The 56,970-nt window shown below is 70.8% G+C and carries 51 protein-coding genes (1 of these 51 only partly in view); 30 read left to right on the top strand and 21 right to left on the bottom strand.

Features of this window, described 5'->3' with window-relative positions:
• On the top strand, positions 1-357 hold the end of the coding sequence (gene manA, locus E3O23_RS04345) for a mannose-6-phosphate isomerase, class I (RefSeq protein WP_134488520.1). It extends 924 nt beyond the left edge of the window; 357 of the gene's 1,281 nt are visible here — the last part of the coding sequence; the start codon falls outside the window, past its left edge; the stop codon is at positions 355-357.
• 125 nt (positions 358-482) lie between these two features.
• Here the strand turns inward: manA and E3O23_RS04340 are convergent, their stop codons facing one another.
• A complete protein-coding gene (locus tag E3O23_RS04340; RefSeq protein ID WP_134488518.1) occupies positions 483-1,439 on the bottom strand; it encodes a GlxA family transcriptional regulator in 957 nt (318 codons plus the stop codon).
• Positions 1,440-1,531: 92 nt separating this feature from the next.
• On the opposite strand from E3O23_RS04340, the gene E3O23_RS18010 reads away from it, so the two are divergent.
• The 5 genes from E3O23_RS18010 (at position 1,532) to E3O23_RS04320 (ending at position 7,760) form a co-directional block, all read left to right on the top strand.
• Positions 1,532-1,669, top strand: coding sequence for a hypothetical protein (locus E3O23_RS18010; RefSeq protein WP_166790400.1), 138 nt, complete (start codon positions 1,532-1,534; stop codon positions 1,667-1,669).
• Positions 1,670-1,726: 57 nt separating this feature from the next.
• Complete coding sequence (gene galE / locus E3O23_RS04335) at positions 1,727-2,701, top strand: UDP-glucose 4-epimerase GalE (protein ID WP_134488516.1); 975 nt, start codon at positions 1,727-1,729, stop codon at positions 2,699-2,701.
• 145 nt (positions 2,702-2,846) lie between these two features.
• Positions 2,847-3,164: a WhiB family transcriptional regulator gene (locus tag E3O23_RS04330; RefSeq protein ID WP_134488589.1), complete on the top strand. Its 318-nt coding sequence runs from the start codon at positions 2,847-2,849 to the stop codon at positions 3,162-3,164.
• Positions 3,165-3,277: 113 nt separating this feature from the next.
• The gene (locus E3O23_RS04325; RefSeq protein ID WP_134488514.1) at positions 3,278-6,325 is read left to right on the top strand and encodes a glycosyltransferase; all 3,048 of its coding nucleotides are present in this window, start codon (positions 3,278-3,280) and stop codon (positions 6,323-6,325) included.
• Positions 6,315-7,760 carry a DUF5719 family protein gene (locus E3O23_RS04320; RefSeq protein ID WP_134488512.1) on the top strand — a complete coding sequence of 482 codons (1,446 nt, stop codon included), beginning with the start codon at positions 6,315-6,317 and terminating at the stop codon, positions 7,758-7,760. The genes E3O23_RS04325 and E3O23_RS04320 overlap by 11 nt, the downstream gene beginning before the upstream one ends.
• A 34-nt stretch (positions 7,761-7,794) precedes the next feature.
• Here the strand turns inward: E3O23_RS04320 and E3O23_RS04315 are convergent, their stop codons facing one another.
• Positions 7,795-8,244, bottom strand: a complete 450-nt coding sequence (locus tag E3O23_RS04315; protein ID WP_134488510.1) for a metallopeptidase family protein — start codon at positions 8,242-8,244, stop codon at positions 7,795-7,797.
• A gap of 45 nt (positions 8,245-8,289) precedes the next feature.
• On the opposite strand from E3O23_RS04315, the gene E3O23_RS04310 reads away from it, so the two are divergent.
• Together E3O23_RS04310 and E3O23_RS04305 are read left to right on the top strand one after the other, a co-directional pair.
• Positions 8,290-8,523: a DUF3499 family protein gene (locus tag E3O23_RS04310; RefSeq protein WP_134488508.1), complete on the top strand. Its 234-nt coding sequence runs from the start codon at positions 8,290-8,292 to the stop codon at positions 8,521-8,523.
• Positions 8,520-9,953, top strand: a complete 1,434-nt coding sequence (locus E3O23_RS04305) for a phosphomannomutase/phosphoglucomutase (protein WP_134488506.1) — start codon at positions 8,520-8,522, stop codon at positions 9,951-9,953. Before E3O23_RS04310 ends, E3O23_RS04305 begins: the two co-directional genes overlap by 4 nt.
• A gap of 89 nt (positions 9,954-10,042) precedes the next feature.
• On the opposite strand, the gene E3O23_RS04300 is transcribed toward E3O23_RS04305, so the two are convergent.
• The 5 genes from E3O23_RS04300 to E3O23_RS04280 are packed head-to-tail and all read right to left on the bottom strand — an operon-like array spanning position 10,043 to position 15,311.
• Positions 10,043-11,350, bottom strand: a complete 1,308-nt coding sequence (locus tag E3O23_RS04300) for a DUF58 domain-containing protein (RefSeq protein ID WP_134488504.1) — start codon at positions 11,348-11,350, stop codon at positions 10,043-10,045.
• 7 nt (positions 11,351-11,357) lie between these two features.
• Positions 11,358-12,329: an AAA family ATPase gene (locus tag E3O23_RS04295; RefSeq protein ID WP_134488502.1), complete on the bottom strand. Its 972-nt coding sequence runs from the start codon at positions 12,327-12,329 to the stop codon at positions 11,358-11,360.
• Positions 12,326-13,564: a DUF4350 domain-containing protein gene (locus tag E3O23_RS04290; RefSeq protein WP_134488500.1), complete on the bottom strand. Its 1,239-nt coding sequence runs from the start codon at positions 13,562-13,564 to the stop codon at positions 12,326-12,328. Before E3O23_RS04290 ends, E3O23_RS04295 begins: the two co-directional genes overlap by 4 nt.
• Positions 13,561-14,196 carry a DUF4129 domain-containing protein gene (locus E3O23_RS04285; protein WP_134488498.1) on the bottom strand — a complete coding sequence of 212 codons (636 nt, stop codon included), beginning with the start codon at positions 14,194-14,196 and terminating at the stop codon, positions 13,561-13,563. The genes E3O23_RS04290 and E3O23_RS04285 overlap by 4 nt, the downstream gene beginning before the upstream one ends.
• Positions 14,193-15,311 (bottom strand): hypothetical protein, encoded by a 1,119-nt coding sequence (locus E3O23_RS04280; RefSeq protein WP_134488496.1) that lies wholly within the window; start codon positions 15,309-15,311, stop codon positions 14,193-14,195. The genes E3O23_RS04285 and E3O23_RS04280 overlap by 4 nt, the downstream gene beginning before the upstream one ends.
• 130 nt (positions 15,312-15,441) lie before the next feature.
• Here E3O23_RS04280 and mtrA point away from each other — a divergent pair, with 130 nt between their 5' ends.
• The 6 genes from mtrA (at position 15,442) to secA (ending at position 23,946) form a co-directional block, all read left to right on the top strand.
• On the top strand, positions 15,442-16,122 hold the full coding sequence (gene mtrA / locus E3O23_RS04275; protein WP_134488494.1) for an MtrAB system response regulator MtrA: 681 nt from the start codon (positions 15,442-15,444) through the stop codon (positions 16,120-16,122).
• Between the two features lie 19 nt (positions 16,123-16,141).
• A complete protein-coding gene (gene mtrB / locus E3O23_RS04270) occupies positions 16,142-17,779 on the top strand; it encodes an MtrAB system histidine kinase MtrB (protein WP_134488587.1) in 1,638 nt (545 codons plus the stop codon).
• Complete coding sequence (locus tag E3O23_RS04265; protein ID WP_134488492.1) at positions 17,772-19,466, top strand: LpqB family beta-propeller domain-containing protein; 1,695 nt, start codon at positions 17,772-17,774, stop codon at positions 19,464-19,466. Before mtrB ends, E3O23_RS04265 begins: the two co-directional genes overlap by 8 nt.
• Positions 19,467-19,558: 92 nt before the next feature.
• A complete protein-coding gene (locus E3O23_RS04260) occupies positions 19,559-20,257 on the top strand; it encodes a ComF family protein (RefSeq protein WP_134488490.1) in 699 nt (232 codons plus the stop codon).
• Between the two features lie 87 nt (positions 20,258-20,344).
• Positions 20,345-21,028, top strand: coding sequence for a ribosome hibernation-promoting factor, HPF/YfiA family (hpf, locus tag E3O23_RS04255; protein WP_134488488.1), 684 nt, complete (start codon positions 20,345-20,347; stop codon positions 21,026-21,028).
• Between the two features lie 128 nt (positions 21,029-21,156).
• Positions 21,157-23,946, top strand: a complete 2,790-nt coding sequence (gene secA, locus E3O23_RS04250; protein ID WP_134488486.1) for a preprotein translocase subunit SecA — start codon at positions 21,157-21,159, stop codon at positions 23,944-23,946.
• Positions 23,947-24,053: 107 nt separating this feature from the next.
• On the opposite strand, the gene E3O23_RS04245 is transcribed toward secA, so the two are convergent.
• The gene (locus E3O23_RS04245; protein ID WP_134488484.1) at positions 24,054-24,500 is read right to left on the bottom strand and encodes an Rv3235 family protein; all 447 of its coding nucleotides are present in this window, start codon (positions 24,498-24,500) and stop codon (positions 24,054-24,056) included.
• A 192-nt stretch (positions 24,501-24,692) separates the two neighbouring features.
• Between E3O23_RS04245 and E3O23_RS04240 the strand changes: the two genes are divergently transcribed.
• Entirely contained in the window at positions 24,693-25,370 is a 678-nt protein-coding gene (locus E3O23_RS04240; RefSeq protein WP_134488482.1) for a hypothetical protein, read from the top strand.
• Between the two features lie 179 nt (positions 25,371-25,549).
• On the opposite strand, the gene E3O23_RS04235 is transcribed toward E3O23_RS04240, so the two are convergent.
• Positions 25,550-25,849 carry a helix-turn-helix domain-containing protein gene (locus E3O23_RS04235; RefSeq protein ID WP_134488480.1) on the bottom strand — a complete coding sequence of 100 codons (300 nt, stop codon included), beginning with the start codon at positions 25,847-25,849 and terminating at the stop codon, positions 25,550-25,552.
• 128 nt (positions 25,850-25,977) lie between these two features.
• Here E3O23_RS04235 and E3O23_RS04230 point away from each other — a divergent pair, with 128 nt between their 5' ends.
• Both E3O23_RS04230 and E3O23_RS04225 read left to right on the top strand, forming a co-directional pair.
• Entirely contained in the window at positions 25,978-26,682 is a 705-nt protein-coding gene (locus E3O23_RS04230; RefSeq protein WP_134488478.1) for a hypothetical protein, read from the top strand.
• Positions 26,683-26,684: 2 nt separating this feature from the next.
• Positions 26,685-27,938, top strand: a complete 1,254-nt coding sequence (locus E3O23_RS04225; RefSeq protein ID WP_134488476.1) for a CpaE/TadZ family protein — start codon at positions 26,685-26,687, stop codon at positions 27,936-27,938.
• Between the two features lie 44 nt (positions 27,939-27,982).
• Here E3O23_RS04225 and E3O23_RS04220 read toward each other — a convergent pair whose 3' ends face one another.
• Positions 27,983-29,632: a DUF5671 domain-containing protein gene (locus E3O23_RS04220; protein ID WP_134488474.1), complete on the bottom strand. Its 1,650-nt coding sequence runs from the start codon at positions 29,630-29,632 to the stop codon at positions 27,983-27,985.
• A complete protein-coding gene (locus E3O23_RS04215) occupies positions 29,632-30,093 on the bottom strand; it encodes an LpqB family beta-propeller domain-containing protein (protein ID WP_134488472.1) in 462 nt (153 codons plus the stop codon). Before E3O23_RS04215 ends, E3O23_RS04220 begins: the two co-directional genes overlap by 1 nt.
• A gap of 91 nt (positions 30,094-30,184) precedes the next feature.
• On the opposite strand from E3O23_RS04215, the gene E3O23_RS04210 reads away from it, so the two are divergent.
• Complete coding sequence (locus E3O23_RS04210) at positions 30,185-31,690, top strand: sensor histidine kinase (protein ID WP_134488470.1); 1,506 nt, start codon at positions 30,185-30,187, stop codon at positions 31,688-31,690.
• Between the two features lie 56 nt (positions 31,691-31,746).
• Here E3O23_RS04210 and E3O23_RS04205 read toward each other — a convergent pair whose 3' ends face one another.
• Positions 31,747-31,995, bottom strand: coding sequence for a WhiB family transcriptional regulator (locus E3O23_RS04205; protein WP_092323051.1), 249 nt, complete (start codon positions 31,993-31,995; stop codon positions 31,747-31,749).
• 186 nt (positions 31,996-32,181) lie between these two features.
• Here E3O23_RS04205 and E3O23_RS04200 point away from each other — a divergent pair, with 186 nt between their 5' ends.
• Positions 32,182-32,613, top strand: coding sequence for a DUF2157 domain-containing protein (locus E3O23_RS04200; protein WP_134488468.1), 432 nt, complete (start codon positions 32,182-32,184; stop codon positions 32,611-32,613).
• A gap of 14 nt (positions 32,614-32,627) precedes the next feature.
• Here the strand turns inward: E3O23_RS04200 and bcp are convergent, their stop codons facing one another.
• Genes bcp through aroA form a run of 3 tightly spaced genes read right to left on the bottom strand, consistent with a single transcriptional unit; the run spans position 32,628 to position 35,568 of the window.
• Positions 32,628-33,107, bottom strand: a complete 480-nt coding sequence (gene bcp, locus E3O23_RS04195; RefSeq protein WP_134488466.1) for a thioredoxin-dependent thiol peroxidase — start codon at positions 33,105-33,107, stop codon at positions 32,628-32,630.
• Positions 33,108-33,159: 52 nt separating this feature from the next.
• Positions 33,160-34,209 carry a ribosome small subunit-dependent GTPase A gene (gene rsgA / locus E3O23_RS04190; RefSeq protein ID WP_134488464.1) on the bottom strand — a complete coding sequence of 350 codons (1,050 nt, stop codon included), beginning with the start codon at positions 34,207-34,209 and terminating at the stop codon, positions 33,160-33,162.
• Positions 34,210-35,568: a 3-phosphoshikimate 1-carboxyvinyltransferase gene (gene aroA / locus E3O23_RS04185; protein ID WP_134488462.1), complete on the bottom strand. Its 1,359-nt coding sequence runs from the start codon at positions 35,566-35,568 to the stop codon at positions 34,210-34,212.
• 109 nt (positions 35,569-35,677) lie between these two features.
• Here aroA and E3O23_RS04180 point away from each other — a divergent pair, with 109 nt between their 5' ends.
• Genes E3O23_RS04180 through E3O23_RS04170 form a run of 3 tightly spaced genes read left to right on the top strand, consistent with a single transcriptional unit; the run spans position 35,678 to position 38,868 of the window.
• Positions 35,678-36,352, top strand: coding sequence for a sigma-70 family RNA polymerase sigma factor (locus E3O23_RS04180; protein ID WP_134488460.1), 675 nt, complete (start codon positions 35,678-35,680; stop codon positions 36,350-36,352).
• Positions 36,349-36,591 (top strand): zf-HC2 domain-containing protein, encoded by a 243-nt coding sequence (locus E3O23_RS04175; RefSeq protein WP_134488458.1) that lies wholly within the window; start codon positions 36,349-36,351, stop codon positions 36,589-36,591. The genes E3O23_RS04180 and E3O23_RS04175 overlap by 4 nt, the downstream gene beginning before the upstream one ends.
• A 57-nt stretch (positions 36,592-36,648) precedes the next feature.
• Positions 36,649-38,868 carry an MMPL family transporter gene (locus E3O23_RS04170; RefSeq protein ID WP_420897635.1) on the top strand — a complete coding sequence of 740 codons (2,220 nt, stop codon included), beginning with the start codon at positions 36,649-36,651 and terminating at the stop codon, positions 38,866-38,868.
• 205 nt (positions 38,869-39,073) lie between these two features.
• Here E3O23_RS04170 and E3O23_RS04165 read toward each other — a convergent pair whose 3' ends face one another.
• On the bottom strand, positions 39,074-42,853 hold the full coding sequence (locus E3O23_RS04165) for a multifunctional oxoglutarate decarboxylase/oxoglutarate dehydrogenase thiamine pyrophosphate-binding subunit/dihydrolipoyllysine-residue succinyltransferase subunit (protein ID WP_134488456.1): 3,780 nt from the start codon (positions 42,851-42,853) through the stop codon (positions 39,074-39,076).
• A gap of 132 nt (positions 42,854-42,985) precedes the next feature.
• On the opposite strand from E3O23_RS04165, the gene guaB1 reads away from it, so the two are divergent.
• The 4 genes from guaB1 to E3O23_RS04145 all read left to right on the top strand — a co-directional run bounded on the left by guaB1 (position 42,986) and on the right by E3O23_RS04145 (position 47,442).
• Positions 42,986-44,425, top strand: a complete 1,440-nt coding sequence (gene guaB1 / locus E3O23_RS04160) for a GMP reductase (protein ID WP_134488454.1) — start codon at positions 42,986-42,988, stop codon at positions 44,423-44,425.
• Between the two features lie 147 nt (positions 44,426-44,572).
• Complete coding sequence (locus E3O23_RS04155) at positions 44,573-45,940, top strand: hemolysin family protein (RefSeq protein ID WP_134488452.1); 1,368 nt, start codon at positions 44,573-44,575, stop codon at positions 45,938-45,940.
• Positions 45,937-46,998: a hemolysin family protein gene (locus tag E3O23_RS04150; protein WP_134488450.1), complete on the top strand. Its 1,062-nt coding sequence runs from the start codon at positions 45,937-45,939 to the stop codon at positions 46,996-46,998. The genes E3O23_RS04155 and E3O23_RS04150 overlap by 4 nt, the downstream gene beginning before the upstream one ends.
• A 69-nt stretch (positions 46,999-47,067) precedes the next feature.
• A complete protein-coding gene (locus E3O23_RS04145) occupies positions 47,068-47,442 on the top strand; it encodes a VOC family protein (protein ID WP_134488448.1) in 375 nt (124 codons plus the stop codon).
• Positions 47,443-47,463: 21 nt separating this feature from the next.
• Here E3O23_RS04145 and E3O23_RS04140 read toward each other — a convergent pair whose 3' ends face one another.
• Entirely contained in the window at positions 47,464-48,555 is a 1,092-nt protein-coding gene (locus tag E3O23_RS04140; protein ID WP_134488446.1) for an NADH:flavin oxidoreductase/NADH oxidase, read from the bottom strand.
• 83 nt (positions 48,556-48,638) lie between these two features.
• Here E3O23_RS04140 and E3O23_RS04135 point away from each other — a divergent pair, with 83 nt between their 5' ends.
• From E3O23_RS04135 to E3O23_RS04120, 4 genes are read left to right on the top strand one after another with little or no spacing between them, the layout of a single operon-like run.
• Positions 48,639-49,496, top strand: a complete 858-nt coding sequence (locus E3O23_RS04135; protein ID WP_134488444.1) for an ADP-dependent NAD(P)H-hydrate dehydratase — start codon at positions 48,639-48,641, stop codon at positions 49,494-49,496.
• 2 nt (positions 49,497-49,498) lie between these two features.
• Positions 49,499-50,836, top strand: a complete 1,338-nt coding sequence (locus E3O23_RS04130) for a glycosyltransferase family 87 protein (RefSeq protein ID WP_241983313.1) — start codon at positions 49,499-49,501, stop codon at positions 50,834-50,836.
• 2 nt (positions 50,837-50,838) lie between these two features.
• Positions 50,839-51,159 (top strand): thiamine-binding protein, encoded by a 321-nt coding sequence (locus E3O23_RS04125; RefSeq protein WP_134488442.1) that lies wholly within the window; start codon positions 50,839-50,841, stop codon positions 51,157-51,159.
• A gap of 23 nt (positions 51,160-51,182) precedes the next feature.
• Positions 51,183-52,460 carry an MFS transporter gene (locus E3O23_RS04120; protein ID WP_134488440.1) on the top strand — a complete coding sequence of 426 codons (1,278 nt, stop codon included), beginning with the start codon at positions 51,183-51,185 and terminating at the stop codon, positions 52,458-52,460.
• A 113-nt stretch (positions 52,461-52,573) separates the two neighbouring features.
• Here the strand turns inward: E3O23_RS04120 and E3O23_RS04115 are convergent, their stop codons facing one another.
• The 4 genes from E3O23_RS04115 to E3O23_RS04100 form a co-directional block, all read right to left on the bottom strand.
• Positions 52,574-53,230 (bottom strand): response regulator transcription factor, encoded by a 657-nt coding sequence (locus E3O23_RS04115; RefSeq protein ID WP_134488437.1) that lies wholly within the window; start codon positions 53,228-53,230, stop codon positions 52,574-52,576.
• A complete protein-coding gene (locus E3O23_RS04110; RefSeq protein WP_134488435.1) occupies positions 53,227-54,582 on the bottom strand; it encodes a hypothetical protein in 1,356 nt (451 codons plus the stop codon). The genes E3O23_RS04115 and E3O23_RS04110 overlap by 4 nt, the downstream gene beginning before the upstream one ends.
• Positions 54,579-55,769, bottom strand: a complete 1,191-nt coding sequence (locus E3O23_RS04105; protein ID WP_134488433.1) for a sensor histidine kinase — start codon at positions 55,767-55,769, stop codon at positions 54,579-54,581. Before E3O23_RS04105 ends, E3O23_RS04110 begins: the two co-directional genes overlap by 4 nt.
• A 346-nt stretch (positions 55,770-56,115) precedes the next feature.
• The coding region (locus tag E3O23_RS04100; protein WP_134488431.1) for a DUF4389 domain-containing protein at positions 56,116-56,970 on the bottom strand (855 nt) is incomplete at its 5' end.

The raw sequence follows: 56,970 nt of genomic DNA, 5'->3' as shown, positions 1-56,970 counted from the left end.
AAGCACATCGACATCGACGAGCTGCTCGACGTGCTCGACTTCACCCCGCTGCCGGTGCCGTACCTGCCCGCGTCGCCCGACGCGCCCGGGGTGTCGGTGTACCGTCCCGACGTGCCCGACTTCCGGCTCGTCCGGATCGACGCGGATGCCGCCGGCACCGGCGAGGTGCCCATGCGGCAGGTCACGCTGACGGGGCCGGCGATCGCCATCTGCACGGCGGGCGGGTTCCTCGTGGCCGGCACCGCGTCATCCGCGAGCGTCAAGCGCGGCGAGGCGGTCTACATCACCCCCGACGAGGGCGCCGTCACCTTCGCCGGCGCCGGCGAGGTCTTCCTCGCCACCACGAACACGCCCTAGCCCCTCGCCAGGCGCCTCCCTCGACAGCCGCCGCTGAGATGCGGAAAAAGTACCTTCCCCGGCCGAACGAAGGTGCGTTGTCCCGCAATTCAGTTCCCGGCACGGGCCTGGAGCGCACGACGCGCTCAGCCCGCGCGGCGGCTGCCGAAGGCCCGGCGGTAGGCCGTCGGCGTGGTCTGCAGCACCTTGAGGAAGTGGTGGCGCATCACAGCGGCCCCGCCGAAGCCGGTGTCGCCGGCGATGGCCTCCAGGCTCCGGTCGGTCTCCTCGAGCAGCTGCTGCGCCCGGAGCAGCCGTTGGCGGTTGAGCCACGCTGTCGGCGTCGTCCCGAGGTCGGCGCGGAACCGGCGGGCGAAGGTGCGGGGCGACATCAGCGCCTTGCGGGCGAGCTGGTCGACCGTGAGCTCCCGGTCGAGGTTTAGCATCATCCATTCGGTGACGACGGCGAAGGAGTCACTGCGGCTCTCCGCCACCGGCGACTGGATGAACTGGGACTGCCCGCCGTCGCGCTGGGGAGGGACGACCATCCGCCGGGCGATGATGTTCGCCGCGGCCGCGCCGAGCTCCTTGCGCACGATGTGCAGCGCGGCGTCGATCCCGGCCGCGGTTCCGGCCCCGGTGACGACCCGGCAGTCCTCGACGAACAACACGTCGGGGTCGACGTCGGTCTCCGGGTAGGCCCGGGCGAGGTCCTCCGCATACATCCAGTGCGTCGTGCTGCGGCGCCCGTTCAGGATGCCCGCCTCGCCGAGCACGAACGCCCCGCTGCAGACGCTGAGCACCCAGGCGCCTCGCGCCTCCGCGTCGCGCACGACCCGCAGGATCTCCGGGTGGATCCGGGCGCCCGCCTCGTAGGCGGGGATCGCGATCAGGTCGGCGTCGGCGGCGGCGGCGAGGTCCTCGTGCACGAGGATGTCGAAGCCGAGCTTGGTGCGGATCGGACCGGGTTCCGCGGCGGTGACGTGGAAGTCGAAGACCGGGCCGCCGTGCTCGCTCCGGTCGATGCCGAAGACCTCGCAGATGACCCCGAACTCGAACGGGGACATTCCGGGCAGGGTGACGCAGACGATTTTGCTGAGCATGACGGGCTCCTTGGCCGAATTGGCGGGAATGTGTCGATTGCTGGCGATTCTGCCACTCGCGGCAGTAAGTCGCAATGCATAGATTTTCTGCCATGACCATCTTCCTGCTGATCCTCGGCGCGCTCGCCCTCTGGGGCGTGCTGGCCACCGCCTTCGGGCTCGACGGCGACGGCTACGGCCGCCCCGAAATCCGTGACCGCAACCGAGGCCGGAAGCACCTGACGCCCTGACGTTAGGCTGTTCGAAGCGGCAGCGTTCGGTTGCCGGCCGGAGCAGTGAGGGCACACATGGCTTGGTTAGTCACCGGGGGAGCCGGATATATCGGCGCCCATGTTGTTCGGGCCTTCCTGGCGGAGGGCATCGACGTCGTCGTGATCGACGACCTCTCCAGCGGCCACGCCGAGTTCGTTCCGGACGGAGTGCCCTTCGTTCGCGGCAGCATCCTCGACGCCGGGCTGCTGCGCCGGACCTTCGCCGAGCACGACCTGGGCGGCGTCGTGCACGTGGCCGGCTACAAGTACGCCGGCGTGTCCGTCCGGCGCCCGCTGCACACCTACGAGCAGAACGTCACCGCGACGGCCACCCTCCTCGGGGTGATGGAAGAGGCCGGGGTGAACCGGATCGTCTTCTCCTCGAGCGCCGCGGTTTACGGCACCCCGCACACCGATCTCGTCACCGAGGCGACACCCAAGAACCCGGAGTCGCCCTACGGGGAGTCGAAACTCATCGGCGAATGGCTGCTCCGCGACCAGGGAGTGGCGGCCGGGCTCCGGCACACGTCCCTGCGCTATTTCAATGTCGTCGGCTCCGGTGCGACTGACCTGCGCGACACCAGCCCGCACAATCTCTTCCCCCTTGTCTTCGACGCGCTCGCCGCCGGACGCACCCCGCGGATCTTCGGTGACGACTATGCCACCCCGGACGGAACCTGCGTGCGCGACTACATCCACGTGTCCGACCTGGCGATCTCCCACGTGGCGGCGGCCGGCCGGCTGGATGCCGGGGAGCCGATCGAGCCCGTCTACAACCTCGGCAGCGGCGAGGGCGTCTCGGTCGGCGAGATCATGACCACCGTGGCCGCGGTCACCGGGATCGACTTCACGCCCACCCGCGAACCGCGCCGTCCTGGCGACCCCGACCGCATCGTCGCATCCGGCGAACTCGCCGCCCGGGACCTGCGCTGGAGCATGCGGCACAGCCTGGACGACATGGTGCGGAGCGCCTGGGAGTCCCAGCAGGCGGCTTCCGCCCCGAATGGGTGACAGGTTTTCGATCCTTGGGCGAGTCGAAACCCTAGAGCCAATATCGAGGGTTTACGATTTGCGACTTGACGTACGGGGAACTACACCGATGTAATTAGTTCAAGACACGCAAGGAATGCGCGTCGCACAAGGGGTGGGAGACGATATGTCAATATCTGGGTATCGTAACGGGGTTCCTGAGGACTGGTTTGTCGATCCAGTTCGCTTGGGAGTACCCGGAGTGCGCAAGGAAACGGGAGATGACAATCCCCTGGGGTGGCAGACGGATTCGCTCTGCGCCCAGACCGATCCTGAGGCGTTCTTCCCCGAAAAGGGCGGCTCGACGCGCGATGCGAAGAAGATCTGCGCATCCTGCGAGGTTCGGACGCAGTGCCTGCAGTACGCGCTCGCCAACGACGAGCGGTTCGGGATCTGGGGCGGACTGTCGGAGCGCGAGCGCCGCAAATTGCGCAAGCGAGCCTGACGACGTCGCGCTCCTGGGCCCTGGGCCCAGGGGCTCGTTTGTCCGTGCCGATTTAGGGCGCGCCCCCCGGGCTCCGGGACGGCGGGCGATCCCCGACCTAGGCTGTTCCCGATATGCAACCGCGAGTCACCGCCATCCTTGTCGCCCGTAACGGCGCGAATCACCTTGAGCGAACTCTCGAGGCCCTCGCGGCCCAGACCCGGCGTCCCGACATCGTGGTCACGGTCGACTGCGGGTCGACGGATGCCACGGCGTCGCTGCTCGCCGGATTCGGCCCCACCCACTTCATCTCCGCCGAAGCGGACCTCAGTTTCGGGCAGGCCATCGCCGCCGGGGTGAAGGTCACGGCCCCGCCGGAGTCCGCCCACGAAATGCTGTGGCTGCTCGCCCAGGACAGCGCGCCGGAGCCCGGCGCGCTCGCCGCGCTGCTCGGCGGACTCGAGATCGCGCCATCCGTCGCCGTGGCGGGGCCCAAGGTCATGGAATGGGACGCCGGCGACTACATCCACGACTTCGGCGAGTCGATGACGTCCTTCGGCGCCACGGTCACCCTGGTCGAAAGCGAGCTCGACCAGGGGCAGCGCGACGGCATGAGCGATGTGCTCGCCGTCAGCGCCGGCGGGATGCTCGTGCGGCACACCGTCTGGAACGAACTGGGCGGCTTTGACCCGGGCCTGCCCGCCGTCGACGACTCCCTCGACTTCTGCGTGCGCGTAAGGATGGCCGGCTATCGCGTGTCCGTCGTCGCCGCGGCCCGGGTCGCCTCCGCGGGCGACGGCGTCGCCGGCCCGGACGGGTCCTCCCGGGGACGCCCGCGCCGCAAGCGCCTGCGGATGGAGCGCGCGGCCGCCCTGCACCGCCGCCTGGTCTACGCCCCCGCCTGGGCCGTGCCGTTCCACTGGTTGTCGCTCATTCCCCTCGCCTTCCTGCGCTCGATTTTCCAGCTGCTGAGGAAGGAGCCCGGGGCGATCCCGGGCGAGTTCTCCGCCGCGTTCGGGGCGGCCCTCCGCGGGATGCGGGTGATCCGAGCGCGCCGTCGCTTCGCCGCGACGCGCAAGCTCGGCTGGGCCTCGATCGCCGGACTGCGGGTGCCCACGGTCGAGGTGCGCCGCCGCCAGGCGCTCAAGCGCGAGGCCAGCCTGACCGGCGTGCGCGGCGACCGGCCGGAGATCCGCTTCCTGGCGGCCGGCGGCGGCTGGAGCGTCATCGCCGCGGCCGCGGCCGGAGTCGCCGCCCTCGCCCCGCTGCTCGGTGCGCGCACGCTCACCGGCGGCGGGCTCCTGCCGCTGGCGAAGACCCCCGCCGAGCTGTGGCTGGCAACCGGTTACGGCTGGCGTGACATCGGCCTCGGCTTCGTCGGTGCCGCCGACCCGTTCGCCGCCGTGCTCGCCGTGCTCGGCTCGATCTTCTTCTGGGCGCCGTCCTTCGCCCTGGTCGCCCTGTACTTCCTGGCCTTCCCGCTCGCCGCCTTCGGCGCCTGGATGGCCGCCTCGCGCCTGACCGAACGCGGATCCCTGCGGGCGGTCGCGGCCGTGCTCTGGGTGCTGGCGCCGCCCTTCCTGACCGCCCTCGCGGCCGGTCGCCCCGCCGCGATCCTCGTGCACCTGCTCCTGCCCTGGCTCTTCTTCGCCGGCTACGCCGCCGCCCGGTCCTGGTCGGCGTCGGCCTCGGCCGCGCTCCTGTTCGCCGCCATCATCGCCTGCGCACCGTCGCTCACGCCGGCGCTGCTGATCGGCTGGATCGTGTCCGCCGCGCTGAGCGGCCGCAGCGTCACGCGGTTCATCGGCATCCCGATCCCCGCCCTCGCCCTGGCCGCGGCCCTGGTCTGGGACCAGGGGCTCCGCGGAGCCTGGCTGTCGCTGCTGGCCGACCCCGGGGTTCCGCTCCCGAGCCACCCGGTCTCCGTGTGGCAGCTGGTGCTGGGGTTCCCCTCCGGCGAGTTCGGCGGCTGGACTCCGCTCCTCGACACGCTCGGCATCCCCGGCGTGGATGCCGAACTCCTCGTCCCGATCCTGCTCGCGCCGCTCGCCGTGCTGGCCGCCGCAGCCCTGTTCCTGCCCGGGGCCCGGGCCGCCGGCTTCGCCGTGCTGGCCGCGGTCCTCGGGCTGGCGACCGCCATCATTGCCGGAAACCTCTTCCTCGCCTCGGTCGGGGCGCAGCCGGTCGGCGTCTGGGTCGGGTCCGGACTCAGCCTCTACTGGCTGGGCATCGTCGGCGCCGTGCTCTGCGCGCTCCGCGGCCTGCGGATGTACGCCATCGCGCCCGCGGTGACGGCCGGCATCGCCCTCCTCATCGTCGTCGCCCCGCTGACCGGGGCGCTGTACCTCGGAACGTCCGCCGTTGCCTCCGGCGGCGACCGCACCCAGCCCGCCTTCGTGAGCGCCGAGGCGCAGACGAACTCGCGCGTCGGGACGCTGCAGATCACTCCGCAGCCCGACGGCGGCATCCAGGCCACCGTGGTCCGCGGGGCCGGCGTGACCCTCGAGGAGCAATCCACGCTGTCGAGCACCGACCGGAGCCTGGACGCCCGGGAGCGCGAACTGGCCGTCCTGGCCGGCAACCTCGCCTCGCGCAGCGGCCTGGACGCATCGGCGGGCCTGAACGAATTCGGCATCCGCTTCGTGCTGCTCCGCCCGGCCGCGGTGACTCCGGTCGGGGCGGGCCGATTCGCCCCGGTCACCCCGGAGGCGGCCGAGACCCTCACCCGCACGACGACGGCGATCGACGGCAACGCCGCGCTGGCGCCGGTGGGCGACACGACCTTCGGCCGCCTCTGGCGGCACGACGCCGAGGCCGCCGACCTGGGTGACGTCGCGATCCCGGCGCACGCCGGCGGAGTGCTCGGCCTGGTCGCCTTCCTCGTGGCGGCCGTGGTCATCGGGGCGACCGTGCTCCTGTCCATTCCCACCGGGGCGGGACCCGAAGCCGTCCGCCAGGCCAACCGGGACGCGATTCGGCGCGCGGCGAAGGCGAACGCCAGGCAGAAGCGCCTGGCCAGGGCGAAGCCGGACCGCGCGGCGAAGCCGGACCGCGCGGCGAAACCGCCCCGCGGGGCGAAAGCCGCCCGTGCACCCGAACCGGGCTCCGCCGCGGAACCGCGCGGCACCGCCGAGCCGGCCGACCGATCCACGACCCCGGAGGAGGGCGACCGTGCCCAGTAGCAGCGCAGTCCGGGTGGGCTCCCGGATCGCCGCCGGACTCGTCGGCCTCACCCTCGCCGTCAGCGCCGCGGGCGCGGCGGCGCTCATTCCGTGGCCGACCGTGACGGTCACCCCACCGTCCGCGGAGGTCGAGCCGATCCCCAGCGAGCAGCTGCGGGTCTGCCCCGGCCCGCTGCTCACGCTCGCCGAGGATTCGGGCCAGGCCCAGTCGGCCACCTCCATCGGATCGGCGACCGCCGTCTACGGCACCACCTACGGGGCGAATGCGCCCGGCGAGATCGACGACGTCACCCCGCTCGTCGCCGGCGACAACGCGCGCGGAGCACGCGACGGCGGCCCCCTGCTCCTCCGCGTTCCCGCCCCGGAAGGCGCCACGGTGCCCTCGCTCGTGGCCGGAAGCCAGTCCCAGACGGCCGAGGGCGAAACCGTCGGCGGATTCGCGGCGGCCGCCTGCGGCGAAGCGGTCGCCGACGCGTGGCTCGTTGGCGGTTCGACCGACATCGGACGAACCAGCCTGGTGCTGCTCAGCAACCCGACCACCGTCGTCGCGAGCGTGGACCTGACCGTCATCGGCGAGACCGGCATCGTGGATGCGCCCGGCGCCAACGGAATCCTGGTGCAACCCGGCTCGCAGCGGATCGTGTCGCTCGCGGGCCTGGCCCCGAACCTCCAGTCGCCCGTCGTGCACGTGGAGGCACACGGCGGCCAGGTCGCCGCATCCCTCGAGCAGAGCCTCATCCAGGGGATCGAGCCCGGCGGCGTCGAGCTGCTCGAACCGGCGGCCTCCCCGTCGCTCACGCAGGTCATCGCCGGCCTGGTCGTCGCGGCCCAGGCGCCGGCCGCCGCGGAGACCGACGCCGACCACGTGCCCGACGAGATCCCCTCCGTCCGCATCCTGGCCCCCGGCGAAGAGCCCGCGCAGGTGGAGGTCGTCGTCGTCGGCGCGGCCGGCCCTGGCACCCCGATCAAGGTCGACGTCCAGCCGGGCATCGTCGCCGAGATCCCGTTGCCCGGCCTGGCCGTCGGAAGCTACGCGGTGCGACTGGTCTCCGACCAGCCGATCGTGGCCGCCGCACGCGCCTCGGCCGCCGACGGCGCAGGCAAGGACTTCGCCTGGTTTGCGGCCTCCGTCCCGTTCCCGGGCGACTTCATGGTCAGTGTCGCGCCCGGCCCCGCGCCCACCCTGCACCTGGTGAACACCGGCCCGGGCGAGGCATCCGTCACCGTCACGGCCGAAAACGGGTCGTCGGACACCCTCCCGGTCGGCCCCGGTGCGACGGCGTCACGGCCGCTGGGCGCCGGTGAGCGCTACGTCGTCGCGGGCGGCACGTCCCTCGTGGCCTCGGTGAGCTATGCGGGCCCCGGAATGCTGTCCGGATTCACGCTCACCCCGTCCGGCCCCCTGGCGGCGCCGATCCGGGTCTACCCGCGCTGACCGTTCCGCGGCTGTCGGCGACGTGCCGGCCGGATCAGAGGTGGCGGAACCGGTCGGGTGCGAGGTCCCAGGGGTCCTTGCCCAGAAGCTCGGCGATGGCGCGGAACACGCAACTCTCGATCACCATCCGCTGGTGGAACTCGTCGTTGCGGTGCAGCCGGCTCAGCCGCTGGATCGGCAGCCGGTAGAAAACGATGCGGCGCTCGGCCGCGTTGACCCGGTAGCGCTCGACCCCGACCCCCGGGATCACGGCGTTCGGCCCGGGGGCGACCTCGAAGATCACGTCGGCCAGTTCCGGCCAGACCCCGCGCAGGTAGTCGACGGTCGAGGCGATGGTCATGTCGAACAGGTCGATCCGCGTGCGCAGCGGCGGCAGGTACGGCCCGGTCGCCGAGCTGCGGATTCCGCGCCCGTGCCGGTCCCGGCCTCGCCCGCGAACGGTGGGGGCCGATGCCGGATCTGCGGAACGGCGTGATCGGGGCATGTTGCCATCCTACTTCCGGCTGCGCCGGCGGTACCCTGAAGCACTATGTCAAACCGGCCGTGTTCCCGAATCACCTGCACCGATCCGGCCGTAGCCACGCTGACCTTCGTCTACGCCGACGCGATGGCAGTGCTCGGCCCGCTCTCGGCCGCGCACGAACCGCACGCCTACGACCTCTGCGACCGCCATGCCGCGCGCACCTCCGCGCCCCAGGGCTGGCAGGTCGTGCGCCACCGCGTGATGGGGGATCCGGCGGGTGAGGTAGGTTTTGGGGCATGAGTTCCGCCCTGAACGATGACCTTTCCCACCTCAACACCATCGTCAAGGCCTATGACGTTCGCGGTCTCGTCGGCAGCACGCTGACGACCGACATCGTCGCCGCGCTGGCGGCCGGATTCGTCGACGAGGTCGGCGCGGCCGGGGCCGAGGTCGTCGTCGGGCACGACATGCGCGATTCCTCGCCGGAGTTCGCCGCCGCCTTCACCCGCGGCGCCCGCGCCCGCGGGGCCGACGTCGTCTCGGTCGGGCTCTGCTCCACCGATGAGAGCTACTTCGCCTCCGGCAGCCTGAACGCGCCCGCGGCCATGTTCACGGCCAGCCACAACCCGGCCAGCTACAACGGTATAAAGTTCTCCCGCGCCGGCGCGCAGGGCATCAGCATGGACACGGGCCTCGGCGCGATCCGCGACCGGGCCGCGGTCTACCTGGCCGAGGGCATCCCCGAGGTGGCCGAGCCCGGCGGAGTCCGTGACCTGGATGTGCTCGCCGACTACGCGGCGTACCTGCGCGCGCTCGTGGACCTGTCGGACATCCGGCCGATCAGGATCGTGGTCGACGCCGGCAACGGGATGGGCGGGCTGACCGTCCCGGCCGTGCTCGGCGAGGCCGTCGGCCTGGCCGGGCTGCCGATCGAGATCATCCCGCTCTTCTTCGAGCTCGACGGCACGTTCCCCAACCACGAGGCCAACCCGCTCGATCCGGCCAACATCGTCGACCTGCAGCGGGCGGTCGTCCGGCATGGCGCCGACCTCGGCCTGGCCTTCGACGGCGACGCCGACCGCTGCTTTGTTGTCGACGAGACCGGCGGGGCGGTCAACCCGTCCGCCGTGGCCGCGATTGTCGCCCTGCGCGAGATCACCCGCGTTCGCGCCGCCCAGCCCGACGGGGAGATCGTCGTCCTGCACAACCTGATCACCTCGCGGGTCGTGGAAGAGACGATCGCGGCCGCCGGCGCCGTCCCCGTGCGCACGCGGGTCGGGCACTCGCTGATCAAGGACGAGATGCGCGAGACCGGGGCCATCTTCGGCGGCGAACACTCGGCGCACTACTACTTCCGGGACTTCTGGGGCGCCGACAACGGCATGCTCGCCGCGATGCACGTGCTGGCCGAGTACGGCAACCAGGACCGCCCGCTGTCGGAGCTGTCGGCCCGCTTCACTCCCTACGCGCTGTCCGGCGAGCTCAACTCGACCGTCGAGGACGTGCCGGCGGCGTACTCGCGCATCGTTGAGGCCTACACCGGCAGGGCCGATTTCGATGAGTTCGACGGGCTCACCGTCACCGGCCTGACCAGCGCGGATGAGCCGTTCTGGTGGTTCAGCGTGCGCCCGTCCAACACCGAACCGCTGCTGCGCCTGAACGTCGAGGCGGCCACCCCCGCCGCGATGGCCCGGGTGCGAGACGAGGTCCTGGAGCTGATCCGAGGCTAGCCCCTCGTCGACGGCGACTGTTCCCCAGTCGGACAACTGTTGCCGGCGTACCAGCCACAGTTGTCCGACTGGGCCACACTTGCCCGTGCCTAGAGCCGGCCGGCAGCCTTGAGCGCGATGTACCGGTCGGCCAGGGCCGGGGGCACCGCCGCGGGGGAGCCGGTGACGACGTCGGCGCCCAGTTGGCGGATCGCCGCCGAGACGCGGCCGATGTCGAGGATGGCCCGCTCGGCCGCCGCCGCGCGGTACACCTGTTCCCGGTTGCCGCGTTCCCCGGCGGCTTCGGCCAGGGCCGGGTCGGTGACGGAGGCGACCAGGACCGTGTGCCGGCGGGTCAGCTCCGGCAACACCGACAGCAGGCCGGTCGCCGCCCCGGCGGCATCGACCGAGGTGAGGATCACGACGAGGGCGCGCTGGCTCGTCACCGCGCGAACCTGGCCGGGGACCGCCGACCAGTCCACCTCGATCAGCTCCGGCTCGATCAGAGCCATCGCGTCGACCATGCGGGAGAGCAGCTCCGCGCCCTGGGCGCCGTGCACGCGGCCCCGAACCCGCCGGTCCCAGGCCACGAAGTCGACCCGGTCGCCGGCCCGCGAGGCCAGGGCGGCCAGCAGCAGGGCGGCCTCGAAGGCCGTGTCGAGGCGCGGCTCGTCGTCGACGCGCGCCGCGGAGGTGCGCCCGGTGTCGATGACGATGACGACGCGGCGGTCGCGCTCCGGCCGCCAGGTGCGCACCATGACGTCGTTCCGGCGGGCCGTGGCGCGCCAGTCGATGGAGCGCACGTCGTCGCCGCGCACGTACTCGCGGAGGGAATCGAACTCCGTGCCCTGCCCGCGCACGAGGAGGCTGGTCCGTCCGTCGAGTTCCTTCAGCCGGGTCAGCCGGGAGGGAAGGTGCGCCCGCGCGGTGAACGGCGGCAGCACCCGGATGCGCCCGGGCGCGCCCAGGGTCGCCTGCCGCGCCCAGAGTCCGAGGGGGCCGATCGACCGAACCGTCACATGCAGGGCCCGGCGTTCGCCGCGGCGGAACGGCGTCAGCAGCAGGGAGACCACGCGGCGCTCCCCGGGTGGGATGGCGACCGGCGTGCGGTTGTTGCCGGCTCCGGCGGACGGCTGCCAGGCGTCCCGCACGACCCCGTGCAGCGCACGCCGGCCGGTGTTTGTCAGGGCGAGGCTGCTGGTCACCGTCTCGCCGAGCCGCACCCGGCCGGGCAGGTCGCGCTCGAGGGCGAGGCTCCGCGGCGACGCCGCCAGCGACAGGTCGAGCAGGCCGAGCGCCAGCACGAGCCCGAGCCACACCCCGAGCACGCCGAGCGCCTCCGGCACCGTCCGCCCGAGCAGCACGATCGGCAGGGCGCCGAGGGCGACGAGTGCGACGAACCGTCCGGTGAGAGCCATCAGGGGGTTAGATCGGAACCTGGAGCTGCTGCACGATCCCGCGCAGGATGGCGTCGACCGAGACCCCCTCGAGTTCTGCTTCCGGGCGCAGCTGGATTCGGTGCCGCCAGACGGGCAGCACCATCGCCTGCACGTGGTCCGGGGTGATCGACTCGTACCCGCCCAGCCACGCCCAGGCCTTCGCGGAGGCGAGGAGGGCCGTGGTCCCGCGCGGGCTCACGCCCAGCCGCACGGATGGGCTGCTGCGGGTGGCTCGGGCCAGGTCGACGATGTAGGCGAGGACATCCGGGCTGGAACCGACGGAGGCCACGGACGCCTGCGCCGCGGCCAGCTCGGCCGAGCCGAGCACGGCGCTGACGCCGGCGCCGGCCAGGTCGCGCGGGTTGAAGCCGGTCGCGTGCCGGCGCAGCACTTCGAATTCGGCGTCGCGTTCGGGGATGTCGAGCACGAGTTTGAGCAGGAAGCGGTCGAGCTGGGCCTCCGGGAGCGTGTACGTGCCCTCGTATTCGATCGGATTCATCGTCGCGGCCACGATGAACGGCTCGGGCAGCGGCAGGGAGACGCCGTCGACGCTCACCTGCCGTTCCTCCATCGCCTCGAGCAGGGCCGACTGGGTCTTCGGCGGTGTCCGGTTGATCTCGTCCGCGAGCAGGATGTTGGTGAACACCGGTCCGCGACGGAACTCGAATTCGCCTTCGGCGGTGTCGTAGACGAGTGAGCCGGTCACGTCGCCGGGCATCAGGTCGGGGGTGAACTGCACCCGTTTCGTGTCGAGGCTGAGGGCATGGCTGAGCGCGCGCACAAGCAGCGTCTTGGCGACGCCGGGTACCCCCTCGAGCAGCACGTGTCCGCGGGCGAGCAAAGCGATGATCAGTCCGGTCACCGCGCCGTCCTGGCCGACGACGGCCTTGCCGACTTCGGTGCGCACCTGGGCGAGGGACTGGCGCAGCGTGTCGATGGCCGGGGCGGGAGTGGTCATGGGCTCATTCTTCCGTGTGGCGGGGGCGCGGCCTGGCGGCCGGCCGCGTGTTCGAGATCTGCCAGCCGGCCGGCGAGGTCGACGAGCTCGCGGTCGTTGGCCGGAATCGCATCGACGAGGACGGCTCCGACCTCTTCGGTCGTCCGGCCGGTGATCTCCGCGACGGCGAGCACGACCTCGTCGACACCGACGGTCCGAGGCAGGCCGAGCCGGGTGGCGAGGCGCAGGGTCGCACCCATCCGCAGCGCGTCGATGGCGTGCAGCCGGGCGTCTCCGCGCGCGTACAGCCGGGCCCGGCCCTCCATGGTCTCGCCGGCCCGCACCGTCACGGGCAGGTTCTCGGCCACCAGCGGCCCGAACCGGCGGCCGCGCCAGAGGAAGGAGGCCACGGCGGTGAGTGCCAGGAGGAGAAGCGTGGGAGTGACCCAGACCGGCGTCAGCTCCCCGAGCGAGGGCGGGCCGGTGTCGGCCAGATCGGCGAGCGTCGGCAGGTACCAGACGACCGTGTCGCCCTGGCCGAGGAGGTTGAGCGCGAGCGCCGCATTACCGAAGGTGTCGATCGATCCGTTGCTGAGCCAGGAGTCGTCGACGAGCAGGGTGAGGGTGCGGTCGTCCTGCCGGCGCTCGATCAGCCCGAACCGGTCGCCGTCGGCCGGGAAACACCCGGTCAGCGCCGCCGGGCCCTCCGGTCCGACCAGCGTGAGCGTGTTGCCGCCGGGCGAGAGCTCGCCCGCCTTGACGGCGGCCGGCAGGTCGCAGCCGGCCGCGGGCGACTCCGACCCGGACACGCCGCCGAACGCGACCTCCGGCGCCAGGGCCTGCAGGACCGCGAAGTGCGGATCGGCCAGGACGGTCCGCGGCGCGAGCGCCGCCATCTCGGCCAGCCGGGTGGCGTCCAGGTAGTCCTCCGCGTCCGAGAAGAACACCGTCGGATCGGCCGCCGCCCGGGCCGCGCTTCGCGCCTCCTCGAGGGTGTCGGCCGCGACCACGCTCACTCCATGGCTCCGCAGCACCTCGACCAGCGCCCGGCTGCCTGCCTCCGCCGCGTTGTCGGCGGCGAGCGGCGTCCCGCCCGCCGTGCTGCCGCCGGCCACCAGCGCGGCGGCGACCGACACGAGGATGGCGGCCGCCCCGGCCAGGATCCAGAACAGCCACCGCCGTCCGGCGACGCGGAGCGTTGGCGTCAGCGCGGGCGCGTTCGCCGCGGGCGGCCGCTCCCGCAGCGCGGCCGTCACGGCGCGGCCTTCTCGAAGAGGGGGTCCAGCCGGCGCGGACGCCGGTCGCGCAGGTCGAGCTCGAGGGCCCGGACCTGCAGGTACTCGTGCTCCGTCCCTGGGTTGCCGAGGTAGCGCACGCGGTCGAAGCAGTCGGCGGCCTCGGCCAGGCCCGCGGCATGCTCGGGGAAGGCGTCGGCCGCCCGTGCGGCGAAGGCGTGCGCCGTCGTGCCCGGCGTCACCAGCAGCACGGAGCGCTCGATCAGTCCCCTGGCCAGGGCCCGGAACATCTCCTGGGCGGCGAGGGTCCAGTCCCCGGCGGCGGCCGCCGCGGCGGCCGCGCGGCGCAGGTCATCCGCGCCGCGCCGGTCGTCGGTGCCGAACAGACGAGCGGGGACGCCGGCGCGACGAGCCGGCCGGGGCGGGCCGAAAATGAAGTACGCGGCCACCAGCGCGGCCACCAGCAGCACGGTCACAAGGAGCGGAACCCAGGGTGCCAGCAGGTTGTCGGACGGTGCCCCGAGCGAGCCGAGCCAGTCGAGGACCGCCTTCGAGAGCCGGTCGAACCAGGTCGGCCTGGCGGCCTGGTACGGGGCCTTCGCCAACTCCTCGCGCAGCCACTGCCGCGCTTCCGGCGCGTCGGGATCGATCATGCCCCTGGTGCCAGGTAGGGGTCGGCGAGGCCCTCGCCCCGGCCGGCCCCCGCCGCCTCGACGTAGCGCTGCAGGTCCAGGTCCAGGCCCTCTTTGCGCATCCGCAGGTCGATGTAGATCAGGGCGGTCGTGGCGGATTGGATGACCGCGGTCACCGCGCCGAGCCCGAGCGCGGTGAAGATGGTGAGCACGTACAGGAAGATGGAGGGAATCCAGGCCTCGAACGCGGCGTTCGGGTCGACCAGGGACACGGCGACCCCGAACAGCAGGCTCAGGGGCGTGGTCACGATCTGCGCGACGACGTTCACGATGGTCGCGACGAGGAACTGGACGCCGAGGGTGCGCCAGAAGTAGCCGCCGGTCAGGGACCAGGACCGGCTCACCGCGCGTCGGATTCCGAGCCGTTCCAGCACGATCAGGCTCGGCGCCAGTGACGTCTTCGTGAAAAGCCAGATCCACCCGGCGACGAGGGCCAGGCCGCCGAGGATGCCGAGGGCAACGCCCAGCCCCAGCCACGGGCCGCCGAGCGCGACGAGCAGCGCTACGCCGCCGACCAGGATTCCCGCGGGCAGCAGCACCGCGGCGCTGAGCAGCACGGCCCAGAGGACGAGCGGCCACAGGCGGCGGCCGGCGGCCCGCCAGAGCCGACCCAGGCTGAGCTTCTCGCCGAGCGTCCCCCTGGCCACCTCGACGACGATGATTCCCTGCAGCAGCGCTGACGCGATCACCGACAGGGCGACGGGGACGATCGCCGACAACACGATCGCGGCGATCGAGCCGGCCTCGACGGCGTCGCGCTCGGACGCGGAGGCACTGTCGATCCGGCCGAGGGCGAAGAACGTGACGAGGCCAACGACGACGAGGGTGACCAGGGTGATGGCGGCCTGGACGATCAGGGCACTGCCGAAGGTCGCTTTGGGATTCCGCCGCAGGACCTGGAACGGCGCCCAGAGCAGCGTGCCGAACCCGAGCGGGCGCAGCGGGATGAGGCCGGGCCTGGGGGGCGGGGTCCAGCCGGGCGGCTGCCCGCCGCCGGGTGGCGGCCCGTACGCGCCGAAGGCCGGCGCCGGAGCGTCGGCGCTCGTCGGGGGGAGCCAGCTCTGAGGGTCCGTCACACCATCATGCTGGCATACCCGCTGCCGAAATCACGATGATCAGGCTACTTGCGGCACCCTCCGCTACTCTTGTGCCAGAGATTGTACGACTCGACGTGGAATCCACGTGCGAGCTAAGCGGAACGGAAGTATGAACGCACGCATTTTGGTCGTCGACGACGACATTGCGCTGGCCGAGATGATTGGCATCGTGCTGCACGGCGAGGGTTTCGAGCCCTCGTTCTGTGCCGACGGCGCCCTCGCGCTCGACGCGTTCCACGCCGGCAAGCCCGACCTGGTGCTGCTTGACCTCATGCTGCCGGGCCTCGACGGGATCGAGGTGTGCCGTCTCATCCGTGCCGAGTCCGGAACGCCCATCATCATGCTGACCGCCAAGTCGGACACGACCGACGTCGTCAAGGGCCTCGAGTCGGGCGCCGACGACTATATGGTCAAGCCCTTCAACCCGAAGGAGCTGGTGGCCCGCATCAAGACGCGCCTCCGCCCGACGCCGGCGGGCGCCTCCGGCAGCCTGCAGATCGGCGACCTCGTCGTGGATGCCGCCGGCCACGAGGTCAGGCGCGGCGAGCTGCGGATCAACCTCACCCCGCTCGAATTCGACCTGCTCCTGGCCCTCGCGTCCAAACCGCAGCAGGTCTTCACCCGGGAGATGCTCCTGGAACAGGTGTGGGGCTACCACTACAAGGCGGACACGCGCCTCGTCAATGTGCACGTGCAGCGGCTGCGCGCCAAGGTCGAAGACGACCCGGACAACCCTCGCATCGTCATGACGGTGCGCGGCGTGGGTTACCGGGCCGGCGCGGCCGGGTAGGTCCCCCGTGGCTTCGGGCATGGCCGGCTTCGGCTGGCGGTCCTGGCGGTCCTGGCCCGGCCAGATCGCCGCCAGGTGGCGCTCTTCGCTGCAATTCCGCACGGTGGGCATCACGGTGGTGCTCTCCGGGCTGGCGATCGCCATGGTCGGGGTGTACATGTCCGTGAGCATCGGCAACGACCTGTTCCAGTCTCGGCTGAGCCAGGTTCTGCTCGAATCGAACAGGGCGACCACCGCGGCCCAGGGCATCCTGAACTCCTCCGACGCCGCCGACCGAGTGCAGGTGCAGACCCTGCTCGGTTCCGCGCGCACCCAGATCACCGCGGCCTCGTCGAGCCGCCTCATCGCCGTGTTCCGCGTGCCGGGGCAGGACTCGTCGACGGTCGCCCCGCAGGACTTCTCGACCTTCGGGGCCTCGACCGGGGTCATCTCCAGCGAGTTGCGCGGCGAGGTGCGCGAGAACCCCGGCGAACAGTTCTGGCAGTCAGTGACGCTCTCGACCGAGGAGGGCGCGCAGTTCCCCGGGATCGTCGTCGGCTCCCAGCTCACCGTGCCCGTGGCCGGCCAGTACGAGCTCTACATCGGCTACAGCCTCCAGGACGCCGAGTCCACCCTGTTGTTCGTGCAGCAGACCCTCGGCGTCGCGGGGATCACGCTCATGCTACTGATCGGCGGCGTCACCTGGATCGTCGTGCGGTTCGTCGTCACCCCGATCCGCGTCGCGGCGGAGACGAGCCAGAAGCTCGCCTCCGGCGACCTGGCCGTACGCATTCCGGAGAAGGGGCAGGACGTCATCGCGACGCTTGCCCGGTCGTTCAACGGCATGGCGGACAGCCTGCAAAGCCAGATCAAGGAACTCGCCGACCTGTCCGAGATGCAACAGCGGTTCGTCTCCGACGTCTCGCATGAGCTCCGCACCCCGCTGACGACGATCCGGCTGGCCGGCGACGTGCTCTACGACCAGCGTTCGAGCTTCCCGCCGGCAACCGGGCGCACCGCGGAGCTGCTGCACACCCAGGTCGAGCGCTTCGAGCTGCTGCTCAGCGACCTCCTGGAGATCAGCAGGTACGACGCCGGGTCCGTCGAACTCGAATCGGAGCCGACGAACCTCGTGCACCTCGTGCAGGACACGATCGAGGGGATGCGCTCCCTCGGCGAGTCCAAGGGGACCGACCTCCGCCTGGTCGCGCCGGGCGGCCACCTGGACGCCGACGTCGACCCACGCCGGATCCGCCGCATCCTGCACAACCTGATCGGCAACGCGATCGAGCACGGTGAGGGGAAACCCGTCGTCGTGTCCGTCGACAGCAACGCCGGAGCGGTTGCCCTGTCGGTGCGGGACTACGGCATGGGAATGACAGAGGCGGAGGTCGCGCATGTGTTCGACCGGTTCTGGCGGGCGGACCCGTCCCGCCGGCGCACCATCGGCGGGACCGGCCTCGGGCTGGCGATCTCGCTCGAGGACGCGACCGCGCACCGAGGTTTGCTCCAGGTCTGGTCCCGCCCCGGCCAGGGGTCCTGCTTCCGGCTGACGCTGCCGCGCGGCACGGCAGCGATCGGCGAACTCGTGAATTTCCCGCTGCCGCTGCCGCCCGCGGATGCCCAGGCCACCGTCGCCGACTTCGCCGCGGGAACCCGGGGGGGCCACTATGCGTAATCGGGAGGGTGGCACCCGGAGGCTCCTGGCCGTTCTCCTGGCCGCCGGCGTCCTGCTCGCCGGCTGCTCGGGGATTCCGCGGGACGGGGGAGTGCAGGACGGCCAGGCCGCCCTGCCCGACGACAACCCGGCGCCCGTCTTCCTGCCGTCCAAGCCCCGGAAGGATGCCACCCCGGATGCCATCCTCCGGGGTTTCATCGACGCGGCGTCGAGCCCGGAGAGCAACTACGCCATCGCCCGGGAGTTCCTCACCCCGGACTACAGCGGCGCGTGGGAGCCCGACGCTGGCGTCACCGTTGACGACTTCTCCGGACGCAGCACGACGGTCGTCGACGAGACCACCATGCAGTTCTCGGTCACCCCGGTCGCCGAGGTCGACGCCAGCGGGCAGTACCAGACCGTCGATTCCTCGTCCCCGGTCCCGCTGCGCTACGAATTCGCCCGGGTCGGCGGGCAGTGGCGGATCAACCAGGCGCCTAACGGCACGGTGATCGACCGCAACACCTTCCGCGACGTCTTCAGCGCCCAGGCCCTCTACTTCTTCGATCCCAGCTTCCGCTACCTCGTGCCGGACCTCAGGTGGTTCCCCCGGGGGGCTTCCGCCCCCACGAAGATCGTCAAGGGTGTGCTCGCCGGCCCGAGCCCGTGGCTGACCGGCGCGGTCGTCACGGCGTTCCCCGAGGGCACGAAACTCACCGCCGACGCCGTCCGGGTGGTGGCCCGCGACGCCAAGGTCGACCTCAACAGCGAGGCCCTGAACGCCGATCGGGTCTCCCTGCAACGGATGGAGGCGCAACTGTCCCGCAGCCTCCCGCCCGGGCTGACCGCCACGATCACCATCAACCAGAACTCGCAGGACATCGGCGACATGGGCTCGAACGCCCCGCGCGCGACGCGCGTCGACGCCCGGGCGCTGGTCCTCCGGGACGGGAAGTTCGGCTTCCTCGCGGCCAGCGGGACCGCGCTGGCGCCGATCGCGGGCATTTCGGACCCCGTCGCCGCGCTCAAACCGACGGCCGTCGCGCTCTCTCCCGGCCAGACCATGGCGGCGGTACTCACCGGCGCGGGCCTGTACGGCGTCCGGGTCGGCGACGACCCCGTGCGGCTCGATCCCCGCTCCGGCCTGATCGCGCCCTCGGTCGACTCCGACGGTTTCGTCTGGTCGGTGCCGTCGGCGCGGCCGGGAGAGTTGTTCGTGCACACCCTCGCCGGCAAGTCGATTGCCGTGCCGACGCCGTGGCAGGAGGCCTCGGCGATCGTGTCCCTGGATGTGTCCCGCGACGGCACCCGGCTGCTGGCCCTGCTGCGAAATGGGACCGACTCCCACTTCGTCGTCGCGGCGATCAAGCGCGACAACAACAACGTTCCGGTCGGTATCGGCGAGCCCATCGTGCTGTCCTCGGGCGCGGGTGTCCCGCTCGACGCGACCTGGATCGACGAGCTGACCGTGGGATCGTTGATCCGGCTGCCCAGCGGCGAGGAGCGCATCGTCGCCCAGCAGATCGGCGGCGGGACCACCGTGCTCGAGTCGGCGCCCGGCAGCGTCTCCCTGGCCGGAAGCAACACCCTGCGTGAGCTGCGCGCCCTCTCGGCCGGGGGAGCCCTGCAGATGCAGCGGGGGGTCGGCTGGCAGGAGCGCATCGACGAGGTCGTGCTCATCGCCACGCAGCAGGGCATCGTGGGCTAGCGACTCCTCCTCACCCGGCCGGCGCCGGCGCCCGCCCGCACCGACCGGGCCGTGCCCGCCGCGGATCGGCGCGCCGGGCGCAGAATGGCCGGATGGGCGACCAGGACGCCATCCGCCGCGCCGTGCTCGACGCCTGGGCCGTGCTGCTCCCGATCGAGTGCAGCGGCTGCGGGGCCCCCGACCGGGCCCTCTGCGCGGCCTGCCGGGCGGCGCTGCGTCCCGCCGTCCACCAGAGCCTCCGTGGCGGCCTGCCGGTCTGGTCGGGACTGGACTACTCGGGTGTGGCCAGGCGCGTCCTCGGCGCGTACAAGGACGGCGGCCGCACCGACGCCGCCCTCGCTCTCGCGGGGCCACTGCGCCTCGCCGTCGCCGCGGCGCTCGCCGACCTCGGCGCGGACGACCAGGGCGGCGTGCACCTGGTGACGATCCCGTCGTCCCGCCGAGCGTGGCGCGCCCGCGGCTTCCACCCCGTCGAACTTCTCCTGGCCCGGGCCGGACTCGCCGGGGCGCCGATGCTCCGGCAGGTCGGCGACCCCCTGGACCAGGTGGGCCTGGGGCGCGAGGCCCGTACCCGGAACCGGCACGGTTCGCTGGCCGCCCGGAGGCCGCTTCCCGGCTTCCGCTGCGTCGTCGTCGACGACATCCTGACCACCGGCGCCACGATCCTGGAGGCGCGGCGCGCCGTGCTGGAGGCCGGCGGCGAGGTGCTCGGACTGGCCACTCTCGCGGAAACACGGCGGCTCCGGCCGGCGGCCGAACACTCCCCGGGAACTGGCAGGTCAAACGGGTGACTTATCCCCGCCACCGGGCTACGGTGTTCTTAACGGCGCGCTACGATCGCCCAGAATCAGGGCGGTCCGCCGGATCTGGAGGTCGTCATGGAAACTAACATCGTTGGACGTAACCTGGGCATCACAGATCGGTTCCGGCAATACGCCCTCGACAAGTCCGAGAAAGTCGCGGTTCTCGCCGACAAGGCGCTCGCCCTCGAAATCAGGGTCAGCCGTCACCGCGAGAAGAACGAACGCACCGGCGCGGCCGGCAAGGACCGGGTCGAACTGACCCTGATCGGCAAGGGCCCCCTCGTGCGGGCCGAGGCCGACGGCTCCGACAAGTACGCCGCGTTCGACGTCGCCCTCGGCCGGCTCCTGGAGCGCGTGCGTCGCGCGAAGGACCGCAAGAAGGTGCACCGCGGGGGCGCCCACCGCCCCACCTCGCTGCAGGAAGCCAGCGCCGCAGGCTTCAGCGTGGTCGACATCACACCGGCGGATGTCGAAACCCTCGAACGCGTGCGCACGGGAGCCATCCCGATCGTGACCGAGGAACACCCGGCGGAGCCGGTCGAAGAGGAATACTGCCCGGTCGTCATCCGGCGCAAGGTCTTCGCCGCGGCCCCGATGACCGTGGACGACGCCCTCTACTTCATGGAGCTCGTCGGCCACGACTTCTACCTCTTCCAGGACGCGGAAACCAGGCGTCCGAGCGTCGTCTACCGCCGCAAGGGCTGGGACTACGGCGTCATCGAACTCGACGACAAGGCCGAGGAACTGCGCGAGGCGTAGGCCAGCCGCCCGCCGACCCAGCTCGCAACCAACTAGCATTGCTATAGTTGCCGGCTGGGTCGGCGCTACGTGCGTCCGACCGGACGACAGGCGCGTCCGCGCGCCGTGACGACTAGTGGAGTGCATTCGTGGCCTCAATTCTGGAAAAGGTTCTTCGTGTAGGCGAGGGGCGCGTTCTGCGCCGCCTCGAGAACTACGCCAAGGCGATCAATGCGCTGGAAGAAGACTTCCGCCACCTCACCGACGAGGAGCTGAAGAACGAGACCGTGCAGCTGCGCGAGCGATACTCGAACGGCGAATCGCTGGACGACCTGCTGCCCGAGGCCTTCGCCGCGGTCCGCGAGGCCTCCACCCGCACGCTGGGCCTGCGGCACTTCGACGTGCAGCTGATGGGCGGGGCGGCCCTGCACCTCGGCAACATCGCCGAGATGAAGACCGGTGAGGGCAAGACCCTCGTCGCGACCACGGCCGCGTACCTCAACGCGATCACCAGCCGCGGCGTGCACGTCATCACGGTCAACGACTACCTCGCCAGCTACCAGAGCGAGCTCATGGGCCGCGTCTTCCGCGCGCTCGGGATGACCACCGGCTGCATCCTGTCCGGCCAGACACCCGAGCAGCGCCGCGACCAGTACCAGGCCGACATCACCTACGGCACGAACAATGAGTTCGGCTTCGACTACCTGCGCGACAACATGGCCTGGCAGGCGTCCGACATGGTCCAGCGCGGCCACTACTACGCGATCGTCGACGAGGTCGACTCGATCCTCATCGACGAGGCCCGCACGCCGCTGATCATCTCCGGCCCGGCCTCCGGCGAGGCCAACCGGTGGTTCAACGAGTTCGCCAGCCTCGCCAAGCGACTCGTTCCGAACGTCGATTTCGAGGTCGACGAGAAGAAGCGCACCGTCGGCGTGCTCGAACCCGGGATCGAAAAGGTCGAAGACTACCTCGGCATCGACAATCTCTACGAGTCGGCGAACACCCCGCTCATCTCTTTCCTGAACAACTCGATCAAGGCGAACGCCCTGTTCAAGAAGGACAAGGACTACGTCGTCATGAACGGCGAAGTGCTCATCGTCGACGAGCACACCGGGCGCATCCTGATGGGCCGCCGCTACAACGAGGGCATCCACCAGGCGATCGAGGCCAAGGAAGGCGTCGCGGTCAAGGCCGAGAACCAGACCCTCGCGACCGTCACTCTGCAGAACTACTTCCGCCTGTACTCGAAGCTCTCCGGCATGACCGGAACGGCCGAGACCGAGGCCGCCGAGTTCATGAGCACCTACAAGCTCGGCGTGGTCCTCATCCCCACGAACAAGCCGATGAAGCGGATCGACCAGGCCGACCTCGTCTACAAGAACGAAGAAGCCAAGTTCGGCCAGGTCGTCGAAGACATCCTCGAACGCCACGAGAAGGGCCAGCCGGTCCTGGTCGGCACGACGAGCGTCGAGAAGAGCGAATACCTCTCCCGGCTGCTCGCCAAGAAGGGCGTCCGCCACGAGGTGCTGAACGCGAAGAACCACGCCAGGGAGGCCGCGATCGTCGCCCAGGCCGGCCGCCTCGGCTCCGTGACCGTCGCCACCAACATGGCCGGCCGCGGCACCGACGTCATGCTCGGCGGCAACGCCGAGTTCCTGGCCGTGGCCGAGATGAACGCCAAGGGCCTCAGCCCGGTGGAAACCCCCGACGAGTACGAAGCCGCCTGGGACGACGTGTTCGCGGACGTCAAGGCGAAGGTGACCGAAGAAGCCGAGAAGGTCGTCGCCGTCGGCGGCCTCTACGTGCTGGGCACCGAACGCCACGAGTCGCGCCGGATCGACAACCAGTTGCGCGGCCGGAGCGGCCGCCAGGGCGACCCGGGCGAGAGCCGGTTCTACCTCTCGCTCACCGACGACCTCATGCGCCTGTTCAACGCCGGCGCCGCGGAGAGCCTGATGGGCCGCCAGGGTGTGCCGGACGACATGGCCATCGAGTCGAAGATCGTCAGCCGCGCCATCCGCAGCGCCCAGGCGCAGGTCGAGGGCCGGAATGCCGAGATCCGCAAGAACGTGCTCAAGTACGACGACGTGTTGAATCGCCAGCGTGAGGCGATCTACAGCGACCGCCGCCACATCCTTGAGGGCGATGACCTGCACGAGCGCACCCAGAAGTTCCTCGAAGACGTCATCGACGAGGTCCTCGCCGTGCACACCGGTGAGGGCAACGGCGACGACTGGGACTTCGACGCCCTGTGGACCGAGCTCAAGACGCTCTACCCGGTCGGCCTGACGATCGACGAGGTCGTCGCCGAGGCCGGCAACAAGGGCAAGATCAACCGCGACTTCATGCGCCGCGAAATCATCTCGGACGCGAAGCTCGCCTACCAGCGTCGCGAGGAATCCCTGGGTTCCCCGGCCATGCGCGAACTCGAGCGCCGGGTCGTGCTGTCGGTCATCGACCGCCGCTGGCGCGACCACCTCTACGAGATGGACTACCTCAAGGACGGCATCGGCCTGCGCGCCATGGCGCAGCGCGACCCGCTGGTGGAGTACCAGCGCGAGGGCTTTGCCATGTTCCAGCAGATGATGGGCCAGATCCGCGAGGAGACCGTCGGCTTCCTGTTCAACCTCGAGGTCGAGGTCAGCCAGGCGCCGGGCTCCGTCGCCGGCCCGATCGTCGAAGCTAAGGGCCTGACGCCCAGCTCCGCCGGCGAGGAGAAGCTCAGCTACACCGCCCCGAGCGATTCGGGCGGAGTCGAGGTGCGCAACCAGCGCGGCCAGCTCCAGCAGGCCGCAACCGACCGTGCCCGTAAGGCCGCCGACGTCGGGGACGAGGCGCCGGAGGCGGAGGAACCCGCCCAGCGCGGAGCCTTCGGCCAGCCGACGACCCCGGTGAACCGCGCAGAGCGGCGCTCCCAGGGCGGCAAGAAGAAGTAACCCGGAACCACCGATCGTGGCTGAGGCGGTGCCCCGTGCGGGCACCGCCTCAGTCCCTCTTCGGGCATCGGGCGTTCGCGAGTTTCCGGAGCGTCCCCCCGGGAGCGCTACAGCACGTGGATGGCGCTGGCTCGCCACCGATGGTCGAGGCCCTCCAGCCGCAGGGCCACCGCACGCACCCGCACCCGGCTGTGCACGATGACGACGGCCTCGACGACGCCGTCGCGGGGCTCCGACATGGTGATCCGGCCGATCGTGATGGTGGGACGTTGCGCCTGCTGCCCCTTGACCGCGCGCGCCCGGGCCGACAGCACCACGCGCTTGAGCAGGTGCCGGTAGACGTCGTCGGTGACCCAGCGGGCCAGCTGGTCGAGCTCCCGGGCACCGGCGAGCACCTCGATGACGCAGCGCGTCAGGTTGATCAGCAGCGGTTCCGGATCGGGGAGCTGGCTGCGCGGGCTGGGCTGGTGCCCGAAGAAGTCCGCCTCCTTGAACCTGTCGCCCGGTTCCTCCTGGGCGGCGGGGTCTTCGGCGGGGGTGAGAGGGGTGCTCATGGCTCCTCCGATGTGCGTGATTCCGATGGCGCGTCGACGGGTGCTCAGGCGTTCGGGTGGATCACGGGACCGACCCCCTGTTCGGGGGGAGTCCGTGCTGTGACTCAATCAGGGCGCGAGGCGCCTGTCTAGCGCTTATAGGGCCTGTGGATAACCGGAGCGGAGCCCGGCCGGGCCGACTAGTTTCGGGGTGTGCGGTGGGACAACCTGTTCGACGACCTCGAGGGCCAGCTCGAGCATGAACTCCAGGCCGAAGAGATCGACCTGCGTGCGGAAGAGGAACGGTTGCGCCTCGGCCGGCTGTCGCTGCGCAGCAGGCTGGTGAGCCTGGCACGGCCGTCGGAGGGCGGCGCGGGCATCCTGAAAGTCGTCCTGATGGACGGAGAAACGATCATCATCCGGCCGACGACCTTCGGCCGGGACTGGCTGGCCGCCGACCTTCTCTCCGCCGACCACCTGTCAGCGCACCTCCTGTCAGCCGACCTCCTGTCAGCCGACCTCGGCATCCCGGACCGCCCCGCCGCCGATCGCCACGCCGCCGCCGCCCAGTGCGTGCTGCCCCTCGCCTCGATCGCGGGCGTGATCCTGCAGCACGACCAGGTCGCGCCCTCGCTGACCGCCGAATCCGAGTCGGCGGCCAGGGTCGTCGACCGGGTCGGCCTGCCCTTCGTGCTCCGCGACCTCTGCCGGCGCCGCAAGAGCCTCCTGCTCCGCACCCCGTCCGGCCGGCTCAGCGGAACGATCGACCGGGTCGGCCGCGACCACGTCGATCTCGCCGTGCACGAGGCGGGGACGCTGCGGCGCGCCACTGAGGTGCGGCACTACCGAATCGTCCCGCTCGCCCAGATCCAGCTGGTGCAGCTGGGCTGATGGCTGATGGCTGACGAGCCTCGTGATCCCCGCTGGCACGTGGGCGAGTTAGTTCACTTGCGGACAAAGTACCTTCAATTCCGCAACGAAGGTTGTTTCTCCGCAAGTCAATATCTCCGCCAGTGAATTGGGTGCGGGTGCGGGTCAGTCAGTTCGGCGAGTGCCGGGCTCGGCGGGACTCAGGTCTTGTCTGAAGGATCCGGGCGGATGATCGTGCTCCCGGAAATCTCGGGGATGTTCGCGAAGTCGGACTGCTGCCACAGCGACATCCGCCGGGCCTCCTCGTACCGGGCCTCGATGTAGGACTCGAGCACGATCCGTTCGACCCGCCAGGCGCCGCGGGTGCCGATCCTGATGGCGGGCAGCTCGCCGCCGCGCACAAGTTCCAGCGCCTCGGCGGCCGGGATGTTGAGGATCTCGGCCGTATCGGCGAGGGTCAGGAATCGTCCCACGGAGTGGGAGGACACGGAATCCGTCATGGTTCCGATTATCCGTCCCCGGCCACGGCACCGGGGCTGCCGGGCGGCGGCTGTGGATAACTTCCGCGCGAGCGCGCCAGGGGGACGACGATGGTGGCCACGGCTTTCACGGGCAGCGAGGTGGGCGGATGGCACGCACGGCGGCGACAAAGCGGGACACCCCCGGCTCGAACACCCCGGGCTCGGGCGCCCGCGAACCCGGCGGCCGCGCGCCGGCCACCCGGAGCAGCCGATTCCGGTTCGACCCGCGGTTCGCGATCGGCCTGGCGCTCGTGGCAGCCTCCATCGGGGGAGTGTCCGCGATCGTCACGAACGCGGACCGCACGACCGCCGTCTACACGGCCAGGGTCGCGCTCGCGGTCGGCGACCGCATCGACGGCTCCGATCTGCTCACGACCCAGGTCAGGCTCGGCTCCGCCGGCAACCTGTACCTGACACCGGGCCGGCTGCCGGCCGACGGGATGATCGTCACGCGCACCATCGCCGCCGGCGAGCTGGTGCCCGCATCCGCCGTGGGCACGAGGGCCGGGGAGACGGTGACGAACATCGTCGTCGAGCTGAGCGGCAAACCGGCGGCGGCCATCGGGCCGGGGTCGGTCGTGGACGTGTGGTCGTCCCGGCAGACCGACCGCGGCGTCTTCGGGCCTCCCGCCGTCCTGGTCGGGCACGCGGCGATCGTGCGGCTGGTCGAACCGGTCGGCTTCATGGCCTCGGACGGCGGGATGTCGGTGGAGATCCTCGTGCCCAAGGCGAAGGTCGCCGCCGTGCTCGAGTCCGTCGCCAACGGGGACGCCATCGCGATCGTGCCGGTCAACACGGCGCTGGGGGAGTAGTCGTGGTCACGCTGGCGCTCGCCCTCGACCGGGACACCGAAGACCGGCTCCTCGCCGACATCGTGGAGTACGGGCACTCCATCGTCGCCCGCGTGTCCGACGCCCGGGACCTCCTCGCCGCACTGGACGTGCGGCCGCCGGAGGCCGTGATCGTCGGGGCCGGCCGGGCGACGCTCACCGCTGACCTGATCGCGGCGTGCGACGGGCGGGGCATCCGGCTGATCGCGCTCGCTGCCTCGGACCTCGACCGGCGCCACGCGGCGTCGCTCGGAATCTACGAGGTGCTCGATGCCAGGGTGGACTGGGGCGAGATCGAGACCCTGCTCGGCCCCGGGATCGTCGTGCCCCTGCGGATCGGCGGCCGGGCGGCGGCCCGCGGCGCCCTCACGGCGGGCTCGGTGATCGCCGTCTGGGGCCCCGCCGGGGCTCCGGGTCGTACGACGCTGGCGATCAACATCGCCGCCGAGATCGCGGCCGCCGGCCACACGGTCGTGCTGGCCGACGTCGACACCTACAGCGGTTCCGTCGCGCCGAGCCTGGGCATGCTCGACGAGGCCCCCGGCTTCGCGGCCGCCTGCCGACTCGCCGGGACGGACAGCCTTACCCAGTCCGAGCTCGAGCGGATCGCGCAACGCTACAACTCCCCGCAGGGGGCGTTCTGGGTGCTCACCGGGATCGGGCGGCCCTCGCGCTGGCCGGAGCTGTCCTCCGAGCGGGTGTCCCGCACGATCGATGCGCTGCGGCCGTGGGTGGACTACGTCGTGCTCGATACGGGCTTCAGCCTCGAAAGCGACGAGGAGATCTCCAGCGACCTGTTCGCGCCGAGGCGCAACGCCGCCACCCTGACGGCGCTCCGGGCAGCCGACCAGGTGGTGGCCTGCGGCCTCGCCGACCCGGTCGGGATGGCCAGGTTCCTGCGCGCCTGGGTCGAACTGGCCGACCTCCTGACAACCGACCGGGTGAGCGTGGTGATGAACCGGGTGCGCGCCAGCGCGGTCGGGCTGGACCCGGCCGGCCAGGTCGCCCAGGCGCTGCGCCGCTTCGGCGGCATCGAGTCACCGGTCCTGGTGCCGCACGACCAGCAGGGGGTGGATGCCGCGGTGCTCACCGGGCGCACCCTTCGCGATGCCGCGGCCAGGTCGCCGGCCCGGGCGAGCATCCGTCGTTTCGTGCTCACGGAGCTGCTGCCCGTGCCGGAACCCTCCCGCCGGCGCCGTGCCGTGTTCCGCTGGCGGCGGGCGGTCGCCGCGAGCTGACACCGCGGCGGCCGGCCCAGGCTGGCCGGCTCAGGCCGGCCGGCTCAGTCGGCCAGGGGAATCACGTCGAGGCGGTCGCCCGGTCCGGTGATCACCAGGACGCGCTTGCCGATCACCCCGTCGAGGGCGGCTGCCAGCCGCGCGGCGTCCGGTGCGGTGCCGGGCTCTTCGCCGGCGTCCGCCCGCAGCCACACGGTCACCGAGGCGCCGGTCGCGTCCTCGATGGCCTGCGTCTGCGCTTCGGTTCCCGCACCGGTGACGAGGAAGACGCGCGAGATCCGTCGGCCCAGGACCGGGGCCATCGCGCCGACGACGGCGCGGTCACGCCGCCAGACGCTGAAGTGGTAACCGGCGACGAGGGCCGTCGCGACCAGCAGCCCGAGCGGCACACGGATTTTCTCGACCAGGCTCCCGGCCGACGCCGAGTCGAGGGCGAACTCGAAGATCCCGTAGCCGACGACCAGCAGGGCGACCAGGGCCACGATCGCGCTCAGGCCGAAGACCGCGATCAGGTACACCCGGCGGCCGGTTGAGGCCATGTCGGCCTCCGCCACCGGGGCGACGGGCTTCCAGACCAGCCACCAGACCGGGCCGCCGACGACCAGGGCGCTGATGCCGCCGAGGAACAGCGTGCGGGTGTCCGCGCCGGCGAGCGGGCCGCTCAGGGTCGCCAGGAGCGAGTTCACGATGATGCCGATGCCCGTGGCGGCCGCGACGAGGCCGACCCCGGAGGTGACCAGGGTGGCAGCCTGCCGGGTGTCGTGCGGGCGTCCCGCGGCGATGCGCCGGTGGTAGTACCAGACCAGCGCGCCGATGGCCGCCGAGGCGATGGCTTCGCCGAGCGGGTCCAGGAGCTCGCCCATCGGGTTGGTGCGGTCGAAGGCCAGCCGGAGCAGGACGAACAGCGTCGTGCCGATCCCGCCGAGGGTCAGGACGCCCGCGCCGAGGATGCCGACGACGACCAGCGCCACGTTGGCGAGGCCGGACTTCAACCTCCGGGTGTCGTCGCGGATCCAGTGCCACCACCAGATCGCACCGCCCGCGATGGCCCAGAGGAGGGCCTTGAGCGGCGAATCCCACCAGGGCTGGCCCACCGACACCTGGTCGGCCGATCCGCGGATGGCCGTGTCGAGCAGGGAGCCGAGGGCGTTGACGGCGCCGCCGACCCCGATCACCAGGCCGTAGACGGAACCGACGACGATCGGAACGGTGGCCAGGCGCACCGGGCGCTTGGCCGCGTGTCGCCACATCCACCGGTGCCAGGCCCAGACGCCGGCCCAGACCAGGCCGGTGGCGAAGTCGGACGGCGTCCAGTCGCCGTCGATGAGCTGCAGCGCGGTCGCCAGCAGGGCGGAGCTGAAGGTGATCAGCGACACGGTGTACATGGCGGCCAGGTACAGGCCCCACGCGACGGAGGACCGCTCCGCCTGGTCGTCGAGCCTCTTCCACACGGCCCACCAGAGCAGGGCCGCGAGCGGGCCGCCGATCAGGGTGAAGGCCAGGGACCGGGCCAGGCCGGCGACGTCGTCCGACGCGAGCGCCGTCCCGGCCTCGAGCAGGCGCGAGACCAGGCCGCTGAGGCCGGTGGCGCCGATCGCCACGAGGGCGAAGAGCAGGACATAGACGATCAGGCGACGCACGGTGCGCTGGGCGCCGCCCGCGGCCTGGGCCTGTGGTGCGGCTGCGACGCTCATCACTTCACCGCCGTGTTCGTGCACACGGTCAGTGGCCAGGGGGTCCGATCGATCAGCCACCCGCCGTCGGACTTCACGAGGTCGAAGACCTCCTCGGTCTCGTACTCCGAGGAATCGAACGGGCCGCCGCCCTCGTACGAGGTGACGAGGGAGACCTTCACGTCGGCCGAGTCCTCCCGTTCGGTCGTCGACACCAGCGTGACCCGGAGGTTGTCGGTGGACGCGTTCTCGAACCTCTCGCACGCCTCCTGGGCCTCCGGGGTGAGGTATTCGACGGCGGCGGCTTCATCGCCGGCGATGACCGCCGCGGAGTAGCGCTGCACGACTCCCGCCGGCGTGGCCTCGTCGAGGAGCTTGGGTTCGCCGCGCGAGAAGACGACCGCGAGGGCCACGATCACCAGGATTCCGATGACGGACAGGATGATCAGGAGCGTGCGGTCGGGCCGTGCCGATGCGTTCATACTGCATATCTTGGCCGATTGCGCCTCGCGTGCCTATCATCCGGCCGAGCGCGTCGTCGGCGGGCACCCCGGCGGCCGTAGGCTATTGACCGTGTCGACGCTTAGTGATCTCGTACTTGCCCAGGGCCGCAGCAGCGCGGAGGACGTGGACTGGCTCCACATGCTCGTCGCCGACGGCCAGCTCCTCGCCGACCTCGCCTTCGCGGACCTGGTCGTCTGGGTGCCGACGACGACGGGGAGTTTCGTGGCCGTCGCGCACGCGCGACCGTCGAGCGCGGCCACGCTCTTCTACCGCGACTTCGTCGGCCAGGAGCTCAAGGAGGAGTGGCGCAAGCAGGTCACGGAAGCCTTCGGCACCGCCAGGATCATCGACACCACGGCCCCGGACTGGTACGAGGAGACCCCCACCCGGGTTCGCGCCATCCCGGTCATGCGGCGGCTCAGCTCCACCGGAACCCAGGTCACCGACACCCCGATCGCGGTGCTCACCCGGCACACCAACCTGAGCGAGGCGCGCACCCCCAGCCGCCAGGAACTCACCTTCAACGACTGCGCCAACGACCTCTTCGCGATGATCGCCTCCGGCGACTTCCCCGACCTCGGCGCGCCGACCGGCCCCCGGCGAGGCGCCCCGCGCGCCTCGGACGGTCTGATCCGGCTCGACGTCGACGGCATGACGACCTTCGCCAGCCCGAACGCCCTGTCCGCCTTCAACCGGATGGGCTTCGCCGACGAGCTGGAGGGTGAGTCCCTGGCCGAAGTGACCGCGCGCCTGCTCACCGGGACGGCCGTCGTCGACGAGTCGCTGCCGCTGGTCGTGACCGGCCGGGCGCCGTGGCGCACCGACGTGGAGGCGCGCGGGGTCACGGTCTCGCTGCGGGCGATTCCGATCCGCAACCGCGGCGAGCGGATCGGCGCGATGGTGCTCTGTCGCGACGTGACCGAGTTGCGGCACCAGGAGCGTGAACTCATCACGAAGGATGCCACCATCCGGGAGATCCACCACCGGGTGAAGAACAACCTGCAGACGGTGGCGTCCCTGCTGCGCATCCAGGCCAGGCGAACCCACTCGGACACGGCCCGCGAGGCGCTCAACCAGGCCATGCGCCGCGTCGCGGCCATCGCCGTCGTGCACGACACCCTGTCGGAGGGGCTGAACCAGATCGTCGACTTCGATGCCGTGTTCGACCGGGTTCTGCTGCTCATCGCGGAGGTCGCCTCCGCGCACAATACGACGGCGCATCCGAAATCATCCGGCAGCTTCGGCACCCTGCCGAGCGCCTACGCAACCCCGCTGGCCCTGGCCCTGACCGAGCTGGTCACCAACGCGGTCGAGCACGGGCTCGCCGGGCGTGAGGGTGAAGTGTCGATCCAGGCCGAGCGCAGTGAGGAGACCCTCACCGTGATCGTGCGCGACAACGGCGCCGGAATGCCGGAGGGCAAGGTCGGCTCCGGGCTGGGCACGCAGATCGTGCGCACCCTGATCCAGGGCGAACTGAGCGGCACCATCGACTGGCACACCATGATGGGCAGCGGAACCGAAGTGACGATCGAGATTCCGTTGCGCTTCATGAAAGAAAGCCAGGAGCGCTCCTAAGGAGCGATCCCGGCTTTCGGTGGCGCTGTAGTGAGTGGCGCCGTATTCAGCGGTGCTTAGGAAGCGCGGCGGGCGCGGGCGGCGCGGCGCTTGAGGGCGCGGCGCTCGTCTTCGCTGAGGCCACCCCAGACTCCGGAGTCCTGTCCGGTCTCCAGTGCGTACTGGAGGCACACCTCGGTGACGGTGCAACGGCCGCAAACGGCCTTCGCCTTCTCGATCTGGTCCACGGCGGGACCAGTGTTACCCACCGGGAAGAAGAGTTCCGGGTCGGCTGTGAGGCAGGCAGCTTTGTCGCGCCAGTCCATAGGGGTGCTCCTTTTATTGCAGGTGTGGATGCCTGGCCAGATCGGCCGAAGATGCAGGGGCCCGATCGCAGGAAAAGTACGGATCTACGCGGGAGATCGGCTCACGTCCCTGTGAGCGTCAACCGGGCCTCAATTATGGTCGCATAATGGTGGAGTCAAATCAATAGTTTTGTATGGGATAGTGCTGTGAACGAACAGGCAGATCAGGGGCGGGATCGCGCCAGCGAGCCCGCGCGCACCCGGCGGCCACCCTCCCTGACGGCCCTCGCGGCCCTCCTGGCGGCCGAGGCCCTGCTCCTCTGGGTGGCGGCCGGATGGCTCGTCTTCGAGCTGCTCACGGAGACGCCGGCCTCGGTATCAAGTGCCGTGGCCATCCTCGTTCTCGTCCTGGTCGCGGCGCTCTGGGTGAGCGCGATCGCCCGGGGCGCGCTGAGGGGGCGGCCGTGGATCCGTGGGGCGGCACTCACCTGGCAGCTGCTGCAGGTCTTCGTGGCGTTCGGCTGCTTCCAGGGCCTCTACGCCCGCCCCGACCTCGGCTGGGCGTTGCTCCTGCCCTCGATCGCCGTGATCGTGCTGCTCTTCACCCCGCGCGTGCTGAAGGCGACCAGGCCGGTCTAGCTGCCTGCCAACGCCTAAGCGGCGAGGCCGAGCTTTTTGCGCAGGCTCGCGACGTGGCCGGTCGCCTTGACGTTGTAGAGGGCCAGCTGGATGACGCCGGCCTCATCGATCACGAAGGTCGAGCGGAGGACGCCGGTGACGGTCTTGCCGTAGAGGTTCTTCTCGCCCCAGGCGCCCCAGGCCTTGTGCACGTCGAGGCTCTCATCGCTCAGCAGCGGGAAGTTCACGGCGTCGTGCTCCTGGAACTTCTTCAGCCGGGCCGGGGCATCCTTCGACACACCCAGCACCTGGTAGCCGGCCGCCGAGAGCGAGCCGAGGCTGTCGCGGAAGTCGCAGGCCTGGGTCGTGCAGCCCGGGGTCATCGCGGCCGGGTAGAAGTAGACGACGACCTTGCGCCCGGCGTAGTCGGCGAGCGAGACGGGCGCGCCGTCCTGGTCGGTCAGGGTGAAGCCGGGGGCCGTGTCGCCCGCTGCGAGGCGCTTGGAATCAGTCATCCCCCCACGCTAGCGGCGTTCGGCCCATCGAATTCGATGGACGAGGGACGCGTCAGTGCGAGGGGGCGGCCGCGAAGGTGGCGAGCAGGCGCTGCAGGGAGTCCAGGCGGGCCTTGCCCGTGTCGCCGAGCTCGCCGGCCTCGACGGCCTCGATGATCGCGCAGTCCGGGGAATCCGGCAGGTGCGTGCAGCCCCGCGGGCACTTCTCGGCCACCGTGTTGAGGTCGGTGAAGGCCTTGAGGATGTTGTCGGTGTTGATGTGCCCGAGCCCGAAGGAGCGCACACCGGGCGTGTCGATGACCCAGCCGCGACCGGCATCCGTCTCGAGCCGCAGCGAGATCGTCGATGAGGAGGTGTGCCGGCCCCGGCCGGTCACCAGGTTGACGACGCCGACGGCGCGTTTGGCTGCGGGCACGAGCGCGTTCACCAGCGTGGACTTGCCGACGCCGGAGTGCCCGACGAAGACCGTGTCGTGCCCGACCAGGGCCTCGGAGATCTGCTCGAGCGGCATGGCGTCGTCGCGGCTCTGGAAGACCGGCAGGTCGAGCCCGGCGAAGTTGCTGAGGAAGACGGCCGGGTCGGCGAGGTCGGTCTTGGTGATGCAGAGGATGGGGGAGACGCCGGCGTCGTAGGCGGCGACGAGGTACCGGTCGACCAGGCGGATGCGGGGCTCCGGGTTGGCGGCGGCCACGACGATGAGCATCTGGTCGGCGTTGGCGACGATCACGCGCTCGACCGCGTCCGTGTCGTCGGCGCTGCGGCGCAGCAGCGTGGTGCGGGGCACGATCCGCACGATCCGGGCCAGGCTGCCCTCGGCGCCGGTCGTGTCGCCGACGATGTCGACGCGGTCCCCGGTGACGACGGCGTGCTTGCGCAGCTCGCTCGCCCTGGCGGCGGTGACCCGGCGCTCGGTGGGCAGGTTCTCATCGAGCATGACCGTGTACCGGCCGCGGTCAACCGAGAGGATCCGCCCGGTCAGGGCGTCCTCGTGGCCCGGCCGCGTCTTCGTGCGGGGTTTGTTCCCCTTGCGGTTCGGACGCACGCGCACGCTGGATTCGTCGAACTCCGGTTCGTCGTCCTCCGGGCTCGACCACCAGGTCATCTAGTCCACTGTCCCGGCCAGCAGGCCGTGCCACAGCTCGGGGAACTGGGGGAGCGTCTTCGCGGTCGTCTGGATGTCCTCGATCTCCACACCGGGCACGGCGAGGCCGATGATCGCACCGGCCGTGGCCATCCGGTGGTCCTCATAGCTTCGCCACGGGCCGCCATGCAGCGGGCGCGGTTCGATCCGAAGGCCGTCGTCGAGCTCGGTGACCTGGCCGCCGAGGCCGTTGATCTCGGCGGCCAGGGCCGCAAGGCGGTCCGTTTCGTGGTGGCGGATGTGGCCGATCCCGGTGAACGTGCTCGGTGAATCGGCCAGGGCGGCCAGGGCGACGAGCGCGGGGACGAGCTCACCGGCGGCCCCGAGGTCGAGGTCCACGCCGTGGATGGCGTCGCCGCCCGTGACGGTCAGGCGGTCGCCGTCGCGGCTGACAGATGCCCCGAACAGCGGGAGGAGGTCGGCCAGGTGCGCGCCGACCTGGGTGGTCTCCGCCGGCCAGCCGGTGATGGTCACGCTGCCGCCGGCGACGAGCGCCGAGCAGAGGAACGGAGCTGCATTGGACAGGTCGGGTTCGATGTCGACCTCTGCGCCGCCGATCGGCCCGGGGCTGACGACCCATTCGCCCACGCCCGGGCTCTCGACCCGCACGCCGCGTCCGGCGAGGGTCTCGATGGTCATCTCGATGTGCGGGAGGCTGGGCAGGCGCTCGCCGGAGTGGCGGAGGTGCAGCCCCCCCTCGAAGCGGGCCGCGGCCAGGAGCAGCCCGGACACGAACTGGCTCGACGTGGACGCGTCGATGGTGATCTCCCCGCCGGCGAGGCGGCCCGTTCCGTGCACGGTGAAGGGGAGAGCGAGCCGCCTGTCGTCATTGATGTCGGCGCCGAGGGCACGCAGGGAGGTGATCGTGGTCGCCATCGGACGGCGCCTGGCGCCGGCGTCGCCGTCGAAGGTCGTCGGGCCGAGCGCGAGGGCGGCGACCGGCGGGAGGAAGCGCATCACGGTGCCGGCCAGGCCGCAGTCGATGGTGGTCGAGCCGAGCAGCTCGCCCGGGGTCACCCGGAGGTCGGTGCCGTAGTCGCCGGCGCCGTCGACGGCCTCGATCGTGGTGCCGAGTTGGCGGAGCGCGGCGACCATCAGGTCGCTGTCGCGGGAGTGCAGCGGAGCCCGCAGGAGGGAGGGAGAATCGGCCAGCGCGGACAGGACCAGCTCGCGATTGGTCAGCGATTTCGAACCCGGCAGCGACAGCGTGGCGGCGAGCGGGCCGGGCGCGGTCGGCGCGGGCCACGCGCCTTCGGCGTCGACAGGAGCGGAGTCACCGTAGGGATCGAACTCCGGCTTGGAATATCTCGAGATCAGCATCGGTTATCAGAATAGTCCGTACGTACGAGAGAGGGAGGTCGGGGTGGCAGGCTCAGCGCTTCTGACCCGACCGGTGATCTCCGAGCCCAACGGCTTAGGATTGCCGGTAATGACTTCAGACGCGACACTCGGCGCCGACAGGCCCGGCGCCGGCCAGCCCGATGTGGACAAGGCCGAAAAGCGGGACCTCTTCGAAGAGCAGGCCCTGCCGTTCATCGACCAGCTTTACGCTGCGGCGATGCGGATGACCCGCAACCCCTCGGACGCCCAGGACCTGGTCCAGGAAACGTTCGTCAAGGCGTTCGCCGCCTTCAAGCAATTCGAGCAGGGCACCAACCTCAAGGCCTGGCTGTATCGCATCCTGACCAACACCTTCATCAACACCTACCGCAAGAAACAACGCGAGCCCTACCAGGGAACCATCGACGACCTCGAAGACTGGCAGCTCGGCGGCGCGGAATCGACGACCGCGATGTCCAGCAGGTCGGCCGAGGCCGAGGCCATCGACCACCTGCCCGACAGCGCCGTCAAGGACGCGCTGCAGTCCATCCCGGAAGACTTCCGGCTGGCCGTCTACTTCGCCGACGTCGAGGGGTTCTCCTATCAGGAGATCGCCGAGATCATGAAAACACCGATTGGCACCGTCATGAGCCGCCTGCACCGTGGCAGGCGACTGCTCCGCGATCTCCTGACCGGCTATGCGATCGAGCAGGGTCTCGACGCCGGCCAGGCAGCGCGGCAGACCATGACAGAGAGCCGGAAGGAATCCGGGAGCATCAAATGACCGATTGTGGATGCGAGAAGGCCAAGGCCGAACTCGAGGAATACCTGCACAACGAACTCTGCGGGGAGGACGCGACCGACATTCGCGACCATCTCGCCGCCTGCTCCGACTGCAGCTACGAGCACCTGGTGGGCAAGACGCTCACCGAGGCCGTGCAGCGCGCGTGCAAGGAAACCGCGCCGGAGGACCTCCGCGACCAGGTGCTCCTGCGGTTGCGCACGATCCAGTCCGGGCACTGAAACTTTCAGTCTTTCGGACGACGCGCAGCCGCGGGCCGTCCGGATAATCTCGGTACCGTGACCAAACCAGCTGCCGCCCAGACGACTCCGCCCGCCACCGAACCGGCCCGGAAGGCGCCGCACCGGAGGACCGGCTCCGGGGTGCCCACCTGGCTCCGCGTCCTCATCCCGGTCGTGCTGATCCTGGTCTGGTTCGGGCTGTTCGGCGCGGGCGGCTCCTCGTTCGGCAAAATCAGCCAGGTCGCCACGAACGACCAGGCGCAGCAGCTGCCGGCCAGCGCGGATGCCACGGAGGTCAAGGCACTGCAGGCGGAGTTCCGCGGCAGCGACACCCTGCCCGGCGTGCTGGTCTACCAGAAGGACGCCGGGCTCACCGAGGCGGACCAGGCCGAGATCAACGGCCAGGTTGCCGAACTCGCGGCCATCGACGGGGTGGTGTCGGATTCCGTGTCGCCGGCCATCCTCGCCGACGACGGGAAGGCCGCGGAAGCGTTCCTGCCCCTGGACAATGCCGTGAAACCGTCCGACACCGTCGGCGAAATCCGCGACTACCTGGCCGCCCACCCGATCTCCGGGGTGGACGTGTACGTCACCGGTCCGGCCGGGCTGATCGCGGACCTGTCCGGCGCTTTCGCCGGGATCGACGGCATCCTGCTGCTGACCGCGCTCGCCGCCGTGCTGGTGATCCTGGTCATCGTCTACCGGTCACCCCTGCTGCCGCTGATCGTGCTCGGCACGAGCCTCGCCGCGCTCTGCGCATCGGTCCTCGTCGTCGTGGCGCTCGCCGGGGCGGACGTGCTGATCCTGACCGGGCAGACCCAGGGCATCCTGTTCATCCTGGTGATCGGCGCCGCAACCGACTACTCCCTGCTCTACGTGTCCCGGTACCGGGAGGCGCTCCGGGACCACGAGCGCAAGTGGGACGCGACCTGGGTGGCGCTGCGCGGGTCGCTGGAGCCAATCCTGGCGTCCGGTGGGACCGTCATCGCGGGGCTGCTCTGCCTGCTGCTCAGCGACCTCAACTCGAACAAGGCCCTCGGCCCGGTCTCCGCGATCGGCATCGCCTTCGCGGTGCTCGCGGCGCTGACCCTGCTGCCCGCGCTGCTGCTCTGGGCCGGGCGGACCGCGTTCTGGCCTCTCCGGCCGGCCTTCGGCTCCGCCCACCCGAGCCTCGCCGGGACCGACGCCAGGGGGCTGTGGCCGGCGGTCGCCCGCCTGGTCAGCCGGCGGGCCCGCCTCGTCTGGATCGCCTCCACGCTGCTGCTCCTCGTGGCCTCCATCGGCGCCCTGCAGTTCAAGGCAGACGGGGTGCCGCAGAGCGACTTCGTGCTCGGTGCGTCGGAGGCCCGCGACGGGCAGGGCGTGCTCGCCGAGCACTTCCCCGGCGGCTCCGGCACACCGGCCGTCGTGATCGGGCCGGAGAACGAGCTGCAGGCCATGGCCGACGTCATCCTCGGCACGGCCGGCGTCGACTCGGTCGCCGTCGTTTCCGAGGATTCCGTGAGCGGCACGCTGCCGGTCACCGCGGAGGGGCTGCAGCCGGTCGGCCCGCCCGGAACCTCCGTGGGCGAGCCCACCGTCGTCGACGGCCGGGTGATGCTCCAGGCGACGCTCGACGGCGCCGGAGACTCCCCGGAGGCCGAGGCGACCGTGCGCGAACTCCGCACCGGGCTGGCCGACGTCGACGCCGGCGTTCTGGTGGGCGGCACGACGGCGATCGCGGTCGACACCAACGACACGGCGATCCACGACCGCACCCTGATCATCCCGATCATCCTCGGCGTGATCCTGCTCATCCTCATGCTGCTGCTGCGGTCCATCCTGGCGCCGGTGCTGCTCGTGCTCACCGTCGTGCTCTCCTTCGCGGCCACCCTCGGCGTGTCGGCCTGGGTCTTCAACGGACTGTTCCAGTTCCCCGGGGCCGACCCCTCGGTGCCGTTGTACGGGTTCGTCTTCCTGGTCGCGCTCGGGATCGACTACAACATCTTCCTGATGACGCGGGTGCGGGAGGAATCGATCTCGCACGGCACCCGGCCCGGTATCCTGCGCGGACTGGTCGTGACCGGCGGGGTGATCACGTCGGCCGGGGTGGTGCTCGCGGCGACCTTCGCGGCCCTGGGGGTGCTGCCGATCCTCTTCCTCGCCCAGATCTCCTTCATCGTGGCGTTCGGGGTGCTGCTCGACACCTTCCTGGTGCGTTCCCTGCTCGTGCCGGCGCTCGCCTACGACATCGGGCCGGCGATCTGGTGGCCCGGCAAGCTGGCCCGCCGCCCGTAGCTCCGCGGCAGACACTCGCCCGCTGCCAGCGGCCGGCGACAATCGCCCTAACTGCCGAGAGTCGCCGTTGCACCGGCGATTCTGGGCAGGAACGGCGACTCTGGGCGGACATCCGGCCCGGCCGCTGGCCCCAGGGCACGAGACGCACGACAAACAGAAGGGCCGCACCTGACGGTGCGGCCCTTCTGCGTGTGCGCTGGCGCGATTAGAGCGTGAGCGCCTGGCGCAGCAGCTCGGCCTGCTCGGAGGCATGGCGCTTGGCCGACCCGGCAGCCGGCGACGCGGACGCCACCCGGGAGAACAGCCGCACGGCCCGCGGGCCGAGCTTGTTCGTCTCCAGGTAGAAGAACGGCCACGCACCCTGGTTCTCCGGCTCGTCCTGCACCCAGGCCAGCTCGGCGTCCGGGTACAACTCGGCCACGTGCTTGAGCTCGACCGCGGGCAGCGGGTAGTACTGCTCCAGGCGGACCAGGGCGATCTCCGGGTTGGGGTTCTTCTCGAGCTCGTTCAGCAGGTCGTAGTAGAGCTTGCCCGCCATGAACAGGACCCGCTTCACCTTGCTCCGGTCGGTGATGCGGGCGTCGTCGATGACCGGTTCGAACTTGCCGGTCGTGAAGTCCGCAACGTCGCTGGTCGCACCGCGCAGGCGCAACATCGACTTGGGCGTGAACACGATCAGCGGGCGGCGCGGGCGCATGTAGGCCTGGCGACGCAGCAGGTGGAAGTACGACGCCGGGGTCGACGGCCGTGCCACGGTCATGTTGTTCTCCGCGCAGAGCTGGAGGTAGCGTTCGATCCGCGCCGAGGAGTGGTCGGGCCCCTGGCCCTCGTAACCGTGCGGGAGCAGCAGCACGACGGAGGACCGCTGGCCCCACTTCTGCTCGGCCGACGAGATGAACTCGTCGATGATCGTCTGGGCGCCGTTGGCGAAGTCACCGAACTGGGCTTCCCAGAGCACGAGGGCGTCCGCGCGCTCCACCGAGTAGCCGTATTCGAAGCCCATGGTCGCGTATTCGCTGAGGAGGGAGTCGTAGATCCAGAATCGACCCTGCTTCTCGCTCAGGTTGGCCAGCGGCAGCCACTCCTGGCCGTTGGCCCGGTCGTGGAGGACCGCGTGGCGCTGGACGAACGTGCCGCGGCGGGCATCCTGGCCGGCGAAACGCACCGGGGTGCCCTCCAGCAGCAGGGAGCCGAGCGCGAGCAGTTCGCCGAAGCTCCAGTCGATGTTGCCGTTGCGGCTCATGTCGAGGCGCTTCTGCAGCAGCTGCTGCAGCTTGTTGTGCACGGTGAAGCCGGCGGGCTTGTTGTTGAAGGCGTCGCCGATCAGGTGCACGACGCCCTCGGGAACCCCGGTCGTCTCCGGCTCCCCGGCCGAGTCGTCCTGGGCCAGGCCGAGCGAGTCGGCGTCCGAGCCCCCGGGGAGGATCGGCGTCGACGAGGTCTGCGCGGCGTGCGTTTCCATGAACGCGCGCTCGAGGCGGTCCTGGAAGTCGCGGTGCGCCGCTTCGTACTCTTCCTGGGTGATGTCGCCACGGCCGACGAGGCCCTCCGTGTACAGCTTCCGGACCGAGCGCTTCGCCTCGATCAGGTTGTACATCAGCGGCTGGGTCATCGAGGGGTCGTCGCCCTCGTTGTGCCCGCGACGGCGGTAGCAGACGAGGTCGATGACGACGTCGCGCTTGAATTCCTGGCGGTAGTCGAAGGCGAGCTCCGCGACGCGGACCACGGCCTCCGGGTCATCACCGTTGACGTGGAAGATCGGCGCCTGGATGGTCTTGGCGACATCGGTGGAGTACACCGAGCTGCGGCCCTCGCCGGGAGGCGTGGTGAAGCCGACCTGGTTGTTGACGACCAGGTGGATCGTGCCGCCGGTGCGGTAGCCGCGCAGCTGGGACATCTGGAGGGTTTCCAGCACCACACCCTGGCCGGCCATCGCGGCGTCGCCGTGGATGAGGACCGGCAGGGTGGAGAACGTGCCGATCGGCTTGCGGTCCTGCTTGGCCCGCACGATCCCCTCGAGCACGCCGTCGACGGCCTCGAGGTGCGACGGGTTCGCGGCCAGGTAGACCGAGATCTCCTCGCCGTCCGCGCCGCGGAACACGCCCTCGGTGCCGAGGTGGTACTTCACGTCGCCGGAACCCTGCACGGTGCGGGGGTCCTGCGTTCCCTCGAACTCGCGGAAGATCTCGCCGTAGGTCTTGCCGGCGATGTTGGTCAGCACGTTCAGCCGGCCGCGGTGGGCCATGCCGATCGCGACCTCGTCGAGCTTGTGGTCGGCCGCGCCCTGCAGGATCGAGTCGAGCAGCGCGATGGTCGATTCGCCGCCCTCGAGGCTGAACCGCTTCTGGCCGACGTACTTCGTCTGCAGGAAGGTCTCGAAGGCCTCGGCCTCGTTGAGCTTGCCCAGGATGCGCATCTGCTCGTCGTGGGTGGGCTTGACGTAGGACTTCTCGATCTTCTCCTGGACCCACTTGCGCTGGCCCGGGTCCTGGATGTGCATGTACTCGATGCCGGTCGTGCGGCAGTAGGAGTCGCGGAGCACTCCGAGGATGTCGCGGAGGAGCATGAGGCGCTTGTCGCCGAAGCCACCGGTGACGAATTCGCGGTCGAGGTCCCAGAAGGTGAGCCCGTGGTTGGCGATGTCGAGGTCGGGGTGGCTGCGCTGCTTGTACTCCAGGGGGTCGATGTCGGCCATCAGGTGGCCGCGCACCCGGTACGCGTTGATCAGTTCCTGCACCCGCGCGGTCTTGTCGACGGCGCTGGCCAGGTCGACGCTGATGTCCGGGGCCCAGTGGATCGGGTCGTACGGGATGCGCAGGGCCGAGAAGATGTCCTCGTAGAAGTTGTGCTGGCCGATCAAAAGCTCGTGCACGATCTTCAGGAATTCGCCGGAGCCGGCGCCCTGGATCACCCGGTGGTCGTAGGTGCTGGTCAGCGTGATCGTCTTGGAGATGGCCAGGCCGGTGAGCGTCTTGACGCTCGCGCCCTGGAACTCGGCCGGGTAGTCGAGGGCGCCGGCGCCGATGATGCAGCCCTGGCCCTTCATCAGGCGCGGAACCGAATGCACGGTGCCGATGCCGCCCGGGTTGGTCAGCGACACCGTCGCGCCGGAGAAGTCGTCGGCCGTCAGCTTGCCCTTGCGGGCCCGCGTGACGAGGTCTTCGTAGGCGGAGAGGTACTCGCCGAACGTCATCGTGTCGGCGCGCTTGACCGCGGGGACCATCAGCGAACGGGTGCCGTCGGGCTTCGGGAGGTCGATCGCGATTCCAAGGCCGACATGGGCCGGGGCGATGACCGACGGCTTGCCGTCGACCTCGTCGTAGAACACGTTCTGGCTCGGGAACATCTTGAGCGCACGGATCAGGGCCCAGCCGATGAGGTGGGTGAAGGAGACCTTGCCGCCGCGGGCTCGCTTCATGTGGTTGTTCATGACGATGCGGTTGTCGATCAAGAGCTTCGCCGGGATCGTGCGCACACTCGTCGCCGTCGGGACGGTGAGGCTCGTGGCCATGTTCGCAGCCAGGCTCTTCGACATGCCGCGGAGAGGGGTGACGACGTCCTTGGCTTCCGCCGCTTCACCGTCGGTGATGACGGCCTGCGGGCTCGTGATCGGCGCGTCCGCGGGGACCGGGAGCGGCTTGGCGGCCAGCGACGTGGTGCGCGCCTGCGGCTGGGTGCCGGGAGCGGAGGCGGGTGCGGCGCTTTCCGCGGCCCGTGCCGGCGCCGGTGCGGCGGGAGCGGTGGCGGCGGCGGCAGCTGCGGGAGACTCGGCGACAGGTTCCGCCGCGGCGGGCGCAGCCGTGGTGTCCGCAGCCGCGCCGGTCGCGGTCTGGTGGTAGCTCTCCAGGATCGGCCACCAGGACTCGTCGACCTGCGTCTTGTCGACGAGGTACCTCTCGTAGAGCTCGTCGACGAGCCACTCATTAGCTCCGAATTCGCCCGACGTAGTTTCGTCGGATCCACCACCGGTCAACTGGCTAGACAAGCCGATCGCCCACTCTCTTCGTTGATTCTGAATGCGCCCCGTGCGACAGAATCGCCGGGTCAAGCTGTCTGTCCAGCCTAATCCCCCCGCGGGCTGCTGCGTTCATCGGCGCGGAGGGCTAGCTTTATTTCCATGCAGTTCTATGGAGCGTATCCAAGCAACGACCTGACCTACTCCGACGTCTTCCTCGTGCCGAGCAAGTCGGACGTGACGAGCCGGCTCGACGTCTCACTGGCGCCGGGAGACGGCACGGGCGCCACCCTGCCCATCGTCTCTGCGAACATGAATTCGGTCACCGGTCCGCGCCTGGCCGCCGCGCTCGCTCGCCGCGGCGGGCTCGGGGTCCTGCCCCAGGACATGCACCTCCAGGACCTCGACGCCGCAATCCGCTGGGTGAAGGCGCAGCCCGTCCGCTTCGACACGCCCTTCGTCTTCGCTCCCGGAGACACCGTCGCCCAGGCGCTCACCCAGGTGCCGCCCGCGGACGGCCAGGGGATCGTCATCCACGACGCCGGGGGCGAGTACCTGGGCTGCATCGTCGCGTCCCGGCTGGCGAGCGCGCTCCCGGATGCCCGCCTCGGCGACCTCCTGCACGGCACCTTCGCCTCGCTCGACGCCGACGACCTCGACGGCCCGCGGAGCGCGTTCGACCTGATGACCGCCGCGGACCTCGACTTCGCACCGGTGCTGCACCACGGCTCCATCATCGGCACCCTCAGCCGCAAGAGCGCCCTGCGCTCCACCCTGTACGACCCGGCCGTCGACGCCCAGGGTCGGCTCCGGGTGGCCGCGGCGCTCGGCCTGAACGGCGACATCGCGGCGAAGGCCAGGGCGCTCGCCGCGGCCGGAGTCGATGTGCTCGTGATCGACACCGCGCACGGACACCAGGCCGGGATGCTCAAGGCGATCAAGATCGTCGCCGACCTGAACCTTGGCGTCCCCATCGTCGCCGGCAACGTCGTGACCGCCGACGGCGTCACCGACCTGGTCAAGGCCGGCGCCACCATCGTCAAGGTCGGTGTCGGCCCGGGCGCGATGTGCACGACCCGCATGATGACCGCGGTCGGCCGCCCGCAGTTCTCCGCGGTCCTCGAGACCTCCGCCGCGGCGCGGGAACTCGGCGCCCACGTCTGGGCGGACGGCGGGGTGCGCTACCCCCGCGATGTCGCGCTGGCCCTGGCGGCCGGGGCGGCATCCGTCATGATCGGCTCCTGGTTCGCCGGCACGATCGAGGCGCCCGGCACGCTCTCAGCGGATGCCGCGGGGGCGCTGTTCAAGGAGAGCTGGGGCATGGCATCCACCAAGGCCGTCCGCCAGCGCTTCGACCGGCTCGACGCCTACCAGCTGGCCCGGAAGACGCTGTTCGCCGAGGGAATCTCCAGTTCGAAGATCTACCTCGACCCGCTCCGCCCGTCCGTGGAGGACCTGCTCGACATGATCAGCTCCGGCCTGCGCAGCTCGTTCACCTACGCCGGGGCGACCACGATCGAGGAGTTCCAGGACCGTGCCCTCGTCGGGGTGCAGTCGGCGGCCGGCTACGAGGAGGGCAAGGCCCTGCACGTGTCCTGGTGACGGTCCCGCCCGGGCCCCCGCCCGGCCGGTATAGTTGAAAGATAATGGACGACCCCCACCCTGCAGCTTCGCCCAGCCCCTGTCCGTTACCTCCTCGCCTCCGGCGCTCGCGCCCCGCGCTGTCAGACCTGACGTGCGGTGGAAGCCATGTTTGAGTGGCTGATGCTCGGCGTCGGCCTGATCCTGACCGTCGGCACGGGCCTGTTCGTGGCCAGCGAGTTCGCCCTGGTCAACCTCGACCGTTCCGACCTCGAGGCACGGCGCGACCGCGGTGAGACACGCCTGGGCCTGACCATCTCGGCGCTCAAGATCACGTCGACCCACCTGTCCAGCGCCCAGCTGGGCATCACGCTCACCACCCTGCTCACCGGTTACACCATGGAACCGGCCCTCAGCTCGCTGCTCACTCCGCCGCTGACGAGCCTCGGGTTCGCGGATGCCACGGTGCCCGTCATCGCGACGACCATCGCGATCGTCGTGGCCACCCTGCTCTCGATGATCATCGGCGAGCTCGTCCCGAAGAACTTCGCCCTGGCCCTGCCGCGGCACACCGCCAAGCTGGTCATCCCGTTCCAAACGGTCTTCACCACCGTGTTCAAGCCGGCCGTTGTCGTGCTCAACGGCAGCGCGAACGGACTGCTGCGCCTCGTCGGCATCGAACCCAAGGAAGAACTGTCCGGGGCGCGCACGGCCGAGGAACTGTCCTCGCTGCTTCGCCGCTCGGCCAGCGCCGGGCTGCTGAAGAAGGACACCGCGACCCTGCTGCACCGCACCCTGCTGTTCTCCAGCCACACCGCCTCCGACGTGATGACGCCGCGGCCGCGGGTGGCCAGCATCCAGCGCACCGCGTCGGCCCAGGCGGTCATCGACCTGGCGAAACAGACCGGCTACTCCCGGTTCCCCGTCGTCGACGAAAGCGTCGACGACGTGATCGGCATCGTGCACGTCAAGCAGGCCGTGGCCGTGCCCAGGCGACGCCGGGCGGATGTTCCCGTCTCCGCGCTGCAGTCGGAGGCCCTCCGCGTGCCGGAGACGATGAAACTGGACGGGCTCCTCGCCGAGTTGCGGGGCCGCGGCTACCAGATGGCGGTCGTGGTCGACGAATACGGCGGCACCGCCGGCGTCGCCACGCTCGAGGACCTCGTCGAGGAACTCATCGGCGAGGTGGCCGACGAGCATGACCGCACCCGCGCGGGCGTGGTCAGGTCGCCGGACTCGCTCACCTTCCCGGGCATGCTCCGCCCGGACGAACTGCTTGAGCGCACCGCGATCGTCGTGCCGGATGACGGGCCGTACGAAACCGTCGCCGGCTTCGTGATGAGCGAACTCGGCCGGCTGCCAGTGGTCGGCGACACAGTGCTGATCGATGGGGGAGAACTGACCGTGGAACGCCTGGACGGGCGCCGAATAGACCGGCTCCGCTTCACCCCCGACCGCGAGGCCGGGTCCGAGCCTCGGTCCACCGAATCCGCCGAATCCGCCGAATCCGCCGAGTCCGCCGGGGCCGACGAATGAGCGACTGGGCGGGAATCGTCTGGTTGGTGGTGCTCCTCGCCGCCAACGCCTTCTTCGTCGCGGCGGAATTCGCCGTGATCTCCGCGCGCCGTTCCCAGATCGAGCCTCTCGCCGAGGCCGGGAAACGGAGCGCCAAGACCGCGCTCTGGGCGATGGAACATGCCACCCTCATGCTGGCCACCACCCAGCTGGGCATCACGGTCTGCTCGCTGCTGATCCTGAATGTGTCCGAGCCGGCCATTCACCACCTGCTCGAGGGGCCGCTGGCCCTGACCGGGCTGCCGGACGAAGCCATCGGCGTGCTCGCGTTCACGATCACGCTGCTGCTGGTGTCGTACCTGCACGTCGTGCTCGGCGAGATGGTGCCGAAGAACCTGTCGTTCTCCGTCCCGGACCGCGCCGTGCTCATCTTCGCGCCGCCGCTCGTGCTGTTCGGGCGTCTCGTCAAACCCGTCATCGTCGCGCTGAACGGGGCCGCGAACGCGGTCCTGCGCCTGTTCGGCGTGCAGCCCAAGGACGAGGCGACCAGCACGTACACGCTGGACGAGGTCGCCACCATCGTCAGCCAGTCGACCAGGGAAGGCCTCCTCTTCGACGGCAGCGGTGCGCTGAGCGCCGCGTTCGAATTCACCAACCGAACGGTGAAGGATGTCGCGGTGCCCCTGGCGAAGCTCGTCAGCCTGCCCGAGCCGGCGAGCCCCGCCGACGTGGAGAAGGCGGTCTCCAAGCACGGGTTCTCCCGGTACGTCCTGGTCAACCCGAACCGGAGCCTCACCGGGTACATCCACCTCAAGGACGTCATCGACCTCGACGGCGACGCCTCCAGCGTCGCCGGGCAGGGCAGCTACGCCGAGCCGATCCCGGCCAAGCGCGTCCGGCAGCTGGCCTCGATCTTCGAGGGCACGGAACTCGAGGACGCGCTGGCCACCATGCGACGCACGGGAGCGCACGTGGCCAGGACGTTCACCTCGGCGGGCGAAACCACCGGGGTGCTCTTCCTCGAGGACATCATCGAGGAGCTCGTCGGCGAGGTCCAGGACGCCACCCGGCGGGAGTAGACCGCTCTCGCCCTCTCCCGGGGACCGGCGTACTGTATGCGCTGGAATCGAGAGAGAGAGGAAAAGCTCATGTTGAGTGATTTGGAAGTCATTGGTGTCCTCCCCGCCAAGGATCTGCAGCGGGCGCAAGGGTTTTACAAGGACAAGCTCGGCCTGGAGCCGGTGGAAGTGCGCGCAGACGGAGCGATGTATCGGACGTCCGCGGGGTCGTTCCTGCTCTACGAGACACCCAACGCCGGCTCCGCGAAGAACACCCAGCTGTGCTGGATCACCGACGACATCGAGGGCGAAGTCGCCCGGTTGCGCGAGAAAGGGGTCGTCTTCGAGGACTACGACTTCCCCGGACTCAAGACCGAGAACGGCATTGCGGTGACCGAGGGCATCAAGGGCGCGTGGTTCCTCGACACCGAGGGCAACATCCTGTGCCTGTCCGAACGGATCTGACCGGCAGGGTCGGCGCGCCGGTCAGGCGGCCGGCAACTGGGCGCGAAGATACTGCGGCGGCCAGTAGTCGAGTGTGACGCCGAGTTCGTGCGCGGCCCGCAGCGGGAAGTGCGGGTCGCGCAACAGTTCGCGGCCGAGCATCACCGCGTCGGCCTGGCCCGACGCCACGATCCGCTCGGCCTGTTCCGCGGTCGTGATGAGCCCGACCGCGCTGACCCTGACATCCGCCGCGGCCTTGACCGATGCCGCCAGGGGCACCTGGTAACCGGGGGCGAGCGGGATGCGCACGCCCGAGACGTTTCCGCCGGAGGAAATGTCGAAGAAGTCGGCCCCGGCCGCTGCCGCCCAGCCGGCCACGGTCGCGGTCTGCCGCTCGTCCCAGCCGCCCGGCGCGTAGTCGGTCGCGGAGAACCGGACCAGCAGCGGAACCGTGTCCGGGATCGTGGCGCGCACCGCCTTGACCACGGTGAGGAGCAGCCGGGCGCGGTTCTCCAGCGACCCGCCGAACTCGTCGGTGCGCTGGTTGCTCAGGGGGGAGAGGAACTGGTGCAGCAGGTAGCCGTGGGCGGCATGGATTTCGACGACGTCGAAGCCGGCCGCAACGGCCCGGCGGGCCGCCGCAGCGAAGTCGCCGACGACGGCGTCGATCCCGGCCGCGTCCAGGGCGCCGGGTGCGTCGTATCCGGTGAACGGCACCGCCGAGGCCGACACGGTCGGCCAGCCGCCGTCCTCCTCCGCCATCGTCCCGCGCCGATCCGTGCCCCACGCGGGCCAGATGGATGCCTTGCGGCCGGCGTGGCCCAGCTGGATGCCCGCCGCCGCCCCCTGCGAGTGGATGAAGCGCACGATCCGGGCCCAGGCCGAGGCCTGTTCGTCGTTCCAGATGCCGGTGTCGACGTCGGAGATGCGCCCCTCGGGGCTGACCGCGCTGGCCTCCGCGATGACGAGGCCGGCGCCGCCTGCGGCCATCGCGCCGAGGTGCACGAGGTGCCAGTCTTCGGGGACGCCGTCCTTCTTCGCGACCGAGTACTGGCACATCGGGGCGACCCACAGGCGATTGCGGAAGGTGATTCCGCGCAGGGTGAGGGGTTCGAACAGGGCGGAAGCAGTCACGGAGGATCCTCAGGGCGCGCGGGTCACGGTGCGGCGCGGGGCGCGACCGACCAATCGATCTCTAAACAACCTATCGTGGGGGAATGGCAAAACGGCGGGGATGGCTGGAATGGGGAGCCGAACAGGCTCGCGACTGGATCGCCGTGCCGGGGCGCTCGGACGACAAGTACTCCCGCGGCGTCCTGGGGGTGCGCACCGGCTCCGCTGATTACCCGGGCGCCGCGGTTCTCGGCGTCGAGGCGGCGCTGCGCACCGGTGTCGGCCTGGTCCGCTACCTCGGCCCTGAGCGCGCGTCGACCCTCGTGCTCCAGCGCCGGCCGGAGGCCGTCACGGTCCCCGGCCGGGTGCAGGCCTGGCTGCTCGGCTCCGGCATGAATGCCGCCACGCGCGACGCCGCAACCACGGCGGCGCTCGAGCACGCCCTCGCCGAGGGGCTGCCCACCGTCTGCGACGCCGGGGCCCTCGACCTGGCCGGCCGGGCGACGGGTCCGACGGTGATCACGCCCCACTTCCGCGAACTGGCCGGACTGCTCACCGCGGGTGGACGACCGGTGACCGCCGCCGAGATCGCGGCCGCCCCGGGTGAGTGGGCCATCCGCGCGGCCACGGAGCTGCGCGTGACGATCCTGCTCAAGGGCGCCGTGACCCATATCGCCTCGCCCTCTGGGGCGCTCCTGACCGTCTCCGCCGCGCCGGCCTGGCTGGCGACCGCCGGGTCCGGCGACGTGCTCGGGGGCATCCTGGGCGCCCTGCTCGCGACCCACTCCGCGCGCATCGAGTCGGATTCCGATTCGGTCGCCGCGCTCGCCGCGACGGCGGCCCTGATCCAGGCCCGGGCCGCCGACCGGGCGTCGGCCGGCGGTCCGATCGCCGCCCTCGACGTGGCCGAGGCGGTGCCGGCGACCATCGCCCAGCTGCTGGCCGCGCCAGGGGGAGAGTGAGCGTGAGCGTCCCGGAAGCCCCGGGGAGCATGGCCGCCGCCCCTCCGGCGCCATCCTCCCGCGCGCACCGGGCCGCGCTCTGGACGGTCTTCGGCCTCGTCCACGGCCTGATCATCCTGCTCTGCTTCACCGGCCCCGGCTGGCCGCTCGGCGATGTGGAGCAGGTCTACCGTTCCTGGGCGGAAGGGGGCGCGTCCGGCCGCTTCCAGGTCGGCATCGACACTCCCTTCGTTTACCCGATCCTCGCTTTCGTGCCGATCATCCTCGCCCTGGCCTTCGGACCGGCGCTGTACGCGGCCACCTGGCTCGGCATGGTGACGCTGCTCGACGCCGTCGCCTTCGCGGTGCTGCTCCGACGCCCGGGGAAGGCGGCGCCGCGAGCCGCCTGGTGGTGGCTCGGCTTCCTGGCCCTGCTCGGCCCCGTCGCCCTGGCCCGGATCGACGCGGTCACCGTCCCGATCGTGATCCTTGCCCTGCTGCTGCTCGCCACACGCCCGCTCTGGGGGGCGGCGTTGCTCACGATCGGGACCTGGCTGAAGGTCTGGCCGTTCGCGGCGCTCGCCGCGCTGGTCGTCGTCTCCCGGCAGCGCGGGCGGGTGCTGGCAACCGCCGCCGGAACGAGCGCCGTGATCGTGCTCATCGCCCTCATCCTCGGCAGCGGCCTCACCGTTTTCAGCTTCGTCACCGAGCAGACGGGTCGCGGCATCCAGATCGAGTCGCCGGTGGGACTGGTCTGGATGTGGCAGGCGGCCCTTGACCTGCCGGGCAGCTTCCTCTACTACGACCGGGAGATCCTGACCTTCCAGGTGACCGGCCCCGGCATCGATCTCGCCATCGCCCTGATGACCCCCCTCCTGGCGCTCACCGTCGCCGCCGTGCTGCTGCTCGGCTGGCGCGCCATCCGGGACGGCGCCTCCTTCGAGCGGCTGTATCCGCCGCTGCTGCTCGCCCTCGTCGTGACCCTGATCGCCGTCAACAAGGTCGGTTCCCCGCAGTTCATCGGCTGGCTGGCGGCGCCGGTCATCTTCGGGCTCGTCCTTCGCCCCCGGGCCTGGCGGACGCCGGCCGTGCTCGTCGCCGTCATGGCCGGGATGACCCAGCTGCTCTACCCCTCCCTCTACGACGGGCTGCTCACCGCCGAACCGCTCATGGTCCTGCTGCTCACGCTGCGGAACCTGCTCGAATTCGTCCTGCTCGGCTGGGCGATCCGGGAGGTCTGGCGCTCGCCGGCAGCCGACCGCCGAGCCGGGCTGCCCCGCCCCGTCCCGAACCCTCGTACCCCGATCCTCGAAACTGATCCACACACGCCCGATCCTCATTCCCCCGATCCGAAGGAGTAACCATGTTGGTCGCATTCTCCGTGGCCCCGTCCGGCGCCCACGATTCGCAGGGCTCCGTGCACAACGCCGTCGCCGCGGCGGTGCGTGTCGTGCGCGATTCCGGCCTGCCCAACCACACCGACTCGATGTTCACCACCATCGAGGGGGAGTGGGACGAGGTCTTCGCCGTGGTCAAGGCCGCGACAGAGGCCGTGGCCCAGTGGGGACCGCGGGTGTCCCTCGTGCTCAAGGCGGACATCCGGGCCGGCCGCACCGGCGAGCTGACCGGCAAGGTCGAACGCCTGGAGGCAGCGCTCGGACGGGCGCGGGACGTAACAGAGTAAACGTCACAACGTAGTCTGGGGGCATGCCCCTCACCACCCACGGGCCGACGCAGCTGTCGCCGGCCCGCATTCGTCTTGCCCTCTTCGCGCTCGCCCTGGGCGGCTTCGCCATCGGCGCCACCGAATTTGTGGCGATGGGGCTGCTGCCGAACCTCGCCCAGGACCTGCTGCCGGGCCTCTACCGGGCGCAGCCGGACGCCGCCAACGCGCGGGCGGGCTGGCTCATCTCCGCCTACGCCCTCGGCGTCGTCGTCGGTGCGCCGACGATTGCCGCCGCGGCCGCCCGCCGGCCGCGCAAGCAGCTGCTGCTCGCCCTGCTGATCGCGTTCACGCTCGGCACCGTCGCCTCCGCCCTGCTGCCCAGCTTCGAGCTGGTGCTCGCGGCCCGGTTCCTCGCCGGGCTCCCGCACGGCGCCTACTTCGGCATCGCGTCGCTCGTCGCCGCCGAGCTGATGGGTACGGGCAAACGGGCCCGCGGCGTCGCCATCGTGCTCTCCGGGCTGACGATCGCCAACGTGATCGGCGTCCCGGCGATCACCTGGCTGGGCCAGTCGGCGGGCTGGCGCCTCGCCTACCTGGTCGTCGCCGGAATCTTCGCCCTGACCTTTCTCGCCGTCGCGCTGGTCGTTCCCCACCAGGCCGGGAACCCGGGCAGCACCATCCGCCGGGAGCTGCGTGCCTTCGGCCGGCTCCAGGTCTGGATCGCGCTCCTGATCGGCGCGATCGGCTTCGGCGGCCTCTTCGCCGTGTACACCTACGTCGCCCCGCTGGTGATGGAGGTCACCGGCCTGGCCGCCTGGGCCGTGCCGATCGTGCTGGTTGTCATCGGCCTGGGCATGACCATCGGCAATTTCGCCGGCGGCGCGCTCGCCGACCGCAGTGTGCGCCGCACCATGTACGGGGCGTTCGGGGTCATGCTCGTCGCGCTCACCGCACTGGCCTTCTCGGCCCAGTCCGTGGCGGGGCTGCTGGTCGGTGTCTTCCTGATCGGAGCCGCGGCAGCCGCGCTGAGCCCGACGATCCAGACCAGGCTCATGGATGTCGCCCACGACAGCCAGTCGATCGCCGCGGCCCTGAACCACTCGGCGCTCAACGTCGGAAACGCGCTCGGCGCCTACCTCGGCGGCATCGCCATCGCGGCGGGGCTCGGCTACGTCGCGCCGGTGTGGATCGGGCTGGGGCTGAGCGGTATCGGCATCCTGCTCGCGGGCGCGACCTTCGCCATCGACCGGTCGCGCCGACGGCTGGGCGTAGCCGTGCCCTACGGAACCGCCGCGATCACCGTCGTGCGTGCCGACTAGCGCGAGGCCCCCACACCAACTGTTGTCCACGCGGACATCTGTGGCCGGCACACCGGCCACAGATGTCCGTTACGGGCGCACTTGCCCGGGCGGGCGGGCGGCCGGCGGGGCGGTCAGTCGGTCTGGAGCAGGATGCCGTCGCGGATGGCGCGCTTGCGCAGGGCGACCTTCGTGCCCACGTCGTGGCCGGCCAGGCGGTACTTCTCCCGGATGCGCTTGAGGTACGACTTGGCCGTTTCCTCCGAGATGCCGAGCTGGTAGGCGACGGCCTTCACCGGCTCGCCGGCCCCATAGAGGGCCATGACACGGCGCTCCTGCGCGCTCAGGCGCGGGGAGTCCCCGTCCGAACCGGCGTTGAGGGCCAGGTCGAGTTCGGCCGAGATGTACGATTCGCCGTTGTAGGCGGCGCGGATCGCCTCGACGATCATGCCGGCTTCTTCGCTCTTGACGAGGTAGCCGAGCGCGCCCGCGGCGAGAGCCTCGCGCACCAGGGCGGGTTCGGAGTACGTGCTCATGAGCACGGTCTTGACGCCCGTCGTCTTCAGCGTCGAGATCTTCAGCGACACGGGGATGTTGTCTTTGAGGTCGAGGTCGAGCAGCACGACGTCGACGGGGAAAGCGGGGTGGGTGAGCAACTCGGGCCAGGTTGTCACGGCGGCGACCATGTCGATGTCGTCGGCCGCCCCGCGGATCCACTCGGTGAGGGCACCGAGGAGCATTCGGTGGTCGTCGACCAGGGCCAAGCGGATGGGACCGTTGCTGTGTGTCACTTTTCCTCCAACTGCCTCTGCACCCCGTGCGCCGCCTGGGAATCCTGGGCGTCCGCGGGATTGTCGACGCTGCACTCGATGTCCACCCGAAGACTTCCGTCCCGAATGGTATCGACGTGAGGGCCGACTATTCGGATAGCTTGCCACGTCTCGGGGTCTACCCGGCGTCGTGGCACACCTGTCGTTATCAATTCGATCGGGAATCTTATCTTCTTGCGCGAAGCCGCGCCGTGACTGGGCGCAATCGGCCCGAGCGTGAGCGAGACCGTCGACGCGGTCCGCGCGGTGTCGCTGATCAGCAGCCAGATGGTGAGCAGGAGGGCATCGCGCTGGCCCGGCGCCAGGAGGCCGGCCAGCCCCGACGGGTCCTGCACCGTCACGGACGGGCCGAGGAACTCCGACTCCGTGACGGCGTGGTGCAGCCAGGTCTCGGTCCGCCCGTTGATGAGGTGGAGCCGAAGCTGGGTGGCGAGGGAGGCCGCGGTGGAGGAGGTCTCCGGGGCGAGCGGGAGCGGCGTGCGCCCCTGCGCGACGTCGTCGAGCAGCGTCTCGGCGTCCAGGTCGAGGCGGGCCAGCTCCTCCGAGGCGAGCATGCCGACCGCGTAGCGCGGCTGGGAGACGGTGCTCTGCACGAGGACGAGGTCAAGCTCCAGTTCCACCATCCGCCGGAACGACCGCACGATGAGCACGCCGAGAAGCGGCGGGATGACGCCGAGGGAGAGGCTGAGGATCTCGGGGGCCAGGCTGAGCAGGCTGGTGCGGTCCTCGATCAGGACGGCGAAGGCCATCAGCGCGCCGAGCACCCCGGTGGCGGCGAGCACGTCGCGGGGCTCGCGCAGGGTGACCAGGCCGGTGAGCATGGCCCCGACGGCCGGGGCGGCGGTCGGGTAGACGTCCGCGTAGGACTGGCCGGCCGACCCGGCGAGGTCGAGGATGACGACCACCGCGCCGGCGATCAGCACGAAGGCGAACAGCCAGGGCGGCATCCGGGTCGACGAGCGCTGCACGACCGCGACCGTGAAGACCGTGGCGATGACGAGGATGAACCAGGCGGCGAGGCTCGGCACCGGGCTCGGCGTGCTCGCCCACTGCACCACGAAGCGCCAGAACAGGAAGACCGCGATCGACCCGCCGCTGAAGACCAGGCCGATGCCGAGGTGCCGGCCGCCGATGCCGTTGGGGTCGGCGCGGGCCGCCTTGACGATCCGGTCGGGCCGGCGCAGCAGGCGGCGGGCGTCCGGGCGGGTGGTCCCGGGGGTCGCAGGGGCCAGGGCGTCGTCGTCCGGGGTGACGGTGGCCGGACCCAGCGCGCCCGGCCGCACAGCCCCCGGCTCGACGACCGGACGGCTCACTTGGGAACCTCGAGCACGACGGTCGTGCCGGACCCAGGCGACGAGAACAGGCGCGCGTTTCCGCCGACATCCCGGAGCCTGGCCACGACCGACTCGGTGAAGCCGAGGCGTTCGGCGCCGACGCCATCGAGGTCGAAGCCGATCCCGGCGTCCGTGACCATCGCCCGGACGGTGGTGTCATCATCCGTGATCGTCACATCGGCGCGTTTGACGCCGGAGTGGCGGCGCACGTTCTCCAGGCACTCGCCGAGGGCGAGCAGGAAGGAGTCGAGCACGGTGCTGGGCAGCAGGACCTGCCCGCTGCCGTGCCAGTCGACTTCCAGCCCCATCCGGCCGAAGCGCTGCTTGACCGACTCGAGCGTGTTGCCGAGGGTGGATTCGCTGGCCGGTTCGAGCGTGTACACGCCCGAGCGTCGCGGGGTGGGCAGCCCGCCGAGGCGCAACTGGCGCAGCAGCCGGGCGTCGTCACCGGCCTGCTCCCGCAGGGCGTCCGGGCTCACCCCGACGCCGGAGTGCGCGAGCAGCGTGAGGGTGGCCAGGACGGTGTCGTGCAGCAGCCGGGCGTCCTGCCGACGCTGCGCTTCGAGCTCACTGGCATGGCGTTCGGCGCGGTGCGCCCGGCCGATCGCGGCGATGCGCTGCATCGCACGCGGGATGCTCTGGCCCATCCACCACCCGCCCAGGGTGGTCGCGAACCAGCCGGAGATCGTCAGCGCCAGGGGAACGATGGTTCCGTGGGAGGTGACGGTGGCCGCGACGACGCTGGCCACCGTGAAGCCGAGAACCGATCCCAGGGTCACCAGCCGGGACAGGCTCACCACGAGGACGATCGCCACGGAGCTCATCGCCCCGGCGGCGACGGCCGCGATGACCGACTCCTCGACGAGGTTCATCCGGGGCTCGGGGGCTCTGCCGAAACCGATCAGCAGGATGGCGGCCATCCCGGTCAGCACCGTCATCACCACCCAGCGGATCGCGCCGGTGCGGCCGAGCAGGTAGAGCCAGCCGGCCATGGCCAGCACGAGCAGCACGGAACCGAGGAGGATGTCCGGGGCCAGGCCGCCCGGGACGAGCATGCAGAGCAGCGCCGTGGCTGCACCGGCCAGGCCGGTCGCCCGCGCCGCTCGACGCAGCAGGCGGTCGCGCTCTTTCAGCAAGCGGTCGCGCTCTGTGAAGGTGCGTTGCATGGTCGCCTGTCGTCTTCCGCGTGGAATGCGTTACACAGCACCATATCGGGCCGGAGGCGCCGACGGCGCGGGACGCGAGGCCGCGCGGAGCATCCGGACGAGGACCAGCCCGGTGACGAGTGCCATGCTCACCGCCATCAGGGCCCCGGCGAACACTCCGATCAGCACGGTGAGCCATAGCGTCTGCCCCTCTTGCCAGGGTCGCCACCGCGAAGAACACCGCCAGGCCCAGGCACCGGGCCGCCGCGGTGCCGGCCACCCACCGGCCGCTCCGGGGAAGATGGCGGCGCAGTTCCAGCCACTGCGCGTAGCCGATCGAGCAGAGGAGGTCACCAGGGTACGGCCATCAGGGCCCGGGCGGCGCCACGGCCTCGTATCGCCGGGCCGCGGCCGGATCGGTGCCGCCCTGGTCGAGCCGGAAGGGCGGATACTCGTCCCGCATCAGCGAGGTGTAGACGATCACCCGGTAGGACCACCGGTTGATCCCCAGGATCAGGGCGAACAACGCCCGCCGGTAGCGCCCGGTGAACAGCAGGATGACGGCAGCGACGAGCACCAACAGCCCGAGCAGGGACAGTCCGGCGTTCGGGCGTGCCCAGTCGTCCGGGTAGCCGTAGACGACGTAATCGTCCGTGATGTAGACGTTCGGGTTGTTGTTGGACGGCGTCCGCCAGGTCCAGCCGCCGCCGGTGAAGGCGGCCACGATCGCGAGGTGCGGGATGGCGAGCAGCCACGACTTGACCAGGACCAGGCCCCGGGAGAGGCGCTGTGGGTAGTCGACCTCGAGCTCGGCAGGGTAATCGGCGGAGGCGAGGGTGAAAGGCGGGTAGCGGTCGGTGCCGAGGGCCGAGTAGGCGTAGAAGGCGACTCGCCAGCTCCAGCGCAGCACGCCGACGTTGAACTCGAAAATGGATGCCGGGTACCGGCCGGTGAAGAGGATGGCGAACCAGGCGACGATCGTGCTCACGGCGAACGCGATCCAGAGGAACACCAGCACGAAGACGTGCGGGATGACGAGGAACCACTTGACCAGCCACATCCAGTTCGACAGCTGCGGGTCCAGTTCGCCGTACAGCCGGGCCGGGTACGGTCTGGCTTCGGCGTCGCCCGGCGGAACGGCGGTCATCGCCGCGCCGGCGCCGCCTCCGCCGACGGCTGCGGTGCCCGTGCCCGCCGCCCCCGGCGCCGCGCCCGCTCCGGG

Origin of the sequence: Cryobacterium tagatosivorans (genome assembly GCF_004402215.1) — a bacterium.
In the GTDB taxonomy this organism is placed as follows: Bacteria; Actinomycetota; Actinomycetes; order Actinomycetales; family Microbacteriaceae; genus Cryobacterium; species Cryobacterium tagatosivorans.
This window is presented reverse-complemented; position numbering and strand designations above follow the sequence as displayed.

Coding starts and splice junctions, on each gene's coding strand:
- E3O23_RS04325 (WP_134488514.1), top strand. CDS start 3,278: ATGCAACCGCGAGTCACCGCCATCCTTGTCGCCCGTAACGGCGCGAAT.
- E3O23_RS04295 (WP_134488502.1), bottom strand. CDS start 12,329: ATGACCACTCCCGCCCCGGCCATCGACACGCTGCGCCAGTCCCTCGCC.
- mtrA (WP_134488494.1), top strand. CDS start 15,442: ATGAACGCACGCATTTTGGTCGTCGACGACGACATTGCGCTGGCCGAG.
- aroA (WP_134488462.1), bottom strand. CDS start 35,568: ATGCTGATCTCGAGATATTCCAAGCCGGAGTTCGATCCCTACGGTGAC.
- E3O23_RS04310 (WP_134488508.1), top strand. CDS start 8,290: ATGTCAAACCGGCCGTGTTCCCGAATCACCTGCACCGATCCGGCCGTA.
- E3O23_RS04105 (WP_134488433.1), bottom strand. CDS start 55,769: ATGCAACGCACCTTCACAGAGCGCGACCGCTTGCTGAAAGAGCGCGAC.
- E3O23_RS04300 (WP_134488504.1), bottom strand. CDS start 11,350: ATGGCTCTCACCGGACGGTTCGTCGCACTCGTCGCCCTCGGCGCCCTG.
- E3O23_RS04330 (WP_134488589.1), top strand. CDS start 2,847: ATGTCAATATCTGGGTATCGTAACGGGGTTCCTGAGGACTGGTTTGTC.
- E3O23_RS04305 (WP_134488506.1), top strand. CDS start 8,520: ATGAGTTCCGCCCTGAACGATGACCTTTCCCACCTCAACACCATCGTC.
- E3O23_RS04155 (WP_134488452.1), top strand. CDS start 44,573: ATGTTTGAGTGGCTGATGCTCGGCGTCGGCCTGATCCTGACCGTCGGC.
- E3O23_RS04120 (WP_134488440.1), top strand. CDS start 51,183: ATGCCCCTCACCACCCACGGGCCGACGCAGCTGTCGCCGGCCCGCATT.
- E3O23_RS04315 (WP_134488510.1), bottom strand. CDS start 8,244: ATGCCCCGATCACGCCGTTCCGCAGATCCGGCATCGGCCCCCACCGTT.
- E3O23_RS04215 (WP_134488472.1), bottom strand. CDS start 30,093: ATGAACGCATCGGCACGGCCCGACCGCACGCTCCTGATCATCCTGTCC.
- E3O23_RS04180 (WP_134488460.1), top strand. CDS start 35,678: ATGACTTCAGACGCGACACTCGGCGCCGACAGGCCCGGCGCCGGCCAG.
- E3O23_RS04150 (WP_134488450.1), top strand. CDS start 45,937: ATGAGCGACTGGGCGGGAATCGTCTGGTTGGTGGTGCTCCTCGCCGCC.
- bcp (WP_134488466.1), bottom strand. CDS start 33,107: ATGACTGATTCCAAGCGCCTCGCAGCGGGCGACACGGCCCCCGGCTTC.
- E3O23_RS04260 (WP_134488490.1), top strand. CDS start 19,559: ATGGGCGACCAGGACGCCATCCGCCGCGCCGTGCTCGACGCCTGGGCC.
- rsgA (WP_134488464.1), bottom strand. CDS start 34,209: ATGACCTGGTGGTCGAGCCCGGAGGACGACGAACCGGAGTTCGACGAA.
- E3O23_RS04235 (WP_134488480.1), bottom strand. CDS start 25,849: ATGACGGATTCCGTGTCCTCCCACTCCGTGGGACGATTCCTGACCCTC.
- galE (WP_134488516.1), top strand. CDS start 1,727: ATGGCTTGGTTAGTCACCGGGGGAGCCGGATATATCGGCGCCCATGTT.
- E3O23_RS04265 (WP_134488492.1), top strand. CDS start 17,772: ATGCGTAATCGGGAGGGTGGCACCCGGAGGCTCCTGGCCGTTCTCCTG.
- E3O23_RS04125 (WP_134488442.1), top strand. CDS start 50,839: ATGTTGGTCGCATTCTCCGTGGCCCCGTCCGGCGCCCACGATTCGCAG.
- E3O23_RS04205 (WP_092323051.1), bottom strand. CDS start 31,995: ATGGACTGGCGCGACAAAGCTGCCTGCCTCACAGCCGACCCGGAACTC.
- E3O23_RS04175 (WP_134488458.1), top strand. CDS start 36,349: ATGACCGATTGTGGATGCGAGAAGGCCAAGGCCGAACTCGAGGAATAC.
- E3O23_RS04285 (WP_134488498.1), bottom strand. CDS start 14,196: ATGATCGATCCCGACGCGCCGGAAGCGCGGCAGTGGCTGCGCGAGGAG.
- E3O23_RS04340 (WP_134488518.1), bottom strand. CDS start 1,439: ATGCTCAGCAAAATCGTCTGCGTCACCCTGCCCGGAATGTCCCCGTTC.
- guaB1 (WP_134488454.1), top strand. CDS start 42,986: ATGCAGTTCTATGGAGCGTATCCAAGCAACGACCTGACCTACTCCGAC.
- E3O23_RS04245 (WP_134488484.1), bottom strand. CDS start 24,500: ATGAGCACCCCTCTCACCCCCGCCGAAGACCCCGCCGCCCAGGAGGAA.
- hpf (WP_134488488.1), top strand. CDS start 20,345: ATGGAAACTAACATCGTTGGACGTAACCTGGGCATCACAGATCGGTTC.
- E3O23_RS04220 (WP_134488474.1), bottom strand. CDS start 29,632: ATGAGCGTCGCAGCCGCACCACAGGCCCAGGCCGCGGGCGGCGCCCAG.
- E3O23_RS04230 (WP_134488478.1), top strand. CDS start 25,978: ATGGCACGCACGGCGGCGACAAAGCGGGACACCCCCGGCTCGAACACC.
- E3O23_RS04145 (WP_134488448.1), top strand. CDS start 47,068: ATGTTGAGTGATTTGGAAGTCATTGGTGTCCTCCCCGCCAAGGATCTG.
- mtrB (WP_134488587.1), top strand. CDS start 16,142: ATGGCCGGCTTCGGCTGGCGGTCCTGGCGGTCCTGGCCCGGCCAGATC.
- E3O23_RS18010 (WP_166790400.1), top strand. CDS start 1,532: ATGACCATCTTCCTGCTGATCCTCGGCGCGCTCGCCCTCTGGGGCGTG.
- E3O23_RS04135 (WP_134488444.1), top strand. CDS start 48,639: ATGGCAAAACGGCGGGGATGGCTGGAATGGGGAGCCGAACAGGCTCGC.